Here is a 56482-nt window from a genome sequence, read left to right as displayed (position 1 = left end):
ATCACCGGCTTCATGGTCGGCCGGAAATACGAACAGGCCGGAATCGCCAAAGACGGCGCCAAGATGGTGACCGCCGTAGCCTGTTCGCACGTGCCCAAATTCACCGTACTGATCGGCGGCAGTTTCGGCGCCGGCAATTACGCCATGTGCGGACGTGCCTACGGCGCACGTTTCCTCTGGTCCTGGCCGAATGCGCGCATTTCGGTGATGGGCGGAGAACAGGCCGCCTCGGTGCTGGCAACGGTCAAGCGTGATGGCATCGAGGCCAAGGGTGAGAATTGGAGTGCGGAAGACGAAACCGCCTTCAAGGATCCCATCCGCGAACAATACGAGCGCCAGGGACACCCGTTCTATGCCAGCAGCCGGCTTTGGGATGACGGCGTCATTGATCCCGCGGATACCCGTCGCGTGCTGGGACTGGCCCTCTCGGCTTCGTTGAATGCTCCAATTGAACGCGGGCCGGCCGCCGTCTATCGGATGTAGAATAAAAATATGGGGATGCAACTTCAGGGGTTGGATGTCGGCACGCTTCTGGTCGTGCACCAGATGCTGGCCATCGTCTCGGCAGTGATCATTTTCGCCGGCGCCATTCATGCCAAAGGGCGTTTCGGCCTCTGGTTCTGGTTCGGCAGTTTCGCCGCCACGGCGGTTTTCCAGCTGTTGCGGGACTATGGCCCCACTGAAACCTCCACACTGATGGGCCAGCTCGGTGTCCTGCTCAATGCCGCTTTCATCGCTCTGGCGGTAAAATCCTATCTCGGGCGACCATTGCTTAGGATTCCAATCGCCATGGTTAGCGGTCTGGCCGTGATCGCGCTGTGGCTGCTCGGACGCACCGTGATTGCGGACTGGGCGACCTTGGCTCTCACGCTGACCGTTGCCGCCGTTCTGACCGGTGTGGCCCTGACGGATCTGCTGCATGCCTTCCGTCGTGAACGCGGCTTCGCACTCGGTTTCGGAACTTTCCTGATCGGCCTGCTGCTGGCAAGGCTATTGCTGCGCGGCCTGATTGCGGTTTCCCCGGCAGGCGTGGGCGCCGGACCGGCATTGGCGGTCAATTCGACCGCGCTTCTGATTTTCATCACCGCGCTGGTGATGCAAGGCTTCGCCATACTGATGTTGGTCAACGATGATCTGCAAAAGAAAATGATGGCCTTGGCGGAATTCGATGAGCTGACCGGGTTGCTCAACCGCAGGGGCATGGCTAACCGCTTCAAGCGGCTTCTGGATCGGGCACGCCGGGATGGCGTGCCTGAGGTCAATCTGGCCGTCATCGACATCGATCATTTCAAATCCATCAATGACCGCTTCGGGCATGCCGCGGGCGATCAGGTTCTGTTTGAAGTAGCACGGCGACTGGAGACCCTCGTTCGCCCCAACGATTTGTGCGTGCGACTTGGTGGAGAGGAGTTCGCGGTATTCTGGACCGGGGCGCCCGCTGATATGGCCGCGGCCATGGCTGAACGCATTCGCCTGGCCATCAGTATCCGGCCGTTTCAGACCCGCGAAGGCCTGCTTCACTGTACCGTCAGCATCGGACTTTGCCGGATGAAACCGGATGAAAGCCTTGATGATTTCATCGATCGTGCGGATCAGGCCCTGTATGTGGCAAAAGAAGGCGGCCGTAACAAGGTGGTGGTATTGCCGACCTGAACCTCAGGCGCAGTTCCGGCAGGAACTGCAATGGCTTTGGCATCCCTGCGGAATCGCTACGGCAGGACGCAGGAATCGACCCAAACGATGACTCCATGACGCCTGCCGCGTTTCGAAGAAATAGCTGACCTTGGCCTGCCACTGCCAAATCGCCTGGGCTGCGTACTTGTGCATCAAGCGCAGCAGACACCACAGTACCACCGCATATACCAACAGCCACTGCAGAATGTCGTTCATGCCAATGCCGCCGCCGTCTGATACACCAGGAAGGCAAACAGGTAAGCCAAGCCAAACAGATAAAACACGGCAAAGCCGGTATGTTTCCAGGAATTGGTTTCACGCTTGATGGTGGCGATGGTTGAAATGCACTGCGGTGCGAATACATACCAGGTCAGCACCGAAAGTGCGGTCGCCAGACTCCACTGTGAGGCCAATATGCTCCCGAGCTGGCTGATGCCCGCCTCGTCGCTGGACACGGCATACACGGTTGCCAGCCCGGAAACCGCCACCTCGCGTGCGGCCATGCCGGGGATCAAGGCAAGCACGATCTGCCAATTGAATCCGATCGGGGCGAATAACGGGGCCAGTGCATGCCCGATGCGGCCGGCAAAGCTGTAATCGATGGCCGGCCCTGTGAATCCCTCGGGCGGGCTTGGGAAGCTGGACAGGAACCACAGGAGCACGGTCAGGCTGAGGATGATGCCGCCGACACGGCGCAGGAAAATGCGCATGCGGTCCCACAGACCAATCGCCAGATCACGCAGATTGGGCATCCGATAGGACGGCAGTTCCAACAGCAAGGCATGATCGGATTTGCGCAGACTGAGCATTTTCATCACCCAGGCCACCGCGAACACGCTGATGATACCGAACAGGTAGAGCGCGAACAGCACCAGCCCCTGCAGATTGAACAAGCCGGCAACCTCAGTTTCAGGAATGAAGGCGCCAATCAGCAGTGTGTAGACCGGTAGCCGCGCCGAACAGGTGGTCAAGGGCGCCACCATGATCGTCGCCAACCGGTCACGCGGATCCTGGATGGAACGCGTGGCCATGATGCCCGGGATGGCACAGGCATAACTCGACAGGAGCGGGATGAAGGAACGGCCTGTCAAGCCACTGAGGAACATGACGCGGTCAAGAAGGAATGCGGCGCGCGGCAGGTAGCCGGTTTCTTCCAAGGCCAGAATGAAAGCGAACAGAATCAAAATCTGGGGCAGGAATTCCAGCACCGTGCCGAGGCCGGCGAAAATGCCATCCTGGATGAGGCTAAGGAGTATACCCGGCGGCATAAGATTTCCGACAGCACCCGACATCCAAGCCACGATGGATGAAATGCCGTCTTGAAAAGGGCCAGCCCAGGCATACACGGCCTGGAACATGAAAAACAGCAGCGTGAAAAGCACGATGGGACCGAGCACGGGATGCAGCAACCAGCGGTCCAAGCGGTCATCGGTCTGTGAAGTGACGCGGGGCATGCTGACGCAGTCGGCCAATATCCGTCGCACCTGTTGATGGCTATCACCATCGGATGCGCTGTTCCATTCCACAGGCGGCAATCCGAAAGTATCCCCGGCCAGCGCCGCTTTAAGGGCATCGGCACCGTGCGAGGCAACCGCGACCGTAGGCACCACCGGCACGCCGAGCGCGGACGCCAATGCCGGCACGTCAATCGTGATGCCACGCTTTTCAGCGGCGTCCATCATGTTCAATGCCACCAGCATCGGCTTGCCGAGGGCCTTCAGTTCCAGAACGAAGCGCAGATGCAGGCGCAGGTTGGTGGCATCGACGACACAGACCAGCACATCGGGGTGGAACCCGAAATGACTGGTGCCCATGCAGATGTCCCGGGTGATTTGCTCATCGGGGCTGGCCGCATTCAGGCTATATGCGCCCGGAAGATCAAGAATACGGACCTGTCGTTGGTCCAGTACGAATTGACCTTCCTTGCGCTCGACGGTGACACCGGCGTAATTGGCCACCTTCTGACGGCTTCCGGTCAGAAGATTGAAAAGTGCGGTTTTGCCACAGTTCGGGTTACCGACCAAAGCGACATTGAGGGTATTCATGCAGCCACCGTGATTTGAATGCGAGCCGCTTCCGAGGCGCGAAGCGCAAACCGGGTGAAACCGACCTGGACCAAAATGGGATCGCCGCCAAACGGCGCCAAAGCGATGCAGCGAACGGCTTCGCCCGGGACAAACCCGAGGTCCAGAAGACGCATGGCAATGGCATCACCCTCGCCATGGGGCGTCACCGCCTGCACATGGGCTTCCTGTCCGACGGCCAATTGGCTCAAATTCATGCCAGTTTTCCAAATGGGAATTATTCTCATTATAGCGCTAAGTTGTGAAAATGCTGTTGATTCCAGTCAAGTCCACCGTAAGATTCAGCCGGTCTTCACAAGGCGCGTCGGCACAGGTACGCTGAACCAACCCCGTTACTGAAGCCTGCCGCCCATGCACCCCACTCGCCGTCATTTCCTGCAATCCGGTGCCGTCCTCGCTGCCGGGCTGTTCATCGCCCCTGAGCAGCTCGCTGCCAAGACCCGTAACAAGGTCCGTATCGGCCTGATCGGCGTCGGCCTGCGTGGCCAGAACCATCTGGAGCTGGCCCTGGCCCGGGACGACGTACAGGTGGTTGCGCTGTGTGATACCGATGCCGGCATGCTGCGTGACAGCATCGCCATGGTGACCGACGCCGGAAAGAAAATGCCGGAAATCGTCACGGGCGACCCGTACGCGTACCGGAAGCTTCTCGACCGCCGGAATCTGGATGCCGTGGTCATTTCCACGCCTTGGGAATGGCATAAGCCGATGATTCTCGATGCCTTGGATCGCGGCATCCGGTACGTCGGCACCGAAGTGGTGCTCGGCCTGACCCTGCAGGACCACTGGGATGTGGTCCGGGCCGCTGAAAAGCATGGTGCACAGGTCATGATGCTGGAAAACGTCTGTTACCGGCGCGACGTCATCGCCGTGATGAACATGGTCCGGCAAGGCCTGTTCGGCGATTTGCTGCATCTGCAGGGCGGCTACCAACACGATCTGCGTGGCGTCAAATTCAACGACGGCAAAACGCCCTACGACAGCGGCGTGGAGTTCGGCGATAAGGGCTATTCGGAGGCACGTTGGAGAACGCAGCATTCGATCGAACGCAACGGCGACCTTTACCCGACCCACGGCATCGGGCCGATTGCGATGATGACCGACATCAACCGCGGTAACCGATTCACGCGCCTGAGTGCCTATGCCACACGCGCCCAAGGACTGCACGATTACGTTCTTGCCAAGGGTGGCAAAGACCATCCCAATGCTGCAGTCCGCTTCAAACTCGGTGACGTCGTGACGACCCAGATCGCCTGCGCCAACGGCGAGACGGTGCTGCTGCAGCACGACACCTCCCTGCCCCGTCCGTATTCCCTCGGGTTCCGCGTGCAGGGCAGCAAAGGCTTGTGGATGGACATCAACCAGTCCCTGCACATTGAAGGCATCAGTCCGCGTCATAAATGGGAGCCGGCCGCGCCCTGGCTGGAGAAATACGACCATCCGTTGTGGAAGAAATACGCCGCCGATGCCGATGGCACCGGCCATGGCGGTATGGATTTCTTCGTATTGCACGCTTTCATCGAAAGTGCCAAACGCGGCATTGCGACGCCGCAGGACGTCTATGATGCCGCGGCCTGGAGCGCGATCACGCCGCTAAGCGAGCTGTCCATCGCGGAAGGGAACCGGGCTGTGGATTTTCCGGATTTCACCAATGGCGCTTGGCGGACGCGTAAAAACACCTTCGCGCGTACCGATGCATTTTAAGCCGTACGCATTGCCACCGGTCCGGTGGGATATCCGTTATCATTTCCCTTTTGGAATCCATTGGCCATGTCCGATACCGTCCTGCTCGAACGTCGCGGCACGCTCGCGACCCTGACCCTGAATAGGCCCGCCAGTCACAATGCCTTCGATGCCAGTCTGATTTGCGACCTTGATGAAGCCTTGGCCGAAGTCGAAGCGACCCGGGCACGCTGTCTGGTGGTGACCGGGGCTGGCAGCACCTTCTCGGCAGGCGCCGATCTGAACTGGATGCGCGATATGGCGCAGGCTTCGGAAAACGAGAATTTCGAAGACGCGATGGCACTGGCACGCTGTCTGCGTCGTCTCGACAATCTGCCGATACCGGTGCTGGCGCGTGTCAATGGTTCCGCCTACGGCGGCGGTGTCGGCCTGCTGGCCTGCTGTGATATCGCCGTTGGCGTCGATACCGCCAAGTTCACCCTCAGCGAAGTCAAACTCGGACTGGTGCCTGCTGTGATTTCACCGTATGTCATCGCCGCCATCGGCACCCGTCATGCCCGCCGCTATTTCCTGTCAGCGGAAATCTTCGATGCCGCGCAGGCCCTGCACATCGGACTGCTGCATGAAGCGGTTCCGGCAGCGCAGCTGGATGCCAGCATTGATCGTATCGTGCACTGGATCGGCAAAGCTGGACCGAAAGCGGTTACTGCCGCCAAACAGCTGATCCGGGAGTACAGCCCGGCCGGAACCACGCTGCAAATGGAGAACCAGGATAAGGATAATGCCGAACTGATTGCGCACCTGCGGGTCAGTGCCGAGGGTCAGGAAGGGCTCAGTGCTTTTCTTGAAAAGCGCCCAAGCGGCTGGATCGAACAATGAAAGCACCGGTCATCAATCTGGATCAACTCCAACCGGTTCCCATTTCCGAACGTGTTCCCGGTTCGCCAGACGCCTACCTTGGGTCGGCCATCGCACCGATTTCCTTGGCCCTGGGCGCCGAAAAACTCGGCTACAACCTGACCGTGGTGCCGCCCGGAAAATCGGCGTTTCCTTTCCATAATCATTTCGGCAATGAGGAGATGTTTTATGTCCTCGAAGGCTCCGGCGAGCTGCGATATGGTACGGACCGGTTTCCGTTGCGGGCCGGTGACATCATCGCCTGCCCCTGCGGCGGCCATGAACGCGCACATCAAATCATCAACACCTCTGAATCCGATACCCTGCGCTATCTTGCGGTAAGCACCACCATCAGTCCCGACATGTTCCAATATCCGGACTCCGGCAAAACCGGAGCATCGCATTATGCCGGCGCCGATGTGGCCGGATTTCCCCAAGCCGTGCGCCTGCGCAATCGAATCGATGACAACCTCGACTACTGGGACGGCGAATGAGCCTGTTTGAAAAAATCCTCATTGCCAACCGTGGCGAAATCGCGTGCCGGGTCATGCGGACCTGCAAGCAGCTGGGCATCGCCACCGTAGCCGTTTATTCGGAGGCTGACCGCCATGCCGAACATGTACGTGCGGCCGATGAGTCCGTAGCCATCGGCCCACCGGAGGCCTCGGCCAGTTATCTCAACAAGCAGGCGGTGCTCGATGCCGCCTTGAATACCGGCTGCAATGCCATCCATCCGGGCTACGGATTTCTTTCCGAGAACGCCGAATTCGCGGAAATGGTCGAGGCCGCCGGCCTGGTCTTCATCGGTCCGAAAGCCAGCAGCATGCGGGCAATGGGATCGAAAGCCGGCGCCAAGGCTATGATGGCCGCCCATGGCGTTCCGGTAGTCCCCGGTTATGGTGGCGAGCTTCAGGATCCGGCGCACCTGCAACGTGAAGCCGATGCCATCGGCTATCCGCTGATGATCAAGGCCGCACACAGCGGCGGCGGCAAGGGCATGCGCATCGTGAACGAGCCGGCGGCTTTTGCCGGCGCACTTGAATCCTGCCAACGCGAGGCGCGTAACGCCTTCGGTAAGGACCGTGTTCTGCTCGAGCGCTATATCGAAAAACCGCGTCATATCGAATTCCAGATCTTCGCCGACAGCCAGGGCAATACCATCCACCTCGGCGAGCGCGAGTGCTCGGCGCAGCGACGTTTCCAGAAAGTCCTCGAAGAATCCCCCTCGCCCTTTCTCGATGCTGCCGGGCGCGCCCGCATGGCGGAAGCGGCCGTGGCCGCCGCGCGTGCCGTGGATTACCGCAATGCCGGTACCGTCGAGTTCATCGTGGCGCAGAATGGTGACTTCTTCTTCATGGAAATCAACTCCCGCCTACAGGTCGAGCACCCGGTTACGGAAATGGTTACCGGGCTTGATCTGGTCCAGTGGCAGATTGAAGTCGCTGCCGGTCGCCCGCTTCCCCTGCCGCAGGACGCCATCCGGCATCAAGGCCATGCCATTGAGGTCCGCCTGTATGCGGAAAACCCGGATCTGAATTTCATGCCCGGCAGCGGCACTATCCGTCAGATGCGTCTGCCCGAAACCGGCGCATCGGTTCGCATCGATTCCGGATTCCGCGAGGGTGACCATATCGGAGTGTTCTATGATCCGATGCTGGCCAAGTTGATCGTCTATGCCGACAGCCGCGAAGCCGCGCTAAAGGGTCTGCAGGATGCCTTGGCCGGCTGTCAGATTTTCGGGTTGCCGAGCAACATCGGATTTCTCGAAGACCTGGTCGCCCATCCAGCGGTCCAGCGCGGTGATATCGATACTGGATTCTTGGACCGGCATCTCGATACCGTGTTGAAACATCCGGAACAACTGCCGGCCTGGCATCTTGCAGCGGCAGCCTATTTCAGCCTGAAGGCGGCCGAGCATAGAGAGCCGTCCGATGCGGACGACCCTTGGTCGCAACGCGACTTCTGGCGACCGCACGGCCATGGCGCGTTCCGTATTGCATTGAAACACCATGCCGATTTCGCGCTTTACCGAACCCGTCTTGTCGATGGTAACCTGATCATCACCGGCAATGAGGTAGTACTGCAAGCCAAGGTGCTGGCCGGAAGCAATGAATCGCTCACGCTGGACATGGATGACCGGCACCATACCCTGCACTGCTTCCGTTTTGACAACACTTTGGTGGTTCACGACGGCCGACGACGCTCACACTGGCAGATCCGTATTCCCGGAAGCGATGTCAGCGATGCAACAAGCCGATCCGACGGATTCATCCGGGCACCGATGCCTGGAAAGCTGGTGCTGGTGAAGGTGCAATCCGGCCAAACGGTTCAGGCCGGCGATGAACTGGCGGTCATGGAAGCCATGAAAATGGAACTCAGCATCAAAGCTCCCAGTAACGGCAACATTACTGCAGTGCTTGCCGAAGCCGGTCGCGTGCTTGATGCCGAAGCCGGTATTTTCAGCTGGGAACCCGCACATGACTGACCACGTCCGCATCGTCGAAGTCGCCGCGCGCGACGGCCTGCAGAATGAGCCGGGATTCGTGGCCACCGCCGACAAAATCGAGCTGATCCGTCGTCTGGCCGATAGTGGTTTGCGTACCATCGAGGCCACCAGCTTCGTCAGCCCGAAGTGGGTACCGCAGCTGGCCGATGCCGAAGCCCTGTTTGCGCAGCTTCCCATAGACGATGGCCTTCGCTATCCGGTACTGGTTCCGAACCTGAAAGGCTATGAGCGCGCCGTTGCCTGCGGTGTCCGCGAAGTCGCAGTGTTCGCAGCCGCCTCGGAAGCGTTCAGTATGCGCAACATCAATGCCAGCATTGATGAAAGCATCGCGCGTTTCCAGCCTGTGCTCGAGCGTGCCATGGAAGATGGCATCGCCGTTCGCGGTTACATCTCGACCGTGCTGGGCTGCCCTTATCAAGGCGCAGTCGACACCGCCGATGTGGTCCGTCTGGCCAAAACCCTCAAGGATATGGGCTGTTACGAAATCTCGCTGGGCGACACCATCGGAGTGGGAACGGCCCATGCTGCCCACGCGCTGGTCAAGGCCGTGGCCTCCGAAATACCGATGGAGGCCATCGCGGTGCATTTCCACGACACCTATGGGCAGGCACTGGCCAATGTCTATGCGTGTTTGGAAACCGGAGTACGAACTGTCGACGCCTCGGTTTCCGGGGCCGGCGGATGCCCCTATGCCAAGGGGGCCAGCGGCAACCTCGCTACCGAAGATCTGGTATACGCATTGCATGGCATGGGCTTTGCCACTGGCGTGGATTTAGCTAGACTGGTCGAAACCGGCGTTTGGCTGAGCCGCCTGCTCGGCCGACCCAGTGCCAGCAAAGTCAACCGGGCCATGCACCATGAAAAACCGTAACTGGAAAATCCGTCCGATCACCCCACACGATGACTCACGCGTGGCGTATATCATCCGTAGCGTGATGCCGGAATTCGGTGCAGACGGCGAAGGATTCGCCATCCATGATGCGGAAGTGGACTGGATGAGCAGAGCTTACAATGCCCCCCGAAGCGCCTACTTCGTGGTCGAACTGGAAGGCCAGGTCATGGGCGGTGGTGGCATTGCGCCGCTGGAAGGGGCGACCAATCCACGCATCTGCGAACTGCGTAAGATGTATTTCCTACCGGCACTGCGCGGACTGGGTGCCGGTCAGGCGCTGATGGATGCCTGCCTTGCCAAGGCCCGTGATTTAGGGTTCGAGCTGTGCTATCTCGAAACCCTCGCCGGCATGGACAGCGCCATGGCGCTGTATCACAAAGCCGGATTCCGATCCTTGGAAAAACACATGGGTAACACCGGCCACGGCGGTTGCAACCGGTTTTTTTCGAAAAGCCTGTAAAAAATCAGCGCGTCCTGCCGAGCTCGATGAAGAAATTGCTATCCCCCTCGTTGCTGTGGCCATAACCCATCATCAGCAATCCGATCCAGGAATCGAACCCGAAATAGATGCTGCCATGCGTCTGATAGTCATCGAAAACAATGGCGCTGTCATACCAGATCTTGCCACGTTCAATTGAACCGCCCAGTACCAGGGATCTACCGAGAAGCTTGCCCAGTTCGTAGTTATATCCGGCGAAAACGAGAGCATAGTTCTCGGCGAACTGCTGTTCGGCCTGGTATCCGGCAAAACGGGTGACGCCGCCCAGGCTGTAGTAGTTCTGGAAGCCGGCATCCCCACTGAACGTATTGTGGTAGCGCAGTCCGGCGAATCCGGAATGCTTGCCTAGGGCGCGGGCATGCATTAAATCGAAATTGAACTGACGATAATCGTCGTCACTGCCCCAGGCATCCACGGAACTGACCACGGAGGCTTCCAGGACATTTCCGTTGCGAGGCAGGTACAGCGAATCGACAGTATCGATGGTAAAGCCGAGCGCAAGCTCACGGCGCTGGTAGTCGTACTCGGGAAACATGGTCGAACCGATGTTGCGCTCGAGCCGGCCATTGGCAATGTTCGCCTGCAGACTCAGCTCACCCCAATTGCCATAAGAGCGGCCGAGCTTGGCGCTCATGAATACGGTCGGCGCGGCATATTCCACCAACACGTTTTCATTGCCATCCACCAGTGACAACAGGGGCTTTTCGTAACCGACACGGATATCGGTGAAGAACGGTGATGCTGGTGCGAGCGGTTGATACCACTCACTGGTCAGGCTGGGCTCGTCACCCAAGGTCAGAAGAGTACGCAATTCGCCGCCGGAAGGATTCATCGGAGCAATGGTGACGCCGGCGGTGATGTTGAACAGGAACTGGCCTTTCGAACTGCTGCTGAAGTTCAATCCGTACTCACCGAAATATTTGCCGACGACCGGCGGGGTCACAGTCACCTTCAGGCCGGTCTCGCCCTGCTTTTCGACCACCTCATAGCTCACCAGTTCCAGCGGATACTGGCCGTATATGGCATGGATTTGTTTATCGATTTCGTCACGATTGATGGTTTCACCCTTCAATGTATTCAGATGGCGTGAAAAGACACGGTCATCGTATTCACTGCGGTTATCCAATTCGATGAACGCGATTCGCGTCTGTGCATCGCGGTTTGGCGAAGGGCGGCGTGCCGGCAATTCCGGTCTGGCCAATGCGGCCAGTCGCGGTGCCGTAGCGGCTGCGGCCTTGTCACCGATTTCGAGCGCCAATGCGGCCTTATCAAAAGACGCGGTGGTGACCTCTTTGCCCAGATCCGGCTGGATCAGGATATCCTTCGGTCCGAGCGTGGCAAGCTGGGCCTGGGTATTGCCCACGGTCAGCAGACCCATGACCTGATCACCGATGGCCAACGCACTGCTTTCAGAATTGATTTCCTGGAGCGGTGTACCGACATCGACGGCAATGACGATATCCGCACCCATTGCCCGCACGACATCAACTGGCACCTGATTGACCAAGCCGCCATCGACCAGAATGCGTCCATCAATCGTGACGGGATTGAAAGCACCCGGAATCGACATGCTGGCACGCATGGCTTTGGCCAGACTGCCAGAATCGAGAACCACGGCTTTGCCGGTGTTGATGTCGGTCGCCACTGCACGGTAGGGAATCGGCAGGCGGTTGAAATCGGTCACCCCGGCCGATGCTGCAATCTGGCGCTCCAAAAAGAGTTGGATGTTCTCACCCGCAAGCAAGCCCGAAGAGATCCGAAGACCATCCTTGCCAATGCCCGGCTTGGCTGGAGCCAGAGACTCCAGATCATCCTGTTTGCGCCGGAAGCTGCGATCTTTGCGGGCCACGGTATCCTTCATCACGGTATCCCAATCCATGGTCCGCAACATGGTTTCCATGTCCGCCGTGCTCATGCCTGAAGCATATAAGCCGCCGACCAATGAGCCCATCGAGGTGCCGGCGATGCAGTCAACCGGTATTCCCTGACGTTCGATTTCCTTGAGCACACTCAAATGGGCAATACCCCGGGCACCGCCGCCGCCGAGTACCAGACCGATGCGTGGGCGTGGGTTGTCCGGATCTGCGGCGCGGCAGGGCAAGGGGGCATCGGCGGCAACCGCTTGGCCAGCGGCAAGCAGCACACACAAGGCGAGTTTGATTTTCATGGAGGGTCCCCGGTGGAATATGCCGCCATTTTACGAGGATTTCGGCGGATTTTTGCTAAAATATGCCATTCCACCGAGGGTTTACCATGAATCTTTCCGATACCCGTGCCATCATCACCGGCGGCGTTTCCGGCCTCGGCTTCGCCGTCGCCCAGCACATCGTCGCCCATGGCGGCAAAGTCGCGCTGTTTGACATCAATAGCCTGAAAGCCGCTGAGGCCATCACTACCCTCGGGGCCGCCAACGCCGCTTACTTCAGCACCGATGTGTCCGACGAAGCGCAGGTCGCCGAGAATACCGCCAAGGCCGCCGAATTCATGGGCAGCCTGAACGCCGCCATCAACTGTGCCGGCATCATCGGGGCCGGCCGCGTCCTGGGCCGCGAGGCCTGTATGCCCCTGGCGCAGTTTGCCACTACCATCCGCGTCAATCTGATCGGCAGCTTCAATGTCGCCAAGGCGGCTGCCGACGTGATGCAGCATAATGCTCCGGGCGAAGACGGTGAGCGTGGCGTCATCATCAATACTGCCTCGGTCGCTGCCTTTGACGGACAAATCGGACAAGCCGCGTACTCCGCCTCGAAGGGCGGCGTGGTCGGCATGACCTTGCCGATGGCCCGCGAACTGGCCCGCTTCGGCATCCGCGTGATGACCATCGCCCCCGGCATTTTCTGGACGCCGATGGTGGATGGCATGCCACCGGCCGTGCAGGAGTCGCTCTCGGCATCGATTCCCTTCCCGGCCCGCCTGGGCAAACCGGAGGAGTTCGCCGCGACCGCCGCATTTATTCTGCAAAACCGCTACCTCAATGGCGAAACCATCCGCCTTGATGGCTCGGTCCGTCTTGCCGCCAAATAAAACCAACCGGAATTTCCCATGAAAGCTTGTGATGTCAAAAAAGGCAATGTCGTCGAATACAACAACACCGTGTACCAGATCCGCGATATCGAGCGCTCCGCACCGCAGGGCCGCGGCGGCAATGTCACCTTCCGCTTCACCATGTATTCGGTTCCCGCCGGCAACAAATACGATCTGAGCCTGCGCGCCGACGATGATCTGAAAGAGCTGGACCTGGTGCGCCGGGAAGCCAGTTTTTCATACATGGACGGCGATGCCTTCGTTTTCCTCGACAGCGAGGACTTCACCCCCTACCAGCTGGATGCCAACATCATCGGCGACATGGCCGGCTACATCACGGAAGGCCTTGAAGGCGTCTATGTGCAGCTGATCGATGATGCGCCGGTCGCCATCCAAATGCCGCCGAGCGTGGTATTGGAAGTGATCGACACGCCACCCGAGCTCAAGGGCGGCACCGCCACCAAACGCCCGAAACCGGCCAAGCTCAGCACCGGCATCGAAATCCAGGTGCCCGAATACATCAGTAATGGCGAAAAGATCCTGGTGTCCACGGTCACTGGCGAATTTGGTGGTCGCGCCTGATGCGCTCCGATTATGGTGTTCGGCTGGAGCCGCTGGCACTGCATCATGCCGAAGGCCGCAAGCGGCTTCTAGCGGGTTGAATCATCCCCGTTGCAGCCATCGGTGCGCCATTCGCCGGATGGATTCATCCAACTCGTCATTCTGCGCAAGATGATGGACGTCGAACCAACGCAGTTGCCAAGACTCGGTATTGCCGGAAAACTCCTGAGATCCTGTGGCCCGAACCACGAAACGCACATCATAATGCCAATGCTCCGGTTCACTGCCTCGGGCCGGAATTCGGTGCTTGTCCAGATCAAAAATGGCCGGCTCCACGTGTAGGTTCGGCAATCCAGTTTCCTCCATGGCTTCGCGCAGGGCGACGGCAGCCAGATCCCAGTCCCCATCCGCATGCCCGCCCGGCTGCAGCCAACGGTCCAGCTTGCGATGGTGCATCAATAGTGCTTTTCGCCCATCGGCGGAAACCACCCAGGCTGAACCGGTCAAATGACCCTCAAGACGTCCGCGCTGGCAGGCGTGCTCATCTGAGGCAATCAAGCCCGTAAACTCCTGGCGGCGTGCGATATCGGCCTGCCCGGAAACCGGATAATTCGCCAGTAATTCCAGCAAGCTGTGTCGAATATCTGTCATGGTGGTGAATATTTCCCCGAATCGACCGGAAAGGGCTTTACCCCTGCGTTCATCTAGCTTATGGTAAACGGGTTCGCCCGGATTGCCCGGGTCGTTCATATTTCAAAATAAAAACCTACTTAGAGGGCAGATTAATGGCCAATACTCCAACAAGCGGACTTCTTTCGCGTATGCTCATGCGCAAAAGCGTTGAACAGGTCCAAAGAGAAAGCGAAACCAGTACGCTGAAACGCACATTGGGCAGGTGGAATCTCGTTTTCCTTGGCGTCGGTTGCATCATCGGTGCCGGCATTTTCGTCAGAACCGGTAACGCGGCGGCCTTACATGCCGGTCCGGCGGTTTTATTGTCATTCCTGGTCGCCGGCGTGGTTTGCGCACTGGCCGGCCTGTGTTACGCAGAATTGTCTTCAACCCTGCCCGTTTCCGGCTCGGCCTACACCTATAGCTATACCACGGTCGGTGAATTCGCCGCCTGGATTATGGGTGGCTTGCTGCTGCTCGAGTATGGTCTGGCCGCTTCGGTGGTCGCTGTCGGCTGGTCCGGTTACGTGGTCAGCCTGCTGGGTGATTACGGTCTGGTGATTCCACCCGAACTGACCGGCCCCTTCGGACACGCGCTGATGCGTGACGGGGCTGCCGTGATCGGACCGGATGGCAATGCGGTCACCACCCTGTTCAATCTTCCGGCCTTCCTGATCTGCCTTGCCCTCGCCGGCCTGCTGATCATCGGTGTTTCCGAAAGCGCCAAAGTGAACAATGTCATCGTCGCCATCAAGGCCTCGGTCATCATCGCCTTCATCATCATCGTCGGCTGGTTCGTTATTCAGCACTTCGATACCCTGAAAGCCAACTGGGACCCGTTTATTCCCGAAGCGACCGGTAAAGATGGCGAATTCGGTTGGGGCGGAATTTTCCGCGCCGCATCGATTGTTTTCTTTGCATACATCGGCTTTGAAGCCGTCTCGACGGCAGGACAGGAAGCCAAAGACCCGAAACGCGATATGCCGTTCGGCATCATCGGTTCCCTGTTGATCTGCACCGTCCTCTACATCCTGGTCGCGATCGTGATGACCCTGATGGTCAACTACAAGATGTTGAACGTGCCCGATCCGGTTGCCGTTGCCGTGGATGCCATGGGTCCGGCCTGGGGCTGGTTTGCCAAGACCATCAAGATCGGCGCCATCATCGGCCTGACTTCGGTCATTCTGGTGCTGATGTACGGCCAAACCCGCATCTTCTACACCATGGCCCGCGACGGTCTGCTGCCGAAAGTGTTCTCGAGAGTGCATTCGAAGTTCAAGACCCCGTGGATCAACACCATCCTGGTCGGCTTCCTGACCGCCTCTTCGGCCGCGTTCTTCGACATCAACACCCTCGGCGACATGACCTCGGTCGGTACGCTGGCGGCGTTCGGCATCGTCTGCCTGTCGGTCATCTGGCTGCGCACCACCCACCCTGAAATTCCGCGCGGCTTCAAGGTACCGCTGTATCCGGTGCTGCCGGCTTTCGGAATCGTGGCCTGCTTTGCGCTAATCTTCACGGTTGAAACCCGCGTTCTGGTGTTCTTCGGCTGGTATTTGCTGGCCGCGATCATCCTGTATTTTGTGTACGGCATGCGCAATTCACAGCTGCAGAAAGGCCTGCAACAGCACGATTAAGCCTTTTTATGCGTAATTGAAAACGGCGCCCTCGGGCGCCGTTTTTTATTCCGGATCGGACGCTGAAGCATCCGGTAGTAAAGGCAAATCGTCTTCGGTCAGCGCGAATGGAACCGACTTGGTCGTTTTAGCACCTAATGCTTTGAGCTGCTCAGTCTGTCGGACCAGATTGCCTTTACCTGACGACAAACGTTTGAGTGCAGAGTCCTGCGCCTCATTGGCCGCCATCAGAGCCTTACTGACTTTTGTCATATCACTACTAAACGCCACGAATTGATCATAGAGTTTGCCGGCCTGATCCGCGATCTTCATGGCGTTGATGCTGCGCTTGTCGAGTTTCTGCAGATGCGCCACGGTACGGCAGGTGGCCAGCAACGTACTCGGAGCAGCTAAGACAATGTTCTTGTCGAGGGCATAGGTATAAAGGGAATCATCCAATCGCAGGGCATCGATGAACGCCGACTCGACCGGTATGAAGATCAGCACGAAATCAAGATTGCGCTTGCCGGGAAGCTCTTCATAGGCTTTTGCGGACAGGCCATCAATATGGCTTTTCAAGGAGCGTACATGCTCTTTCAGGGCGGCATCGCGTTCGAGGGCAGTTTCTGAATTGATGTAACGGTCGTAGGCGACGAGCGAAACCTTAGAATCGACAATGATGGCTTTATTTTCCGGCAGGAAAATCACGCAGTCAGGTTGCTTACGTGCATTCTGTTCATCCACATAGGAAAACTGCGCGTGGTAATCACGCCCCTCGGTGAGGCCGGACGCATCAAGAATGCGGCCCAAAACCTGTTCGCCCCAGCCCCCCTGGGTCTTGTTATCGCCTTTGAGTGCACGGGTGAGATTTGTCGCCTCCTCGGCCATGCGCAAATTGAGTTCTTTTAGAGTGTGGATACCTTGGTTGGTCTGATGCACGGTATTCCTGAATTCACCGATCTGGGTTTTGAGCGGGTCAAGCATGGCCTCAAGATGTTCTTTGCTTTGGCTCTTGAAAGTGGTCGATTTTTCTTCGAAAATCCGGTTGGCGAGATTTTCAAAGTTCTCTTTCAACCGGTTTTCGGCCGAAATGAGCTGATTGAGCTGTTCGCTGGCCGCCGCCTCACGAGCAGCAGCACCGGACTCCAAGGCAGCATACTTCTCGCGAATAATCGCCAGTTCAGCGGTCTGCCCGGCAAGCCTGCGATTTTCCTCGTTCAGATACTCCAATTGCACGGACAAGGCTGCTTTCTTCATCATGACGACAAGCGCGCCTACGACTGCAAGGATGAACAGCAGCAACAAAACAATATGAATGGAATCAAAGGACATAAAAAAGCCAAGTTCTAGGGGAACTTGGCTATCTTACGACATGGCGGTCTCGTATTCCGAGACCGCCGTTTATTGACAGGGTATTAGGCTTTCTTGGCCCAAGCCGAGCACCAGCCGGCCGGAGCGACCGCAAATCCCGGGAAAATGCTACAACCCTTGGTGGCAGGCAGAAACAACGAGCAGTTGGCACAGTTACTGCCTGGTTTCACACCCACGCCTTTCTTGGCGTCGGCGACGTATTTCAAGGCGACCGCCTGAGGATTGGTGGCCGGAAGTGGCTTAAGAGCCTGTGCCGATGCGGTGGCAGAGAGCATGGCCCCAGCGAAAGGGATGGCCGCAACGGACACTAGACCGCGGATCAGGAATTGACGGCGGCTGTTTTCTTGGGATTTCATGGTAAGGCTCCTATAATCATGAGAAAATGAACTTGCGCTAATGATACCTTCGTGGAATGTATCCTGACTTAACCCAAGTCAATGAAATGGCAATTTTTTTGTATTGATATCAACCAATTGAGAATGAATCTTATTCATGACCGGCTTTGACCCCACCGCTGAACTTGAACGCCTGATTGCGTGTACGGCAAAACTGGCCGCCGCAGGCCTGACGCCGGCGACCAGCAGTAATTTCTCCATCCGGGCGGATGCAAATTGCTGCCTGATTACTGCAAGTGGACGCGACAAAGGCCGACTGGCTGCCGATGACTTCATGCGCGTAGACAGTCATGGCAATACAATAGATCCAGGCCGAACCGCATCCGCGGAAACCCTGCTGCATACTCAGATTTATCGAGAACGGCCTGATGCCGGCGCCGTATTGCATACGCACTCCTTGGCGCAAACCTTGCTCTCCATGCGCCACGCACAGGATGGCTTCATCGAAATCAAGGGCTACGAACTGCTGAAAGCATTCCACGGCATCAAAACACACGACACCGCCATCCGTATTCCAATTGTCGCCAATTCCCAGGACATGACCGCACTGTGTGACGCTATCGCGCCCGCCTTTGCAGAAAAGGCATTCTGGGGCTATCTGATTGAAGGCCACGGCCTGTACACCTGGGGCCGGGATGTCGAAGAAGCGCACAGACATCTGGATGCCTTTGAATTTCTTTTAACCGCCGAAATGACCAAACTGGGGTTCCGTGCATGAGCCGTTTACGTGTTTTTTCCGATTCCGCCCCTGATACCGTCCTGTTCGAAAGCGACGATGCCACCGTCATTGCCGCGCAGCTGGCACCGCTGGGTGTCGGTTTCGAGCGCTGGCCGATTCGACCGATTGCCGATGATGCCAGCAATGAATCGATTCTTGCATCCTACAAGCCCGAAATCGACCAGCTGGTGGCGGAAAACGGTTTCCGTGCCGTCGATATGGTCAGCATCAACCCGGACCATCCGGATCGCGAGGCCATGCGTGCGAAGTTCCTGAGCGAACACAGCCACAAAGAGGACGAAGTGCGTTTCTTCGTCCGTGGCAGCGGCCTTTTCACCCTGCATATCGACGAGCGGGTTTACGAGGTGCTTTGCCAAGCACAGGATTTGATCCGTGTTCCGGATGGCACCAAGCATTGGTTCGACATGGGGCCTGCGCCCCGCTTCACCGCCATCCGCTTTTTTACCGAGGTCGATGGCTGGGTCGGATATTTCACTGACTCCGGGCTTGCCGAACGTTTTCCACGCTATGAAGGCCGTGCATGAACGGGGTCAAGGCCATCGTTACCGACATCGAAGGCACCACCAGTTCCATTGCATTCGTTCGGGACGTGCTGTTTCCATATGCACGCGCGGCCTTGCCCCGATTCCTGCAGGAAAAACATGGCCGGGCGGATGTCATCCATTGGGTTAAAGCAGTTGCCGAAGAAAACGGCCTTGCCGCTGAAGATCTCGATGGCGTCATCGAAATCCTCCTGCAATGGATTGATCAGGACCGCAAACATACCGCACTGAAAGCGCTGCAAGGCATGATCTGGGTGGATGGCTACGCCAATGCGACCTACAAGGCACCGGTCTACCCGGATGCTGATGCCAGTCTACGTCGCTGGCATGCCGCGGGAATCCCGCTTTACGTCTACAGCTCCGGCTCGGTACCCGCCCAGAAACTATTCTTCGCACACACCGATCATGGCGATTTGTGCCCGCTTTTTTCGGGATACTTCGATACTGAAATCGGTGGCAAGCGCGAGACTGGAAGCTATGTGCGCATCGCCGGAGCGATCGGCATACCGCCGGAAAATCTGCTGTTTCTTTCCGACATCGTTGAAGAACTGGATGCCGCGCGCGATGCCGGCTGGCAGACGGCTCTGATCGACCGCCGCGAGGATTACCCGCAGCCCCGTACCGGCGATGCCGCCCACGGAAACCTTCGATTCGAACGATTCAGTGATATCGACGCGATTTAAGGGCTGACGGCTTCCAGCCGGTAAATGGCCTCCTCTGACACCTCGCCCAGCCACGCATCAATGGCCCGGACGCGGATGCGATGTTCACCCAGAGCCAGATTGGTAGGAAGTGAGAAACGCCAGAGATGGCTCGATATCGTGGCCTCGGGTGTTCGGTCATAACCCGTCAATGCCGGCGAAGCATCATCCTGCAGATTCAGTGCCAACACCCGCGGATCGGCCCGGTTAACCCGTTGCATCGGTAGCCAGGAGCCATCGTCGATACGGACGTCCACGCGGGTGTCAGGCCGTGCCATAAACACGTTGGCGTAGAGACCAACACCGGGATAGGCGCCGTGTCTCAGCACAAGCGGAAGATGCAGAGCCATGGCGGCATTGGGGCGATTGCGGGCATTGAACCACTGCAGACGGTAATCCCGGGGTGAGATATGCAGACGGGCATAGCCGTTGGGAGTGCCATCGCTCATGGTGGCATCGGGCAATCCGTCTTTATCCTTCAAACCGGCCCAATAGCCGCCGCAGCTTGCGCCGGCATTGTATTCGAAAAGCCGTCCGATGCCATGCCAGTCGCTGTCGGGGCCATGCTGTACGATATTCTGTGCATGCGAATGCGCTGTAAGCAACAAGACATCCCGGAACGGTGCAAGCAGTTTGAACAGTCGCCGGCGGTCGGCACTGCGGAAGGTTTCGGCATCGTCCTTGGTCTGGAAAAAGGGAATATGTGCGGAAATCACCAGCAGTTTGTTTTTGTCGGCACCGGCCAGATAGCGCGCCAGAAAATGGAACTGCGATTCGCGCAGGCCGCCGATGTAGGCAGGCTTTCCACCTGGCTGGTAGATCACATCATCGAGCACGATGAAGTTGGCGTGCCGCTCTTCCCAGGCGAAGGTATCCGGACCGAACTGGGCGCGGAAGCTTTCCAGTGAACCCGCATCACCGGCCGCATCGAAATCGATGTCATGGTTTCCAGCGGCATACAGGCGGGGAATACCGAGCAGACTGTCGGCTTTTTTAATCTCCGGCAACAGCGTCAAATCATCATGCACGATATCCCCGAGCGTGATGCCGAGGGTCGCCGCCGGATTGCCGCGCAGCGGCGCGATGATGTCACGGAGGTAGTAATCGACATCGACGGCCGACTTCGGCTGCGGATCGCCGAACAGCAGAACCGAAAGCGGTAGCTCCGGATTCTGTGCTTCTGGATTCAGGGCGAATGATTTGCACGCGGCATCGGATTGCACGACGCCGCAGTACCTCAGTTTCGCGCCGGTTCCGGCCTGGTTGGCGAAAAAGTCCGGAAGACCGTCCGCGCGCTTCGGCAATGAATAACCGGAAGGTTTAATCACGAACAAGGTTTTTCCGGGCATGGCAGCGAGGCGGTAACGGCCATCGCGGTCAGTGCGCACGATATGCACGCCATCGGATACCGCGACACCCGACAATCCGCGTTCGCCGGCATCAAAAACGCCATTACGGTTGGCATCGATGAATACCCGACTATCGCAGACCGCAGGCAATAGCGTCGGAAATAGCGCCAGCGCCCCTGCCAGAACGATAGTGGCGCGCATCATTACTGTGCGGCCCTGGCGGCCATCAGCAATTCGCCATGCTCGACCAGATCGACCATACGCTGGACTTCGCCATCCATGGCACGGTCGCCCGGCATGAAGGCGATATGCCGACGCAGCGCCGACAGTGCCGCCGCCACCGGACGCCCTGGCGTGAATTCACCAGCGGTGGCAAGCTCAGCGCGCAGGGCTTCGACTTCCGCCATGAAAGCAGCATATTCGGCATCATCGGGATCCGGAGCGCCGTTTATTTTCGAAGCCAAAACGGCATTATCGTGGGTTGCGGCAAGTTGGCGGGCGGCGTTGATCATATCCTTACGGAACTCCAGTGCCTGCGCCGCGGTATAGATTTCCAGGGCGATGACTTTTCCAAGATCATGCGCCATGTCCAACACGTGCCGGGCCTCATTGGCACCCATCGAGACGTGATCTTCGGCATTGGCACTGGTCGGTATCGAATACACCGAAGCCGGATGCGCCCGCGTAGCCAGATCGTTGACGATGGCCGCTGCCGTGTACTGGACGATCATGAATCCGCTTTCTGTGCCGTCCTCGTTGCCGATCAGGAATGCCGGCAAACCGTCATTGGTGGCCGGATCGACCAGCTTGTTGAGGCGGCGCTCGGAGATCGAGGCCAAAACCGGGATCGCGGCTTTGACGTAACTCATCACCAGCGCCAATGGCATGCCATGAAAATGGCCGGCGGAAACGATCTGGTCCTCGATATTGCGGGCACCTTCCAGTTCCGGAAATATCAGTGGATTGTCGGTGACCGCATTGAGCTCGATTTCAAGAACCCGCCGTGCCTGTGCCACCGCATCACGGACGGCGCCATGAACCTGCGGAATGCAGCGCAGCGAGTAGCTGTCCTGTGGCTGGTGTTTCTTGCCACCCCGGAACGGCTTGAAGCGTTGATAAAACTTTTCGCGGCCATGGCGTTGGTTGAACGGCACCCAGTCCCAGGAAATGTCGAAGTTGAGCGCATCCAGTGAAGGGTCCGGCCAACATTCCGGCAGCCAGGACTTGAAGCGTGGTACGAGATGGTAGGCAATATCGGTCAATTTCGATCCGGCCAGGAACTGTTTGAGGTGCTTGGCGGCATGCACCTGGCCGGGATGTGGCCTTAAAGCATGAACGTGATCATCGAAAGCACGCATGCGTCCGGCAAAGGCATCGAGGGTCATGGCGGCGGCCAGATCGGCGGTGTCACACAACTCCTCGAGCTTGGCGACGGCCAAGACGCCGGTGGCGAGCATCTGCGCGGTGCCGTTATTCAGCGCCAGCCCTTCCTTATGCGAAAGCACGATGGGCTGCAATCCCGCCTTGGCCAGTGCGTCCGCACCAATCAGGCGCTCGCCATCGAAAAACGCTTCACCGCCCCCGAGCAGGACAATCGCAAGATGCGACAGCGGCGCCAGATCGCCACTGGCACCGACCGAGCCGAGTTTGGGTACCACCGGTACCACGCCGGCGTTGAGCATTGCGGTCAGCGCCTGCAGGGTTTCCACCCGGATGCCGGAATGGCCGCGCATCAGGGTGTTGATACGGATGACCATCATCGCCCGCACCACTTCCGGCGCGAAGGGTTCACCCACGCACACGGCGTGGGTAATGATCAGATTCCGCTGAAGTTCCTGCAAGAGGGTTTCGCCGCTACGCCGGCTGTTGCGGATGGGATGCGCGCCGAGCAGCTTGTCGGCATTGGATCCGAATCCGGTGGAAATGCCGTACAGGGGCTGCTGCTGAGTGACCTGTTCGGCCAGAAACTCGGCAGTCGCCGCGACTTTGGGCAGCTGTGCCGGGTCCAGAACGACGCTGGCGCCATAGGCCACCGCGACCACCTGCTCATGACTGAGGGTGGTGCCGGTCAGGGTAATCGATTTCATAGCCCCCACTCCTTGGCCTGACTCAGGCAGCGCAGCAGATCGGCGCGGGCGATCTCGACCTGCTTGCCGGTCGCCAGATTCTTCAGGCTGACCACGCCCTTGGCGCGTTCGCTTTCGCCGAGCAGGAGCATGTAACTGAAACCGACTTTGTCGGCGTATTGGAATTGCTTGGCCAGCTTCTTGGCTTCCAGTTGCACTTCACAGGCGATCCCTGCCGCACGCAGTTCGCCTGCGATGGCCAGAGATTCGGGAAGGTCGTCATCACTCATCAGGCCGATCAGCACCATATGGCTGTGCGGATCGGGGGCCATCAGTCCGGACTCACGCAACTGCCAGAACAAACGGCTGGCGCCGATGGAAATCCCGACGCCGGGAAGTTTCGATTTGCTGTAGTGGCTGGCCAGATTGTCATAGCGTCCGCCGGAACAGATGGATCCGATCTGCGGATAATCGTCCAAGGTGGTCTCGTAGACCGTGCCGGTGTAGTAATCGAGACCTCGGGCGATTGAAAAATTCAGGGCGTAATTCTTCTCGGGCACGCCGAGATCCTTGAGCATGGTCAATACCATCGACATTTCGGCAACGCCTTCGGCGGTCTGCGGGTAGCGCGTACCGATATCGGACAGGATGGCCAAGGCGGAGGCGTGGCTGCTGGAACGCATGAGAACGAAGCCCAGGATCTGCTCGATGATGGCATGCGCCAAACCGAAGCCCTCGCCTTTCAGGGTCTGCGCCACCGCTTCGGCACCACGCTTGTCGATCTTGTCGATTTCACGCAGCACGGCGGCCTGGCCGTCACCGTCGCCGATGCCGATGGCTTCAAAGAAGCCACGGAGTATTTTTCGGTTATTGAGCGAAATGGTGAACGGGCCGATGGCCAGTTCCGAAAAAACGGCATGGATGACCGCCGGGATTTCAGCATCGTAGCGCACCGACAGCGCATCCTTTCCGACCACATCGATGTCGCACTGATAGAACTCGCGGAAGCGTCCTTTCTGCGCACGCTCACCGCGGTAAACCCGCTGGATCTGGTAACGGCGAAATGGAAATGCCAGTTGGTGTTCGTGCTCGGCCACATAGCGGGCCAAAGGCACGGTCAAATCGAAACGCAGGGCAAGTTCCGGAGCGCCGCCCTGTTCCAGAGCACCGGTCGACTGCACGAAGTAGACCTGTCGCTCGGTTTCGCCCCCGGTTTTGGTCAGCAGCACATCACTCAATTCGAACACCGGTGTTTCAATCGGCAGAAAGCCGAAGCGCTCGTAATTGCGACGGATGACCTCGAGCATGTGGTTGAAGGTGCGTTGCTCGCTGGGCAACAGTTCAAGGGTGCCGGCGGGGGTACGGGGCTTGATCACGATCGACTCCTACATTCAAGCCTTTATTTTAACGGGTTGCCGGCGGTTTCGGAGATTCCATGCGAAATAGCTGCGGAGGGCCCTAAAACAGGGCTTTAAGCGACATCGCTTGGATATTTTTGATGCCAAGTCTTTTCCTGACCTGCCAAAATACGGTAAAATAGCGGAATCGGGGTGTAGCTCAGTCTGGTAGAGCGCTACGTTCGGGACGTAGAGGTCGCAGGTTCGAATCCTGTCTCCCCGACCAACTTTTATAGCGCCGCAAGGCGCTGTTTCAGTTTCTCAAGCCCGAGATTCGCTCCGGCCCCCTCGGAAGTGCTTGCGGCCAGGCTTTCCTCGGGCGTCCGGGACCGCTACCATCAGTATCGGTCCGATTGCGAACTGCCGGGACATGGGCCAATCTGCAGGCCAAAGCTTGCTAAAATAAACCCATGAGCCTTCATTTCTACAACAATCTCCACCGCCGGCTGGAAGCCTTTACACCCGCCGATCCGTCCAACATCACCGTCTACCTTTGCGGCCCGACGGTCTATAACTACGTGCATATCGGCAATGCCCGCGGCCCGGTGGTGTTCGATGTTTTGATCAAACTGCTGCGCCGTCATTTTCCGAAAGTGACTTACGCACGCAATATCACCGATGTCGATGACAAGATCAACGCCGCTGCCAAAGCACTGGATGTTCCGATCTCGACCATTACCGACAAGTACACCGCCATTTACCGCGAGGACATGGCCGCGCTCGGCATCCAGCCGCCCGACATCGAACCGCACGCCACCGACCATATCCCGCATATCATCGCCATGATTGAACGCCTGATTGCGGCCGGACATGCCTATGCCGCCGAAGGCCATGTGCTGTTTGCCGTCGACAGCTACGCCGACTACGGGCAGCTGTCACGCCGTAGCCTCGATGAAATGATTGCCGGCGCACGCGTGGAAGTCGCCCCCTATAAGCGTCATCCGGGTGACTTCGTGCTCTGGAAGCCGTCCACACCGGATTTGCCCGGCTGGGATTCGCCCTGGGGCGTCGGCCGTCCGGGCTGGCATATCGAATGCTCGGCAATGAGTGAAGCCCACCTGGGCGAAACCATCGACATCCATGCCGGCGGCGTCGATCTGCAATTCCCGCACCACGAGAACGAAATCGCCCAGAGCACCTGCGCCCATGGCGGCAAGGTATTTGCCCGCTTCTGGCTTCATAACGGCATGCTCAATTTCGGCGGCAGCAAGATGTCGAAATCGGTCGGCAATGTCAGCATTCTGCATGAGCTATTGGCCAAACATCCTCCCGAGGCGCTGCGCTATGCGCTGCTGTCGGCACATTACCGCCAGCCCTTGGACTGGTCTGACGCGTTGATCGAACAAAGCATCAGAACTCTGGACCGCCTCTACGGCACCCTGCGTGACCTTTCCGATGTACAGACACCGGACACATCGATTCCCGAATCCATCGAGGCCGCACTGTGCGACGACCTCAACACACCGCAAGTGCTTGCGGAAATCGCAAATTTGGCCGGTCAGGCACGCCGTAGCGAAGATGCAGCCGAACGCGCCTTGCTGAAAGCCCAGTTACTGGGTGCAGCATCCGCACTCGGACTATTGCAGCAGACACCGGCAGCCTGGTTCGCCAAAGGTGCCGATGGCAGTGACGATGCCCGTATCCAGGGATTGGTCGACGAGCGCATCGCTGCCAAGGCCGGCAGGGATTTCACCCGTGCCGATGCCATCCGCAAGCAGCTGGCCGATGAAGGCATCCTGCTGGAAGACACGCCGCAGGGCGTGCGTTGGAAACGCGCCTGATGCTGTTGCCTACGGAATCCAGCGCCGCCCAAGCCCAGGAAGCCATCATCGAAGAGTTTGCGTTTTTCGGGGACTGGTCGGAACGCTATCAATATCTGATTGATCTCGGGAAACGTCTGCCGGATTTTCCCGAGGAATGGAAAACCGAAAGCAATCGCCTGCAGGGCTGTCAGTCGAAAGTCTGGATCGTGCCGCATGTCCAGGATCAGCGGCTTTATTTTTCGGCTGCCTCGGACTCCAGCATCGTTTCCGGGCTGGTCTATCTGGCACTGCGGGTCTACTCCGGGCGGACCTCAGAGGAAATCCAGGCAAATCCCGCGGATTTCGTGCAGGCCATCGGTTTAAGCAAACATCTGTCACCGACACGCAGCAATGGCTTTTCCGCATTGCTGGCCTTCATCCAAAAGACTGCGGAGTCCATATGAATCATCGCCCTGCCCTGCTCAGCGCCACCATAGCCGCCCTGCTGGCCACGACATCGCTCGATGCCGCCAGTCCGATGGGACCGGTCAATATTCCGCAACGCTCGGAAATCCCGACATCCCAACACGCCCTGGCATTCTTCATCCAACGTTTCCAGAATGATCTGGAAAGCACCGAACATACCTATGACATAACGGCCGGTGTCGCCCGTGAGAATGCGCTCCGCAATCTTTATCTCGGCTGGCAGACCCGGCTGGGTGAGTTCGATACGGCGTCACTCGGCCCAGAAGACCGGATTGATGCCGCCCTGCTTCGGCGCGAGCTGAACTACCGGCTCAAGCAATTGGATTTTGAACGTGCGCGCAATGCCCAGGCTTTGGCGCTTTTGCCGGAAGTCGAACCGCTGATTGCGATGGCTGAACAGCGTCGCGCCTTGAAACCCATTGATGCGGAAAAATCCAAACGTCTCATTGAACGGGCTGCCGGCGCACTGCAGGCAAACGAAGCGCGTTTACGCAATAATCCGGCTTCGCCGGTCATTACCCTGCGTGCGTCAAAACTGCTTTCTGCATTCCGCGAAGATTTAAAGCAATGGCATACCTTCTATAATGGCTACAACCCGGCCTACTCCAAACAGGTCGCGAAGCCCTACGAAATCCTCGACAAGCAGTTCGAAGCCACTGCGAAATTCCTGCGCAACGACATCGCCAAAGCATCCGACCCGGAAACCATCATCGGCGATCCCATCGGCCGGGATGCCGTCGAGGCCGCGCTTCGCTATGAAATGATTCCATATACACCGGAACAGATCGTGCAACTGGCCGAACGCGAATTGAGCTGGTGCCAGGAGGAAATGCGCAAGGCCGCCGCCGAAATGGGTTACGCCGACTGGCATGATGCTCTGGAACATATCAAGAAGGACGGTCCGGCCGTCGGCGAGCAGCCGCAATATGTGCTTAAGCTGGCGGACGAAGCCATCGATTTCATTGAAAGCAGGCAGCTGGTGACCATTCCCGGACTGGCCAAGCGCGATTGGCGCATGACCATGCTGACTCCGGAATACCAGTTGCAGGCGCCGTTCTTTCTTGGCGGTGAAGATGTCTGGGTCGCCTATCCGCACGACAGCATGCCGGCCGACAAGCAGGCCATGGCCTTGCGTGGCAACAATCGCTATTTCTCACGTGCTGTCGTTCATCATGAGTTGATTCCCGGGCATCATCTGCAGCATTTCTACAACAGCCGTTACAACAGCCATCGCGAGCTGTTCGGCACGCCGTTCTGGAGTGAAGGCTGGGCCTTGTACTGGGAATTCCTGCTTTACCAGAAAGGCTTTGCAAAAACCCCCGAACAGAAACTGGGCATGCTGTTCTGGCGCAGCCACCGCGCCGCCCGCATCCTGTTCTCCCTGTCGTTCCACATGGGCACCATGACCCCGCAACAGTCCATTGACATGCTGGTTGAACGGGTCGGCCATGAACGCGCCAACGCTGCAGCGGAGGTGCGTCGGAGCTTTGCCGGCGATTACGGTCCCATTTACCAAGCGGCCTATATGCTTGGTGGCCTCCAATTCTGGGAGCTTCGCCGGGAACTGGTCGAATCGGGCAAGATGACCGATCGGGAATTCCACGACGCGATCCTTAAGGGCGGTCCGATGCCGGTATCGGTTGTGCGTAGCCGTCTGATGAAAGTCGATCCGGATCCGGATTCGAAGCCGGTCTGGCGCTTCTATCCGGCGCTGGAAGCGAAATAAAAAAAGCCCCGGTAACGGGGCTTTTTCACGGCAAGGGCGTATTAGTCGCCGAGCTGTTTCTTTTTGTGTTCCCAGCGCTCTTGGGCATCGACCGTGCGTTCGGCCATCGGGCGTCCTTCAAGGCGCTTGATACCGATTTCCTCACCGGTATCCACGCAGTACCCGTAGGTGCCGTCGTCGATGGTGGCGATGATTTTATCGATCTTGTAGAGCAGTTTGCGGTAACGGTCTCGGGTACGTAGTTCGAAGAAATTTTCGGTTTCACGGGATGCGCGTTCGGCCTCATCGCCGACATCACGCGCTTCTTCCTTCAACTCGTTGATGGTTTCCTGGGTGGCCGTCAGAAGATTGTCGCGCTCGGAAAGCAGTTTCTGGCGGAAATATTCGAGCTGATAGTCATTCATGTATTCTTCTTTGTCACTCGGCTTGTAGCCGGATGGCAATTGGACACGACGAACGGATTTCTGCTTCAGGGCTTTTTCAACAACCACATCGCGCTTCACATAACCGGCGCGGGCGCCTTTTCGAACGGGTTTGGCAACGGGTGCGGGTGCAATTTGTTTTTCAGGGACTTTGACGGCTACAGGCACGGATTTATTCGCTTCAGGCTTCTTGACTTCGGGTTTCTTGCTGACAGGGGCCTTGGCGATCGGTTTGCTGGGCGCGACGGCGGCTTTTTTAACAGGTTTTGGTGCGGGCTTTTTAGCGACCGGCTTGTTGACGGGCGCCTTGGCTTTGGCAACAGGCTTTTTGGCTATCGGCTTCTTGGCCGGCTTAATCGGCTTTTTGGCGGGCGCCTTGGCTTTGGCAACAGGCTTTTTGGCAACAGGCTTTTTGGCAACAGGCTTTTTGGCAACAGGCTTTTTGGCAATCGGCTTTTTCGCCGGCTTCAACGGCTTTTTGGCAGGCGCCTTGGCCTTGGCTTTGGCAACGGGTTTCTTGGCGACCGACTTTTTGGCGACGGGTTTCTTTACCGGTTTGGTCGGCTTTTTTGCGGCCGCCTTGGCTTTGGCAACGGGCTTCTTGGCTTTCGCGGGCTTGGCGGCGGCTTTTTTTACCGTCTTCTTCGCGGGCTTGGCGGCCTTGGCGGCCGGCTTGCGGGCGACCGGTTTTTTACCGGGTTTTACCGTTTTTTTGCTAGCCACGTGGGGAGTTCCTCATTGGTTTAGGCTCAAGACATCTTTTATAGCCTACACTATAGACCTTCGCAAGATGTTGCGGTGATATTTTATGCTGAAAACGCTGGCTCTGTGGCTACTACGCGGTTACCAGGTGATGATCAGCCCTCTGCTGGGCCAAACCTGCCGTTTCAGCCCGTCCTGCTCGAATTATTCCATGCAGGCCATTGAACGCTTCGGGTTTTTCAAGGGCGTCTATCTGACTGCCGCCCGACTCCTGCGCTGCCATCCCTTCCATCCCGGTGGTTATGACCCCGTACCGGAAAAATGCAGCCGCCACTCCCACTCCTGAACCCATGGAAGCAGCATGACCGATACCCTGACCCTGATTCGCCCGGATGACTGGCATATCCATTTCCGGGATGGCGCCGACATGCGCAGCGTCATTACAGATACCGCCCGCGTGTTCGGGCGCGCCATCGTGATGCCGAACCTGAAACCACCGGTAGTTACTGTGGCCGACGCTGAAGCTTATCGGCAACGGCTGACCGATGCGACGGCCGGCAGTCGCTTCCAGCCCCTGATGACCCTGTACCTCACGGACAATACCCGCGCCGATGAAATACTGCGTGCCAAAGCCAGCGGCTTCGTGCATGCCGTGAAATACTACCCTGCCGGCGCCACCACCAATTCCGACTCCGGCGTGACCGACCTGGCTAAGGCCGCGGAGGCGATCGCAGCGATGGAAGCCTGCGGCATGCCGTTGCTATTGCACGGGGAAGTCACTCACTCCGAAGTCGATATATTCGACCGGGAAGCGGTGTTCATCGAACAGCATTTGGTGCCGCTGTTGCGCGACTACCCGCGGCTGAAAGTGGTCCTGGAACACATCACCACGCGCCAAGCAGCCGAATTCGTGGCAGCAGCTCCGGCCAATGTCGCGGCCACCATTACCGCGCACCATCTGCTGTACAACCGCAACGCAATGTTTCAAGGCGGCATCCGGCCGCACATGTATTGCCTGCCGGTGCTCAAGCGTGAACCGCACCGGTTGGCGCTGGTGTCGGCCGCGGTTTCGGGCAGTCCGAAGTTCTTCCTGGGTACCGACAGCGCACCGCATGCCACCGGCACCAAAGAATCGTCCTGCGGTTGCGCCGGAATCTATACCGCACACGCGGCCATCGAGCTGTATGCGGAAGCCTTCGAGGACGCCGGTGCACTGGACCGGCTGGAAGCATTTGCCAGCATTCATGGCGCCGACTTCTACGGGCTGCCGCGCAACACCGACACCATCACGCTGAAGCGCGAAGCATGGACGGTTCCGCAGCAGCTGCCCATGGGCGATGCCATGTTGACGCCGCTACGGGCGGGCGAAAGTCTGCGCTGGAAAGTCGTTTAAACCCGATCAACGGAACTGGCCTACAGCCCGCCATGCGTCCCAGGCGTACGCCGGTGTCAATGACGGTGATTTTCCGGAACGCAGGGCGCGCAGCCGACGGCGTATGAAACGCCGCTGCGCCTCCCGGTAAGGATTTCCGGCATGGCATTCCGGCAATAGCGTCAGCAATTCCGTGAGCCAATCATCCCGCAATGCATCGGTGGGGGCGTCGAGCGCCTGATGCCGCGCAAGCAGATGCATCGGCACCATGGCACGATCGAAGGCCTGAAAACCGCCGGGCAGCCGCATCAGCAACAGCTGGATGTTGATGACGGCAGCATCGGTTTCGGATGTCCTGCCGAAAAGCGCCGATTCACACGCAGCCACCGCTTCCGAGTACGGCTGCAGTTGCTGCATCAGCTGCTTACTTGTGCCTGATCGCAGCGGAACCTGCGTCGCCAAGGCCAGCATCGGTTCGGCAATGCCTGCGAAAGGCGCGGCGTGTTCCTGAAGTGACATCGTCAGCGGATGACGCGCCTGCCCGCGGGACATCCGTTGCAGTTCATCCGCCCACCACAGGGATTTCGGGCCGCGCACAGCCTCCTGTTCGAGGGCAAACACACATTCCTGCAGCTCACAGAACAAGGCATTCCAAGCTGCGGCTTGCGGCCGTTGGTCAGCGGGCAGGAATGTCTGCAACAGCATCTGCTCCGGCCACATGGCCTGCCATTTAGCAGTGAAGCTGCGCAGGGACTCGGAATCGGACATCAGCGGCTGCGCAGCAATCCACGGCCGATCAAATCCAGCGGCAGTTCTGCCAGATCATCGGCCTGCCAGCGCTCCGGATCGTCGTCATCGGGACGGTAGCCCCACAGGGCGCCGATGGAGCGCATACCGGCGGCATTGGCGGCCTGAACGTCACGCTCGTCATCGCCGACATACACCACCTGCTCCGGCCTTACCCCGAGTACCGCACAGGCGTGCAGCAGCTGATCCGGATCGGGCTTCTTGCGTGGCAGACTATCGCCGCCGAGCAGGATCGCGCTGCGCTGGGACCAGCCGAGTTTCTCAACCAGGGGTTCAGCCAGATAAAACGGTTTATTGGTGACGATGCCCCAACGCGAAGGCTGCGCTTCAATCTGCGACAGCACTTCGGCGACGCCATCGAACAGGCGACTGTGTGCGGCGAGCGCGCTTTCGTAGTACGCGAGGAATTCCGGCAGCAGCGCCTCGCGCTGCTGCTCGTCGGCACCGGCAAAACTGCGTTTCAGCATGGCGCGGGCGCCTTTGGAAACCACCGGCCGGAACATCGCAAAGTCGACCGACGGTTCGCCTTTTTCCGCCAACAGCATCTCCATGGCCGCATGCAGGTCGCGGGCACTGTCCAGCAGTGTGCCGTCCAAATCGAACAATACAAGCGGTGCAATCATCTCAGACATCGGGCTTGCGTGCCGTCATCAGGTAATTGACGGAGGTATTGCTTCCGACACGGGCCGTTCGGGTCAGCGGATTGTAGAGCAGGCCGCTGACGTCTTCGAGCTGGAATCCGCTTTGACGCAGGGCTGCCGCCAATTCAGAGGGCTTGATGAAACTGCGGTAATCGTGGGTGCCTTTCGGAAGCAGCCGCGCCAGGTATTCAGCGCCGACCACGGCCAGCGCGAATGCCGGCGGCGTGCGGTTGATGGTGGACAGAAACAGGCGGCCGCCCGGCTTCAGGGCATCGAAACAGGCCTGAATGATTGCCTGCGGATCGGGAACGTGTTCGAGCATCTCCATGCAGGTCACCACATCGAAGGCCGCCGGCTGCTCTGCGGCAATGGCTTCGGCGGAGATCACGCGGTAATCGGCCTGCAGGCCCGACTCAAGCAGATGCAAGCGGGCGATGTCGATCAGCTGCTCGGACAGATCGATGCCGGTCGCCAGGGCGCCTTCGGCGGCCATGGCTTCGGTCAGCAATCCGCCGCCGCAGCCAACATCAAGCACGCGCTGCTGCTTCAGGGGCTGAACCCCCCGTACGTAGGCGAGACGAACCGGATTGAGTTCATGCAGCGGCCGTTGCGGACCATTGGCATCCCACCAGCGGCTGGCAAGTGCACCGAATTTTTCAATTTCATGGGGATGGACATTGCCGTTCATGTGCGTGGTATCTCCCGGATAGTTTGTTGCCAGCGGCGGGTACCGGCCAGCAGGCGCTCAAGATCGATATCCTGCAATTCGCGTTTCAGCATCTTGGCACGGCCGGCGATCCAGACATCACTGACCCAATGCCGTGCTCCGGCATAGACCAACTGGGAAACCACATCGTAAAGCGGAGCGGCTTCGAGCCGGTCAAGATCGATGGCGATGATGTCAGCCTGTTTACCCGGTTCCAGCGAACCGATGGACTGCTCTAGCCCCATCGCGCGTGCGCCGGCAAAAGTGGCGGCATGCAGGGCCTCGCTGGCCTTGAATACGGTGGCATCGCCGGCAACCGCCTTGGCCAGAAGCGCAGCGGTGCGCAGTTCATCGAACATGTCCAAATCGTTATTGCTGGCACAGCCGTCGGTACCGATGGCCAGATTGACGCCGGCAGCCTGTAATGCACCGACCGGACAGAAGCCCGAAGCCAGTTTGAGGTTCGATTGCGGACAATGCACCACCGATACGCCGCGGGTGGCACACAAGGCGATTTCTTCGGGCGTCAGTTGGGTCATGTGCACGGCAGTCAGACGCTCATTGACCAGCCCGAGGCGGTCCAGGCGCGCCAACGGGCGCTGGCCGTATTGACGGATGGAATCGGTGATTTCCTGGGCAGTTTCATGGATGTGGCAATGCACAGGCAGATCCAACTGTTCGGCATAACGGCGGATCCGTTCGAAGCTGGCATCGCACACGGTATAGGGCGCATGCGGGGTCATGCTGAAGCTGAGCAAGGGATGTGAACGGTACTGGTCATGCACGGCCAGACCCTTGTCGAAATACTCGTCCTGGCTGCCCGCCCAGGCCGATGGGAAATCGATGACCGGAATGCTGATGGCGGCACGGAAACCCAGGCGGTCATAGGTGCGCGCCTGGGCATCGGGAAAGAAGTAGTTTTCGTTGCAGCAGGTGGTGCCGCCACGGATCATCTCGGCGACGGCCAATTCGATGCCGTCAGCGATGAAATCCGGTGTCATCACCGCGCGCTCGATCGGCCAGATGTGCTCGTTGAGCCAGGGCATCAGCGCCAGATCATCGGCCACGCCGCGCATCAGGCTCATCGGATTGTGGGTATGGGCATTGATCAGGCCCGGCATCAGCACCGAGCCGGGGCGTTGCACATGCGCATCCGGCGCATAGCGGGCACGGGCTTGGTCAATCGGCAGAATGGCGGTGATGCGGTCGCCATCGATGACCAGCGCATGCGCCTCCAGCACGAGGCCGGCCGGCTGCACGGGAATGATCCAGCCGGCTTCGATCAGCCAATCACAGGGCTGCCGTGCTTCGGACATCGCTTATTTCACGCGGCTGAAGTATTCGCCGGAGCGGGTATCGACCTTGATGATTTCATCCTGCGCCACGAACAGGGGCACGCGCACGGTCGCGCCGGTTTCCAGCTTGGCCGGCTTGCCACCGCCGCCGGAAGTATCACCGCGCACGCCCGGATCGGTTTCCACGATTTTGAGTTCGACGAAGTTCGGCGGCTGAACGGCAATCGGTTGGCCGTTCCAGAGCGTGACCACGCAGTCTTCCTCGCCTTTCAGCCATTTCCAGGAATCACCCATGGCGCTTTTTTCGGCCTGCACCTGCTCGAAGGTTTCCTGTTGCATGAAGTGCCAGTATTCGCCGTCGGCGTACAGGAACTGCATGTCGGTATCCATGACGTCGGCGGCCTCGAGGTTGTCGGTGGCTTTCATGGTCATTTCAACGACGCGGCCGGATTTGATGCTGCGGTATTTGACGCGGGTGAAGGCCTGGCCTTTGCCCGGTTTCACGTATTCGGTTTCGGTGATGACGCACGGATCGTTGTTGACCAGAATCTTCATGCCGTTTTTCACATCATTCATGCCGTAAGTGGCCATTGCCTGCTCCTGAAATTCACCGACGGCCCAGCCGCGGGTTACAATACCGTATTGAAAACACGGCCTTTCCGGCCGTTCCAGCTTGCTATGATACCCGTCAAACCCCTCCCCGCTCAAATCCCGAACTGGCAACAGCTGTGGCGCGACAGCCTGCGTGACCCGCTGGAACTGCTGGAAATGCTCGGTTTGACGGGCTTTTCGGACCGGATTTCGGCCGATGCCGGGAATGCTTTCACCTTCCGGGTTCCACGCGGATTCGCTGCCAAAATGCGCCATGGCGACATCCATGACCCGCTGTTGCGGCAGGTTCTGCCCCTCACCGAGGAAGAACGCCTGATGCCTGGCTTCAGCAGCGATGCCGTCGGTGATATGGCGGCCCGTGGCGCGACCGGTGTGTTGCACAAATACCGGGGTCGGGCCTTGCTGGTGGCGACCGGTTCCTGTGCCATCAACTGCCGTTACTGTTTCCGGAGACACTTCCCCTACGCCGAAGAAACGGCGGCGTCCGGCCAATGGCGCGAAGCCATCGACTACCTGCGCAATGACGCCAGTATCCATGAGGTGATTCTTTCCGGTGGCGACCCGCTGTCCTTGACGACCGCGAAACTGGTGCTACTGACCGAAGCCCTGAAAACCCTGCCACAGCTAAAACGCCTGCGTCTGCATACCCGTTTGCCGGTGGTCTTGCCGGAACGTGTCGATGCCGAGCTTCTGGATTGGCTGTCCGGACTGCCTTGGCCGGTGACCGTGGTCATCCATGCCAACCATGGCAATGAACTCGGACCGGATGTGGGGGCCGCACTGCGGCGCCTGCGTGAGGCCGAAACGACCCTGCTCAACCAATCCGTCTTGCTGGCCGGCGTCAATGACGATGCCGATACCCTGCAGAGGCTGTCGGAAGCATTGCACGACCTTGGTGTCCTTCCCTACTATCTGCATCAGCTGGATCGCGTCCAGGGCGCAGCGCATTTTTCCGTCCCGGATGCACGGGCGGTCGCTCTGCACCGGGAGTTGATGGCGGCCTTACCGGGCTATCTGGTGCCGAAACTGGTCCGGGAAATGGCCGGAGAGGCGAACAAATCCCCGCTTTACTAGCCCCTAACCGTCATTTTTTGCTATTGTTATCAAAAGCAAGGACGGACTTCTTATGTCAAAATCTGAACAAGCGCTACGCCTGTTGCTGGTCGAGGAGCAACTCGAGCAGGCGGAGTTCCTGATCAGTCACATCCGAAACGGCGGCATTGCCGTGCGCCCGGAACGTGCAGACGATGGCGATCGATTCGAACAGCTGCTGGACTCAAGCCGCATCGACCTGGTGATGGCCGACGCGGCGAGCACCGTCCTGCCCCTGCCGTCCGTGACCGATATCATCCAACGCCGTGGCAAGGATATTCCGGTAATCGCCATTCTGGATCACCTGGATGATGCATTGGTTCTTAAAGCCCTGTCCGATGGCGCAACCGATGCGGTCATCCGGGGTGAGCCGAAACAGATCCAACATGTCATCCGCCATCAGTTCCACGCCCTTCTGAACCGCCGCCTGGTCCGTCATTTCGAAGCCGATCTGCGCGAATCCGAACGGCGCTGCAACAACCTGATCGAATCCTCACGCGATCCCATTGCCTACATCCATGATGGCATGCACATCCACGCCAACGAATCCTATCTGCAGATGTTCGGTTATGCCAATTTCGATGAGCTTGAAGGCATGCCGATTCTCGACCTCATTGATGAGAGCCAGCAAAAGAATTTCAAAGCCATCCTGAAGGATTTCGCCAAAACCAAACAATCTCCGCCCTCAATTCGCGTGATCCTGCATCCCGAAAAAGCACCGCCATCCGAGGTCGAGCTTGAGCTCTCGCCGGCCAGCTACGATGGCGAATCCTGTCTGCAGTTGGTCGCCCGTCCGCAAATGACCGACAGCAAGCTCAGCGAACAGCTGAAAGAGCTCAAGGACCGTGATCCGAACACCATGCTGTTCAACCGCAAGTACTTCATGGGTCAGCTTGAGGCCATGGTCGCCAAGGTTTCCGCATCCGGCACCGGCAATCAGGCCATTCTGCTGGTGGAGGCCAATCAGTTCGAGATGCGCATCCGGAATCTGGACATGACGGTAGCCGATCAGGTGCTGGTGGAATTCTCCGCCCGCCTATCGACATTGACCATGAACAGCGGCATCTGCTGCCTTTATCGTGGCCAGACCCTGGCCGTGATCTGTTACGACAGCCGCTACGACCAGACTTTGGGGCTGTGCGAGAAAATCCATGCCGCTTTCGACAATCTTCTGGTGGAAGTGGGTGAAAACGCCATTACCTTCAGCGTCAGCGTGGCCGGCGTCCAGATTACCGAACAGAATGCCAGTGTTCCGGAAATCCTGAATCGCGCCAACCATCTATTGCAATCCATGGACGGCTTGGGCGGTAACCGCTTCGAGGTCTTCGACCCCGGTGCCGGCGAACGGGCCGATGTCGAGCTCGACAAAGCCTGGAAAGACCGCCTTGAAAAAGCACTGGCGGACGGCGAATTCCTCCTGAATTACCAGCCGATCATCAACCTCAGCCAGGAAGAGTTGATTGACAGCTATGAATTGCTGATCCGCTTGCAATCGGCCGATGGCGAAGCCATCCTGCCCGACCACTTCCTGCCGATCGCACAGCGTCACGGCCTGAGTGATGACATCGACCGCTGGGTGGTCAGCCAGGCCATCAGCCTTCTGGCCGAAAAGCAATCGCGTAACATCGACACCCAGATTTTCGTCAAGATTTCACCGGAATCGCTGCAGGACAATACCCTCATCGATCTGATTGCGAAGTCCCTGATGGCCAATGCCGTTGAAGGATGGCGCCTGATTCTGGAACTGCCCGAATCGCAGATGATTACCCGTCTCAAGCAGGCGCAGAGCTTCAAATCGGCGATCAGCGCACTCGGTGTCCGCATCTGCCTGACCCAGTTCGGCACCAGCGTGGATTCGGTCAAAATGTTGAGTCATTTCGATGCCGACCTGATCAAGATCGACCGCAGCTTCATCGAGGACCTCGATAAAAATCCCGAGCATCAGGCCAAAATCCGGGAATTCGTGCAGAATGCGCGCAATCTCGACAAAGCCACTGTGGCCGAATTCGTTTCCGATGCCAACACCGTCAGTCTGCTGTTCAGCGCCGGCGTGGACTGGATCCAGGGCAACTTCCTGTCACCGCCACTATCCCAGACGAATTTCGATTTCAGTACCTGAAAAAAAAACCGCCTTCCGGCGGTTTTTTCTGCAAACGGCATGCCTCTCAGCGCGTTACGGCAGAGCCGCTGTTGCGCAGGGCGTCGATACGGACTTCCAGCGGCGGATGGGTCATCATCAGGGCACCGATGCCCGACTTCAATCCACCGGAGATGCCGAAAGCGGCGATCTGGGTCGGCAGACTGCTCTGGCCGTGGTTCTGGGCCAGGCGTTGCAGGGCGGCAATCATCTTTTCCTTGCCGGCCAGACTGGCGCCACCGGCATCGGCACGGAATTCACGTTGACGGCTGAACCAGGCGGTGATGAAAGAAGCGAACAGACCGAACACCATATCGAGCACGAACACCACCATGTAATAGCCGAACCCAACTCCGTCTCGGTTGCCGAATACGACCGAATCGACCACACGGCCGACGATGCGCGACAGCACGATGACGAAGGTGTTCATCACGCCCTGCAACAGGGCCATGGTGACCATATCGCCGTTGGCGACGTGGCTGACTTCGTGCCCGAGCACGGCTTCGGCTTCATCGCGGCTCATCGAGCGCAGCAGACCGGTGGAAACCGCCACCAGCGAATTGTTGCGGCTCGGACCGGTGGCGAAGGCGTTGATTTCAGGGGCGTCGTAGATGCCGACTTCCGGCATCTTGATGCCGGCTTTTTCGGATTGGCGACGCACGGTGGATACCAGCCACTGTTCGAGCTCGTTTTGCGGATTCTCGATCAAGTGCATGCCGGTCATGCGTTTGGCCATCCACTTGGAAATCATCAGCGAGAACAGCGAACCACCAAAACCGAAGATGACAGCAAACACCAGCAGTGTGCCGTTGTTGCCAAGATTGATGCCAAAGCTCTGCAGAACGCTCAGGACGATGCTGAGCAGGGCCAGTACGGCCATATTGGTAGCGAGGAACAAGGCAATGCGTTTGAACATGGAAAACCCCTTTCAGCTTGGACAGTGTTGCGTGATAATGAATTGTAGCCAGTTTTCCGGATTTCAAGTGAATTTTCCGTGACCCCTCCCCCTCTCATCCGCGGCCGATTCGCGCCATCCCCGACCGGGCCGCTGCATCTGGGCTCGCTGACGGCGGCATTGGCCAGTTACCTGATGGCGAAAAGTCAGCACGGGCAATGGCTTATCCGTATTGAGGACATCGATCCACCGCGTGAAATCGCCGGCATGGCGGAAAAACAATTGCAGACCCTGGCCGGTTTCGGATTGCATTCGGATGAACCGGTGCTGTATCAGTCCTCGCGCAGCCGTGTCTACTTGGCCGCACTTGCAAAACTGCTTATGGAAAACAAGGCCTTTTACTGCAGCTGTTCACGCAACCAGCTTGCCGGGCAAGACGGTATCCACCGTCAATGTGTTGCGACAGCAGACCCGGAGCGTGCCGCCATCCGTCTCCGCGTCGATGATCGCAGCATGGAATTTACCGACGGCGTCTATGGCCGGCAGCACCAGAAGCTTGCCGATGTCATCGGCGACTTCGTGCTGAAACGTGCCGATGGCTATTTCGCCTACCAGCTGGCGGTAGTGGTGGATGATGCCGACCAGGGCATCAGCCAGGTGGTGCGCGGAGCCGATCTGCTGTCCTCCACACCTCGGCAGATTTTCCTGCAGCAACAGCTTGGCGTGCCGACACCTTCCTATTGCCACATCGGTCTGGTGCGGGATTCAGACGGCCGGAAATTGAGCAAATCGCAATGGGCCGCGGATCTCGATGACGAGGATCGCTTCACGGCCTTCAGCACGGCCTATCGGCACTTGGGGCAGGATGACCGGGTACTGCAACGGAATTGGAAGGCTGCGGCGAACCTTGAACGGGCTTTGCAGCATTTTGATGCCTCCCTGCTGCCGGTGCTTACAATTCCCGAACCAGCCGGAAGCCCAGACGCGGATTAGTGCGATCGCCAGCCATGCGCATGCGGAAGGAGCCCCGTGACTGATCGATGGAGCTCAACCAGGCACTGCCCCGGATGACACGATCACTGCAACCTGCATTGACCCATGCCTCGCCATTGGCCGGTGCACGACGGTAATTTTCATGCCAGCAATCGGCGACCCACTCGGAGACGTTACCCAGCATGTCGAAGGTGCCCCAGCCCTCGCTGGAATAGCGGCGGACCGGCGCAAGTGCCCAGTAGCCATCGCTATAACCCTGAATGGCGTTGCGCCAGTTTCGGCCATTCGGAAAAAGATCGCCGCTTCCGGTCAGGTTGCCTTTCCCGAGCTGTTTGGGTTTATCTCCCCAGGGAAACAGGGTTTCGGTCCCGGCCCGAAGGACGTATTCCCACTCCGCTTCACTGGGTAATCGGTAATGGTGGCCGGAGCGCCGGCTCAACCAAGCAGCGTAAGCCTCGGCATCGGCAAACGCCACATGCACCACCGGATAATCCCCCCGTGCCGGCTTTCCGATGTGGTCGAGACGCCAATTGACGCCCTGAGCACGAATGAGCCGACCGCTGGCAAGATCAAAAATTTCACTGCTGCCGGCCTTGTCGGCCTGGGTTTTGTAGCCGATGCTGCCGATGAATTCGGCAAAGTCATCCACCGTGATTTCTGTGCGGGTCAAGGCAAAAGTGCGCTGGAATACCACGGGGTGCGCGGGTTTTTCGGTAGCAGGCGCTTTCCGGTCTTTTCCGACAGCACCCAACATGAAACGCCCGGACGGAATGACAATCAACTCCGGGCCATACTGACCCCGGGCAAGCCGATCCGCAAAAATCTGACCCGGTTGCTTGCCCTCGGCGCCGTATTTTGCGGCAATCGGGGCCGTCGCAACGGGATTCTTTTCGCCACAGGCCGTCAATGCCAAAACGATTCCCAGCGGAATCAGGCACTTCATCGATGCGGGCAGGCGTGGACTCATGAAATGTCTGTGCAATCAGGGCAATGGCAAGTTAAGCTACCTTATCCCAAGAAGCAAGAAACCGCTATGATCTGGCTGGACAATCCGTCCGATTTAACCCGCTTTTTACAAACCCATGCCAATGCCCGCCTGATCGGCATGGACACCGAGTTCATCCGGGAACGCACCTATTATCCGCAACTGGCCCTGGTTCAAATCGTCATCGGCGACGATATCGCCTTGATCGATGCTAGCAAACCCAAGGTCGCCGCACTGCTCAAACCTTTGCTGGAAAATCCGGACGTCCTGAAAATCATGCACTCCTGCAGCGAAGACCTGCAGGCATTCAAAGCCGGCTGTAACGCGGTACCGATGCCGGTATTCGACACCCAGACTGCCGCCTCCCTCTGCGGACTGGGCGCCAGTCTGAGTTATCTGAAGCTGGTCGAACAGCTGTGCGGCGTGACGCTGGAAAAAGGGGAGACCCGCTCTGATTGGCTGCAACGGCCATTGACGGAGTCCCAGCAACATTATGCCGCCGATGACGTCCGTTATATCCTGCCCATGCACGCCCAGCTGGCCGAACGCCTGCAGCAGTTGCAACGCCGGGAGTGGCTGGATGCCGATTGTGCACGGGCAGTCGCAGCGGCAGCCGATGAGCAGCCGGAAACCAATCCGCATCTGGCGATCCGCAGCAACCAGCCACTGGATGCCGAGGCGCAATTGCGCCTGCGCCGCATTCTTCAATGGCGGGATGCCCGTGCCATCGAGCGTAACAAACCGAAACGCTGGATCATCGATAATGACGCCGCTTTTGCGTTGGCACGCACTGAATTGGCTTCAGTCGATGACATCGATGCGATCTTCGCGCGTTACCCCAAATCACCGAAAAGCGCACGCCAGCATCTGTTTGCCCTGCTCCAGAAACCCTTCGATGACGAGGAGCGCAGCGCGCCGCTGGCACGCGAACCCGATGCCGCCTCCAAGGCACGACTGAAAGCCCTGCAACAGGCGGTTTTGGCAAAGGCGCAGGAATTGGCCGTTCCTGAAGGTCTGCTGTGCTCGCGCAAGCATCTGGAATTCCTGCTGGAAACCGGAGAATGGCCGCCAGCACTGCAGGGCTGGCGCCAGACACTCTTGGCCGAATCGTTTAAACCCATCCTGGCTTCGGCTTGAAGCCCGGACCATGTTGGATTAGCATAGTCTTACGGGTCTGTAGCTCAGCTGGGAGAGCGCGTCGTTCGCAATGACGAGGTCAGGAGTTCGATCCTCCTCAGATCCACCAAACCCTAAAGCCGCCAACAGGCGGTTTTTCGTTTTCAGAACCCCGGCGTTTCGATCAAGGGATCCAAATTCGGACCCAAGGCGATGCGGTCATCGAATACGAAACAGCGGCCTTGATAATGCTTGCCGCCCATTTTTTCGAAATAACCGAGAATGCCGCCTTCCAGTTGGTAACAGTCCGGAAAGCCATCGGCCTGCATGCGCAATACCGATTTCTCGCAACGGATGCCACCGGTACAGAAACTGACCACGGTTTTTCCGGCCAAGGCCTCTTTTCGGGATTCGACAGCTTCCGGCAACTCGGTGAATTTGGTAATCGGAAACGTCAGCGCACCCTCGAAAGACCCGTAAATGACCTCTTCGGCATTGCGGGTATCGAGTAACACCACTTCACGCCCGGCATCATCGCAGCCCCTGTCCAGCCATTGCGCCAAGGTTTCCGGGCTCACACTGGGCGCACGTCCATTTTCGGGAAGCAATCGATTATCACGGTAAGTAATGATTTCGCGTTTGCGCTTGACCCGAAGCCGCTTGAACGGAACAAAACTGCTTCGGCTGAACTTCACCGCGATGCCGTCGAAACGGGGGTCGGACTGCAGCTCGGTCAGGAATCCGTGAATGCCCGGGCCGGTGCCGGCCAGAAAAATATTGATGCCTTCCGGCGAAACCAGCACGGTACCCTTGAGCTCATGGCGCTCGCACGACTCCTTGACCCGCACGGCCACGGCATCGACATCAGCGATGGCCACGAACCGGTAAGACGCGATATTGAGGATGTCTTGCATGCCCCTATTTTAACGCAGCACGGGGGTGCAGGAGCCACGCAAGCGCATAGGCGTGATTTAATAGTCAGACCCCCTTCATGCACCGGCTTCCTGATGGCGTCAATTGCAATCCTCTGCCACGAGCTCGACCAAGCCATCTGGCCGCGGCGCGATGGCAACGGCTACAACTGCCCCTATCTGATCGGGCAGATGGTTTTCAATCTGATCCAGCGCGGTCATGATGTCGAAATCGTCCATGGCCTGAAAGCTAAAAACCCCGACCCCGATCTGGCCATCCTGCATGTGGACCTGACCCGCGTGCCGGAGGATTACCTGGCTTACGCTGCGGGCTTTCGGAACTGCCTGAACCGGAAGATTGCCGATATCTCCAAAACAGTAATCAGCGGCGCCCTGCTCGCCGGGCGACCCGACTGGAACGGACCGGTCATCGTCAAGTCGAACCTGAATTGCCATGCCGGCGGTGAAAGCGCCAAGAACGCCCGCCGCAAAGGCAGTGCGCCGGAAGTCCGGGCCTTTCCGGAATATGCGGTGTTCAACAGCATCCAAGATGTGCCGGAGGAGCTGACCAGTGATGCCTCACTGGTCATCGACTGCTTCATGCCAGAGCGCGAAGGTGATATGTATGCCATCAGGCACTGGGTCTTCTGCGGCGACCAGGGTCACTGCAACCGTTTCATCAGTCCGAAAATGATCATTAAAGGTGCCAATGTCGTGCGCAAAGACCCCTGTGCCGTTCCCGAACAACTGCATGAAATCCGGAAATCTTTGGGCTTCGATTACGGAAAATTCGACTTCGTGATGCATGGCGATGATGTGTACTTGCTGGACGCGAATAAAACTCCGGGCAGCCCTCCCTTGCTTACCGCTGGCGACAAAGCCGGGGTTAGCCGGCTCGTCGATGGTTTCGAAGCCATGATGCACCGCCCTCAAAAGGACTCCACGCATGGATAGCACCGACGTACCTGGTCAATGGCCTCTTGTCGCTCGGCAATGGCTGCAGCTTGGCTCACCGCTTCGTCCGGACCCGATGGATATTTCCATCGTAAAAGCCATGATTGAACGATGGCATAACAGCGCCGAGGCACGTTATCTGATTTTGGGTGTCACACCCGAATACCACGCCCTGGCGCATACTGCCGGTGGCACCATCCAAGCCATCGACCGCACGCCTGAAATGATCCGTTACGTCTGGCCGGGACAGCCGTCGCAGGCCGAGACCGGCGACTGGCGCCAGATGCCTTGGCAGGAGCCATGCTTTGATTTAGCACTGTGTGACGGCGGTTTGCAGCTGGTGGGCTATCCTGACGGAATCACTGCGGTTGCCGGCGAATTGCATCGGATGTTGTCTCCGGATGGGCTGTTCATCGTGCGTTTGTTCACCCCGCCGAAAGCCAGAGAAAAACCTGAGCATGTCCTGCAGGATTTAAACAATGGCCACATCCCCAATCTGAATGTGCTGAAATTGAGGCTCGGAATGGCCATGCAAACCGATGCTGAACACGGAACCGCTCTGCGTGATGTCTGGACGCGACTGCATGATGCCGCAGGTCCATGGCCGGAATTTGCCCGAAAACTATCCTGGCCGCTTGACCATCTTCTGGCTATTGAGGCCTATCGGGACTCACCGGCGCGAATGCACTATTTCACAGCGGATCAGGCCATCGATGCATTCGAGGGCTCAGGTTTCATACATCTGGAAAGTGCGAGCGCCGACTATATCCTCGGCGATCAATGCCCGACCCTATGCTTCAGACGCCTCTGAGCTACGGGGTCGCCAGGGCCAACGTAATCCATACCAAAGCCGTCCTTTCAATCCGACCTTGACGACATGGTTGAAGCGGCTGACCGGCAATTGCATCAGAATGCCGCATGCCAGCGCCGGCTTGCTGCCTGGCCCGCGCAGACGGAACTGCGTGGCCTGTGTCGCGCCATACACGATGCGCAGCCAAAGCCGTGGGCGCAGCAGAAGCGTGGACCAGAAGGCCGGCATGCATCCGATCAGGCCTGCCAGATCATCCATGTAGCGGTGATAATCCACCAGATTGCGGATGCGACGTCCACTGTGACCGAGTTGCTGCAGATAGCCACCCGCATCGGAATTGGCAACCTCTTGCATGATTTCGGGTTTCGGCAGGCTTGCCAGGCCAGTGGCAATCATGCCGAAATAGCGCGCCTGCAGCTCCATGATCGGGAACTGGCTGCCGAATCCGGGCCGGGCGAAACCGATCCAGACCAGCGTATCGGCATATGAAGGATGGAACATGTGTTTGTAAAGCGCACGCGGATCCTGCGCACGCAGCGGTTCCGGAAGAAACGGAAGACGGCTTTGATAACCGGTGCAAAGCACGATGGCATCGATATCCTTTACAACCTCACCGTCGGTAAAAGTGATACTACGACCACCGTCTTCAATGGCGGAGATTCCTGAAACGATGCGGCAACCGTGATGCGCTACCGCCTCCGGCAAGGAGAAATTCTTGGTGCCGTAGGTCCCCCACACGCCGTAAGGCGCAGAAACGCGGGCATTGAGTTGGGCTGCCGCATCGTTGACCGGGTCGGCGCAGGCCGCTTCATGCCGGGAGATTTGCCGGCTGACCTCGATGCCGAATTCCCTTGGCAGTCCGTAAAGGCCGCGATGCGTGGCGATATCTGCAGCCATGGCACCGCGTTTACGTGGCAGAATCCAACCGGCCGACGTGCGCAGACTGACCGTGCAGCTGCGGGCAACACGCGAAATTTCCAAAGCGATATCCGCACCCGACTCGCCACCGCCGACAACTAGTACATTTTTTCCAGTAAAGCTTTCGGCGTTCCGATAATCCTTCGAGTGCAGGACCGAAACACCGCTCAAGCCTTCCGCCCAATCCGGAATATTCGGAAACCGGTTACCGCCGACGGCAAGCGCCAGCCGGCGACAGCGGATGTCACTGCCATCGGCCAGCGTCAGGCGCCACCCGCCCTGAAACGGCTCGGCCGTCAGCACCTCGGCACCGAAGCGGATTTTAGGCAATACCCCGAAATGACGGGCATAGGCTTGCCAGTAATCCAATACTTCCTGTTTGCTCCAGAAATGATGCTGACGGCCGTCGCCGATCCAGAAATCGGAAAACATGCTGAACGTGCACGAGGACGTCAGGGTCAGACTGTCATAGCTGTCGGCGAAGACGCCACCGATGGCGTCGGACTTTTCAAGACAAAGCACATCCGCGACGCCCTGCTCAATCAGTTCCTTGGTACAGACCAAGCCACCGGGGCCGGCACCGATGACCACACATTCATGCATCGCGTTCAAAACCGATGCCTCACACGTTTGAACGGTACTCCGTCACTATCACCGTTCTCACCCGCATCCGCTTCAAACTCACGGGCGAAGCGGTGACCGGCATAGACCGCGTGCACAATCAGTCCCGGTGCCAAGGCATCGCCGATGCATTGAACCTGGCCTATACCGGCGGCCGCCCATTCGCCTTGGCGTGCGAGCAGTTCCTGATGGAGACTGTCATTGGGCAGGCGCATGCTGACCGTCACCAATGATGTGGCCGGAAGCGCCAGAACGTCGTCGGACCAGACGCAATCGAGCCGGACCTGTTGACCGTCGAACCCGCCCAAAGTCTTACCGGTATGCAGGTGCACGCCCAGCTTGCGCAGGCGCTTCTGGATATGCCGATAATCGAGGGTGTTGGCGGTCCAACCGGCAATGGTGTCTTCGGTGCTGACGAAGTGAACGTCGAGCCCCTTGGCTACCAACACTTCGGCCAACACGCTGGCTAAATAGAAATTGTCATCGTCATATAGCACTACCGGACCACTTTCCGGGATGCGGCCGGCCATCAGATCGTCCGGCGTGAACACTCCCGGCAGATCATGACCACTAAAAGCCTCGGTGAGGCTACGACCGATACCATTGCGCACCCAATGCGCGCCGGTGGCCAGCACCACCGCATCGACACCGATATCCAACACATCCTGGGCACTCAAGGCATTGCCGCGGAATACCGACACGTTCGGCATGGGATCGATGCGGCCAACTCGCCAATCGCGTACGCGCCGCCATTCGGCCAAGCCCGGTAACGCCGATTCTTTCAAGACGCGCCCGCCGAGCTGCTCGGTGGCCTCGGCCAGCATGACTTCGTAACCGCGTTGCCCGAGCGCACGGGTGGCTTCCAGACCTGCCGGTCCGGCACCGACGACGAGAATCCGTTTTTCCGATTTCTTGGCCGGCATCGTTTCCGGATGCCAGCCTTTGCGCCACTCTTCGCCCATGGTCGGATTCTGGGTGCAGCGGATCGGCGTGATGGTCATGTCGCCGGACACGCAGATGTTGCAGCCGATGCATTCGCGGATGGCGTCGATGGCGCCGGTCTCGATTTTGCGCGGCAGGAATGGATCGGCGATGGACGGCCGGGCCGCACCGATCATATCGAGTGCGCCTTCGCAGATAAGTCGCACCATGGTGTCGGGCGAAGTGAAGCGCCCAACGCCGACCACCGGCTTGTTGGTGATCTGCTTGACCCAGGAAGTGAATGGCTGCTGATAACCTTCGGCACCGAAACGCGAGGTCAGCGAATCGTTGTACCAGGAGGCGACATTGACATCCCAGATGTCCGGCAGATCGGCCAGATGATGCACGATTTCCTTGGCTTCGGCGGTGTGTACGCCCTCCTCGCCCAGAAATTCTTCGGTAGCGAAACGCAATGCCACGGCGCAGGTATCGCCGACCGCGTCCTTGGTGTCCTGCAACACTTCGCGCAACAGCCGGATGCGGTTCTCCAGCGTGCCGCCGTAATTATCCGTGCGCTGGTTGCGCCGGCGCTGCAGGAAATGCATGGCCAATGAAAGATCATGGGCGGCGTAGACGTAGATGATGTCGAATCCGGCGCGCTTGGCGCGCAACGCGGCATTTTTATGCCAACGCCGGTACTCGCGGATATCGTGCAGGGTCATCGCGCGGGCCTGCAACGGGTAGCCGTACTTCAGGGGCGTGTGCATCGGTGAAATCGGTACTTCACGGCTGTACAGATTGGAGGCGGTATAGCCGTTATGGGTGAGTTCCACCGCCGACAGCGCGCCATGGGCCTTGACCTTCTCGCACATCAAAGCCAGGGTCGGAATATCGCCGTCGTCCCACAGCCGCGCTTCCACGTAAGGCGTGACGTCGCCGCTCGGATGGATTTCGCATTCCTCGGTACTGACTACCGCCCAGCCCCCCTGGGCTTTGATTTCACGCATGGCGGCATGCGCTTCCGGCATCTGGTGGCCCATACCATTGCAGTGCGGGACTTGGTAAAAGCGGTTGCGGGCAGTCACCGGTCCGATTTTCACCGGCTCGAACAGGATGTCATAACGGGGATCACGGGTCATAATCAATCTTTACATACGAAAATGGGTGATGACATGCCAAACAGGCACAATCGCCAATAAAGGCAAACTCAGCAAGGCTTGCCGAACTTGGCTACGACTGAAATAATACACCGGCAATGCGCTTGCCAGAAGGAAAAAACCCCACAACACCGCGTCTTTTCCGGCACCGAACAAGGCCCACAACGCGTAAACACAGGCACAGGCCGCCACCATCAGAAAGCCGGTCATCGGGCGCTGCAGTGACAATTCGCCACGTTTGTAGAGCAGCAAGGCGCCGGCCGCCGAGAGCAGATACATGACCAGTATCGCCGAGGTGGAAATCAGCAATAAAAATGTGAAAATTTCCACCATGCCTTTTTCCGCGTTCAACACCACCACCACGCTGACCAATACACCGGTCAGCAATAAGGCCGGTACCGGGGTATCACGTTGCGAGCGACGTGCCAGCCATGCCGGAAAGGCACCGGCACGCGCCATCTGCCCGGGTAATTCACCCTGCAGCAAAATCCAGCCGTTGAGCGCACCCAGGGCGCTGATGGCGGCAAACGCGGCAATCCAATCGCCCCAATCGGCACCCCAATAGCGGGCAATCAAATCGGCCAAGGGCGCACTGGATACCGCCAACGCTTTAGCCGGAATCAGCACAATCACCACCGTGCAGATCAGGATATACACCAGCGCTGTAATCAAGGTGCCCCAGAAGGTGGCCAGCGGTATGATGCGCTCCGGATCGCGGATCTTCTCGCTGGCCACGGCTGCCGATTCCAGACCCAAAAACGCCCACAAGGTAAGTATGGCACTGGCATTGACGGCATCCCAACTGAATGCCACGGCAGGCGCACCGGCATTGGCATCAATCATGCGGCCTTGCCCAAGTAGAATCAGACCCAGCACGATCACCGCCAGCAGCGGCAGCAGTTTCAGTACCGTAGTAATCACCTGCACGCTTCCGGATTCGCGCGCGCCGAGCATGTTGATGATGGTGAACAGCCAGATGAAGCCAAGGGTTACGCCAATCGAGGCGCCGGGCGTGGCGCTGATCCACGGCACCACGTAGGAGAGGTAACTGACAGCAGCAATGGCCACAGCGGCATTGCCCACCCAAACCGCCACCCAATAGCCCCATGCCACCACGAAGCCGGTTCGGTTGCCGAACGCCATTTGCACATAGGCATATGCGGGCTTGCCCGGAAAGGCGCGTGCAAGGCCGGCAAACACCGTGGCGAGCAACAGGCTGCCGGCGGCGGTGAGCAACCAGCCATACAGACTGTTCAAGCCATACGGAGCCAGCGATGCCGGCAACAGGAACACACCCGAGCCGATCATGTTGCCCATCACCAAGGCCAGACACATCCAGAATCCCAGTTGCCGGCCGCGGTTCATTTCGCTGCTCCCTCAAAACGAATGCCGTCTTTCATCACCCAGACCGGCTTGGCGGTACAGCTGATGTCGGCAATGGGGTTGCAAGCCAGTGCGACCAGGTCGGCCTGTTTACCTGGCGTAATTGAACCCAGCGTTTTTTCACGGCGCAGCAAACGCGCCGATTGGATGGTGGCCGATTGCAGGGCCTGCATCGGTGTCATGCCGTAGCGGACCATATACGGAAATTGTCTGGCGTTGTCACCATGCGGATAGACCCCCGCATCGGTGCCGTAGGCGATATTGACCCCGACAGCAACGGCTTTGCGAAAACCATCGCGTTGCACTTGCGTGGTGTCCAGATTTTTCTGAAGGGACTCCGCGCTCCAGCCCTGCTTGCGGCCGACGGTGTCGATGTAATCCCCGTTGTAGATGTCCATCACAAGCCAGGTTCCATGCTGCTTGGCCAAGGTAATACCTTCGTCATCGATCAGCGAAGCATGCTCGACCGAACGCGCACCGCCCCGGATGGTGTTCTTGATGCCTTGGGCGCCGTGCGCATGGCCGGTCACGTCGTGGCCGCGGGCGAAAGCGGTTTCCACCACAGCGCGCACCTCCGCTTCACTGTATTCGGATTGATTGACGTCGGTGCCGTCAGTAAGCACAGCGCCGGTGACAATCATCTTGATCCAATCGGCACCCTTATCGAGCACATGCCCGGTCTTCAGGCGGACTTCGGCCTCGCCCTGCGCCACAGCTTCCCGCATACGCGGTGGAATGCGGTCGGCATCGACCAATCCCGAGACCTCCCCGCCGCCGCCCGGAACCGTGACATAGGCTCCAGCCGTGAACATCCGCGGCCCCGGAACCCAACCCTTGGCAATAGCATCACGAAGCGACACATCGACAAAACCGTTGTAACTGCCGACATCCCGCACCGTGGTAAAGCCGGCCCGCAGGGTTTTTCGGGCATTGGCGGCGCCGGCCAGCACGTCGTCTTCCGGCGTCGCCTTCAGATAAGCCTCGACATTGTAATTCTGGATGTCACCAGCCAGATGGGTGTGCATGTCCATGAATCCCGGCGCCACGGTATAGGCAGTCCAGTCCAGTTCTCGCCGGCCACCGGCGATTCCGCTGCGGTAAGGCTGCACCGAAACGATGCGGTCGCCATCAACCAGAACGGCCTGGTCTCGCAATACCTGTCCGGCATCGACATCAATCAGTGTGCCGGCACGGATGAGTATGGCTTCAGCCTGGACGGTCTGATACGGCAACAGCCACAGGAGCGACGCGAGGACTCGGGTATAGGACATCAAGGGGATTGCTCCGGGATGAGATAGCGGCGGTACCAGTCAATGTTGCGTTGCAGACGATCGACCCAGTAGGACGGAATGGTCAGACCGTGGTTCTGGCCGGGATAGATCACCAATTGTGTCGGCACTTCCAAGGAGCGCAGGGCTTGATACATCTGCATGGCGCCGTGGCAGGGCACGTTATAGTCCAGCTCCGCACATTGAAACAGGGTTGGTGTGCTGATGCGATCGGCCTGCAGAAACGGATAGCTGACCCGCTCGTAGGCCTCGCGATTTTTCCAAGGCGTGCCCAGTTCGAGTTCGTATTCGCGCGCATATTGGTCGTAGCCGTAAGCGGCCAGTGAATTGGACACCCCTGCCCCGCTCACCGCCGCCTTGAAGCGCGGATCCGAGGCGATGACGTAGTTGGTGAGAATGGATCCGTAACTCCAGCCGCCCAGGCCCAATCGCTGCGGATCGGCCCAGCCCTGCACCACCACATGATCCACGCCGGCCAGTACATCCTGCACATCCTTGTTGCCCCAATCGGCATAAATGGCGCGGGCGAAATCAAAGCCGCGACCGGAACTGCCGCGCGGATTGACCGCCACCACCAAAAAGCCGGCATTGGCATAGGCCTGCCAGTCCGGCATGAACTCGCGGCTGAACTGATACACCGGGCCGCCATGGATACGCACAATGGTCGGGTAACGCCGGCCTTTGACATAGCCGCGCGGTTTCATCACCAGCCCTTCGATTTCCGCGCCGTCCCTGCTTTTGAACCAAATGCTTTCGGGTTTGACGAGCGTATGTTCACGCAACCAATCATTATGGTGGGTCAGCGCCGTGGTCTGGCCTTTGCCGATCGGCCGCTGCAGTTCGAAAGGCATCATCGGTGTGCTGCAGTTGACCACCACCTCATCACGACGGTTCACCGCGAGCCCGTAATCGAAGCGGTCGCCGATGGTCAGCAATTCACCGTAACCGGATTCGGTATCCACCTTTGCCGCGTACATGGCTTGCGGGTATTCGACCAATGTCACCAGATGCCGGCTGTCCTGCAGCCAGACCGGCTTGATGCTGAACTGATCCTTCAGTGCCGGCTGCCACTCGCGGCCGGAGTCCAGATCGACCACGGCCAGCTGCCAGGGCGCGTAGTAAATCCACTTGCCCCCAAGGCTACGCACATACGCGATTTTGCGGCCGTCCGGACTCCAGGCCGGTCGGGTTTCCCAATACGGGTCCAAATCGGTCCCGGGATCCTTGGTAATCTGCTTTTCGATGCCGCCGGCACGGGCCTCGACGGTGTAGATATCCCAGTTCAGATGACGGTCCGGATCTTTACCGCGCTTGGTCACGAACGCGATGGTTTTGCCATCGGGGGAGAAGGACGGTAAGTAATGATCATACGGACCGCGGGTCAGCGCGATGCTTTCACCGTTGTTACCATCCACCAGATACAGGTGCTTGCGGCGGTCATCCAGATAGCCGGTGATGTCTTCTTTGAACTGGAAACGAGTGGTGACAATCGGCCGCGGATGGACCGGCGGTTTGCCACCTACACCGGGCGCAGCATCGGTGACGATGACCGCCAGCTGTCCGTCGATCGGCGACACCGCAAAATCATCAACACCTTGGGGGAAACGGGTGACGGCACCTACCTTGCCATCGCCTAAGGACATCTGCCAGACCTGCGTCACCCCATCGGGACCAGCATCACAGAGAAAATACAGCGATGCTCCATCCGGCGCATACACCGGCTGCCATTCATTGTGTGCAGTCCGGGTCAGGCGCTGCGGAGTGCCTCCACTCAAGGGCACCGTCCAAAGATCACTGGACTCTTCATCCCGCTCCGGATCGATTTCACCCACGCTGTAGGCCAGACTATTGCCATCGGGAGCGAACACCGGATCGGACACATTCTGGATACGCAGGTAATCGGCGGGAGTGAAACCGGCGGCCAGCGCAGTTGGCAGCAACAACATTCCGGCCAGCAACAGACCGACGGTCCGGAAACATGGGCGTTGCATGAGGTGGCAATCAACGGACATCTGCGGGACTCTCTCAGCTTGGGTCGGAGGGCATATACGGCCAACACTTGAAATCTATGCTAACAGACCGACGCCATGCTTGGCCGGCGCTATAATAGCCACATGTCCTCGTAGCTCAGCTGGATAGAGCGCACCCCTCCTAAGGGTGAGGCCACTGGTTCGACTCCAGTCGAGGACGCCAAAATCTGATTTCAGAATCACCAATTTCTGATAAAGGGCTAGTCCCTTTAGCCCAACACCGGTTAACCCAGCCGCTGCGGCAGCGCCGAACTGCGCGCATTGCGGGCGGCCATTGTTGCCTGCAACACCGATTCACTGCACCAGAGCGCCAGCGAGGTGCGCGCACGAGTAGCGGCGGTGTACAGCAACTGCCGCGACAACACGGCATTTTCGGCATCCGGCGGCAGCAACACCGCCACATGGCCGTATTCCGAGCCCTGGCTTTTATGGACGGTGATGGCAAAAGCGCCTTCATGGGGAGGAAGCGCATCGGGTGCAAACCCGCGCGGCCCTTGATCCTCATCAGTTGCGGTAGCACCTTCAAACCAGACCTGTAAATGGCCCGTGCTGTCGCGCAAGCAGATACCGATATCGCCATTGAACAGACCGCTGGCGGCATCGTTATGCGTAATCATCACCGCCCGACCGGGATACCAGACGCCGGCCGCGCTGTCTCCGGCACCCTGACGGAACAAGGTCTCGAGACGGGTGTTGACCTGTTCGGCACCGAACGGTCCTTCGCGCAAGGTGCACAATAATTGCCGGCCACGCACCGCATGCAGGACTGTTGGTAGATCTTGTGGATGCACCGGCGCATAGATGCCGGCGTCGCGCCACTCGGCCAATAACTGCTGATGCCACTGCTGGACGCAGGCGTTCAGCTGCGGCAATGTGATGCAGGTCTGACGCTGCACGCGTGAGCCGGCCGCGTCACATGCCTGTACGAACGCCTCCAAATTGCCATCACGCAAGGCGGCATTGACCGGCACCAGTGCCTGATCGGCGCGGAAGCTGTGTTGCAAGCGGACTACGTCGCCGGCGGCGGAAGCTTCCAGGGCGCGGACCAGATCAAGAAAGACCGAACCGGTTCCGACCGGCGGGAGTTGCTCGGCATCACCGACAAATACCAGAACCGCTGATGGCGCCAGCGCATCCAACAAAACACGAAGCAATGGCAAATCCAGCATCGAGGCTTCATCAATCAGGACCACATCCGCCCCGATTGGATTGCCGGCATGATGCACGAAACCGCGTTGCTGGCCGCGGCTACCCAAGAGACGATGCACGGTCATGGCCTCAGCCTGCAGTGCCGGTGGCAGCCATTGTGGCCACGGGGAGCTCCTGAAATCGGCACGGTCCTGCAAGGCCTTGGCGCTATCGCGCAGGGCATCGCCCAGACGACGGGCCGCCTTACCGGTCGGTGCCGCCAGGCGGATGACCGGCAAGCTTGCGTGCTGCGCATGATGTTCGCGGATCAATGCCAACAACATCCGCAGGACCGTGGTGGTCTTTCCGGTACCGGGTCCACCGGTCAAGACAAAAAGACGGCGACCGAGCACCTGCATGACCGCTTGCGTTTGCGGGCGCACGGCTTCGGTATCGGCGGCCTCGAACAGGGCCTGCAGATCATTCGCTTCACAGGGCATGCGCGGCACTTCGACATGGCTTCGGCGTGCGCGCAGATCGGCCGCGACGGCGATTTCATGCATCGCATTTCGGCGCAGATAGAAGTGATTGAACTGCAGCACAAAGGGCGTGTCGGCCGCTTCATCACCGGCGAGCACCGTCACCATCGGTTCGGCCGCCAGTGCAGAGAGCTCTTCGACGCTCAAGGCGCGCAGGCCATGCCGCGAGGGGCTCTCCGGCTCGAGCAGCAAGGCGCTGTCGCCCTGGGCTTCGGCGTAACTGGCCCAGCCGGCGACTTCGGCCAATAGGCGTGAACCGCCATGGGAAAGCACCCATCGGGCCACCGCGGCATCCAGCGCACGCCAGGCCTCGGCACGGGGCGAATTCGGCAGGCTGCGGAAATTGAAATGGGTAGTGGTCGTCATACGCCCTGCCCCAACGTCACGCCGGATAGAACGCGCTGAATATCGGTCATCAATGCATCACTGAAGCGGTGTTGCCAGATGCCGGCGGTAGCGTCCAGTCCGACGGCACGGATGAATATGTAGTAACACGCGCCGAGATGCCGCGCCCGCGCATAATCGGCAATGCGCTGGGCGAGATAACGATCGACGGCTACGGCATACAAGAGCGCCTGGAATCGGTAGTGATGCGCGTCCATCGCTTGGTGCAGGGCTTGCGGGTCGTAATCGGACAGGCAGGGGCCGAGCCGGTTGCTCTTGTAATCGAGAATATGGAAGCGGCCGTCATGACGGAAAACCAAATCAATTTTTCCGTTCATTAGACCGGCTAAGCGTCGAGAGGGAATTGGCACCAGATTCGGTTCCCCATGGGCCATGCAGACCTCGCGCAGCTTGCCGATATCGGCATTGTCCAACACATAGTTGAACTCCATTTCGGCGCGCAGCTCGGAGGCCGGCAAAGCACCCAGCTGCGGGCCATCAGCGCCCAAGGGCGTATCGAGCACCGTCTGCAGGCGATCGGCCAGAAGGTGCATGATACGCTCCGGATTATCCTCGCGGGAATGCACATTGTTTTCGGCAAGACAGCGGGCAATCAACGCTTTTTGATCTTGCAGGTGCTGCAAGGGTTCGCGATGTTCGAAAATGGCATGCACGGCATTACCAAAATCGGTGCCGGCGACCGACATCAACGCTGCTAACTCCGGATGCGGCGGTTCGGGTATTGTCGGCGCCGTATCGGCGGCATAAGGCGCCTCCTCGTTAATCTCCATACGCTCATCGGATGCCGCCGCGTCCTCGATCAGCACAGACGCCCCGGTTTTGGTCAAGGTGCTGAAGCTGTGTTTGGAAGGCAGTGGTCCCAATGGTGAATCCGGAAGTGGGCGGGCACTACGCGACGCTGTGCCGATGCCGTCGTCAGGCATTGCCGCTAAGGCTTCCCGCGGTTGCCAATCATCATGCCAAGCGATATTGGCGGTGGCATTGATTACATCGCGCCAATCCGCGCGCTCCTGCAGAC

52 protein-coding genes and 3 tRNA genes (1 of these 55 cut by a window edge) are annotated in these 56482 nt (G+C 58.8%); 29 read left to right on the top strand and 26 right to left on the bottom strand.

The features are described from left to right. Window positions 1–483, top strand: the end of a protein-coding gene (locus tag ACIQ1A_RS07035) for a carboxyl transferase domain-containing protein (RefSeq protein ID WP_395770351.1). Its footprint begins 1125 nt before the window's first position; 483 of the gene's 1608 nt are visible here — the last part of the coding sequence; its start codon lies beyond the left edge, outside the window; it ends in the stop codon at window positions 481–483. Between the two features lie 9 nt (window positions 484–492). Continuing rightward, complete coding sequence (locus ACIQ1A_RS07030) at window positions 493–1653, top strand: GGDEF domain-containing protein (RefSeq protein ID WP_395770350.1); 1161 nt, start codon at window positions 493–495, stop codon at window positions 1651–1653. Between the two features lie 3 nt (window positions 1654–1656). On the opposite strand, the gene ACIQ1A_RS07025 is transcribed toward ACIQ1A_RS07030, so the two are convergent. The 3 genes from ACIQ1A_RS07025 to ACIQ1A_RS07015 are packed head-to-tail and all read right to left on the bottom strand — an operon-like array spanning window position 1657 to window position 3955. After that, window positions 1657–1890: a DUF6587 family protein gene (locus ACIQ1A_RS07025; protein WP_395770349.1), complete on the bottom strand. Its 234-nt coding sequence runs from the start codon at window positions 1888–1890 to the stop codon at window positions 1657–1659. Further along, window positions 1887–3719: a ferrous iron transporter B gene (locus ACIQ1A_RS07020; RefSeq protein WP_395770348.1), complete on the bottom strand. Its 1833-nt coding sequence runs from the start codon at window positions 3717–3719 to the stop codon at window positions 1887–1889. The genes ACIQ1A_RS07025 and ACIQ1A_RS07020 overlap by 4 nt, the downstream gene beginning before the upstream one ends. After that, window positions 3716–3955 (bottom strand): ferrous iron transport protein A, encoded by a 240-nt coding sequence (locus ACIQ1A_RS07015; RefSeq protein ID WP_395770347.1) that lies wholly within the window; start codon window positions 3953–3955, stop codon window positions 3716–3718. The genes ACIQ1A_RS07020 and ACIQ1A_RS07015 overlap by 4 nt, the downstream gene beginning before the upstream one ends. A 154-nt stretch (window positions 3956–4109) precedes the next feature. On the opposite strand from ACIQ1A_RS07015, the gene ACIQ1A_RS07010 reads away from it, so the two are divergent. From ACIQ1A_RS07010 to ACIQ1A_RS06985, 6 genes are all read left to right on the top strand, one after another. Beyond that, window positions 4110–5462 (top strand): Gfo/Idh/MocA family protein, encoded by a 1353-nt coding sequence (locus tag ACIQ1A_RS07010; protein ID WP_395770346.1) that lies wholly within the window; start codon window positions 4110–4112, stop codon window positions 5460–5462. Between the two features lie 66 nt (window positions 5463–5528). Continuing rightward, a complete protein-coding gene (locus tag ACIQ1A_RS07005) occupies window positions 5529–6320 on the top strand; it encodes an enoyl-CoA hydratase-related protein (protein ID WP_395770345.1) in 792 nt (263 codons plus the stop codon). Next, a complete protein-coding gene (locus tag ACIQ1A_RS07000; protein ID WP_395770344.1) occupies window positions 6317–6832 on the top strand; it encodes a cupin domain-containing protein in 516 nt (171 codons plus the stop codon). Before ACIQ1A_RS07005 ends, ACIQ1A_RS07000 begins: the two co-directional genes overlap by 4 nt. Then, window positions 6829–8823: an acetyl/propionyl/methylcrotonyl-CoA carboxylase subunit alpha gene (locus tag ACIQ1A_RS06995; RefSeq protein ID WP_395770343.1), complete on the top strand. Its 1995-nt coding sequence runs from the start codon at window positions 6829–6831 to the stop codon at window positions 8821–8823. The genes ACIQ1A_RS07000 and ACIQ1A_RS06995 overlap by 4 nt, the downstream gene beginning before the upstream one ends. Further along, complete coding sequence (locus ACIQ1A_RS06990; RefSeq protein WP_395770342.1) at window positions 8816–9715, top strand: hydroxymethylglutaryl-CoA lyase; 900 nt, start codon at window positions 8816–8818, stop codon at window positions 9713–9715. Before ACIQ1A_RS06995 ends, ACIQ1A_RS06990 begins: the two co-directional genes overlap by 8 nt. Further along, entirely contained in the window at window positions 9702–10196 is a 495-nt protein-coding gene (locus ACIQ1A_RS06985; RefSeq protein ID WP_395770341.1) for a GNAT family N-acetyltransferase, read from the top strand. The genes ACIQ1A_RS06990 and ACIQ1A_RS06985 overlap by 14 nt, the downstream gene beginning before the upstream one ends. A 4-nt stretch (window positions 10197–10200) precedes the next feature. Here the strand turns inward: ACIQ1A_RS06985 and ACIQ1A_RS06980 are convergent, their stop codons facing one another. After that, on the bottom strand, window positions 10201–12402 hold the full coding sequence (locus tag ACIQ1A_RS06980) for a patatin-like phospholipase family protein (RefSeq protein ID WP_395770340.1): 2202 nt from the start codon (window positions 12400–12402) through the stop codon (window positions 10201–10203). An 86-nt stretch (window positions 12403–12488) separates the two neighbouring features. Here ACIQ1A_RS06980 and ACIQ1A_RS06975 point away from each other — a divergent pair, with 86 nt between their 5' ends. Together ACIQ1A_RS06975 and yeiP are read left to right on the top strand one after the other, a co-directional pair. After that, the gene (locus ACIQ1A_RS06975; RefSeq protein ID WP_395770339.1) at window positions 12489–13259 is read left to right on the top strand and encodes an SDR family NAD(P)-dependent oxidoreductase; all 771 of its coding nucleotides are present in this window, start codon (window positions 12489–12491) and stop codon (window positions 13257–13259) included. An 18-nt stretch (window positions 13260–13277) separates the two neighbouring features. After that, window positions 13278–13841 (top strand): elongation factor P-like protein YeiP, encoded by a 564-nt coding sequence (yeiP, locus tag ACIQ1A_RS06970; RefSeq protein ID WP_395770338.1) that lies wholly within the window; start codon window positions 13278–13280, stop codon window positions 13839–13841. Window positions 13842–13922: 81 nt separating this feature from the next. Here yeiP and ACIQ1A_RS06965 read toward each other — a convergent pair whose 3' ends face one another. Further along, the gene (locus ACIQ1A_RS06965) at window positions 13923–14471 is read right to left on the bottom strand and encodes an NUDIX hydrolase (protein ID WP_395770337.1); all 549 of its coding nucleotides are present in this window, start codon (window positions 14469–14471) and stop codon (window positions 13923–13925) included. Between the two features lie 170 nt (window positions 14472–14641). Here ACIQ1A_RS06965 and ACIQ1A_RS06960 point away from each other — a divergent pair, with 170 nt between their 5' ends. Then, on the top strand, window positions 14642–16129 hold the full coding sequence (locus ACIQ1A_RS06960; RefSeq protein WP_395770336.1) for an amino acid permease: 1488 nt from the start codon (window positions 14642–14644) through the stop codon (window positions 16127–16129). 45 nt (window positions 16130–16174) lie between these two features. Here the strand turns inward: ACIQ1A_RS06960 and rmuC are convergent, their stop codons facing one another. Together rmuC and ACIQ1A_RS06950 are read right to left on the bottom strand one after the other, a co-directional pair. Continuing rightward, window positions 16175–17440: a DNA recombination protein RmuC gene (gene rmuC / locus ACIQ1A_RS06955; protein ID WP_395770335.1), complete on the bottom strand. Its 1266-nt coding sequence runs from the start codon at window positions 17438–17440 to the stop codon at window positions 16175–16177. Window positions 17441–17523: 83 nt separating this feature from the next. Next, a complete protein-coding gene (locus tag ACIQ1A_RS06950) occupies window positions 17524–17835 on the bottom strand; it encodes a high-potential iron-sulfur protein (protein WP_395770334.1) in 312 nt (103 codons plus the stop codon). 136 nt (window positions 17836–17971) lie between these two features. Here ACIQ1A_RS06950 and ACIQ1A_RS06945 point away from each other — a divergent pair, with 136 nt between their 5' ends. The 3 genes from ACIQ1A_RS06945 to mtnC are packed head-to-tail and all read left to right on the top strand — an operon-like array spanning window position 17972 to window position 19838. Then, window positions 17972–18592, top strand: coding sequence for a methylthioribulose 1-phosphate dehydratase (locus tag ACIQ1A_RS06945; RefSeq protein ID WP_395770333.1), 621 nt, complete (start codon window positions 17972–17974; stop codon window positions 18590–18592). Further along, window positions 18589–19137: a 1,2-dihydroxy-3-keto-5-methylthiopentene dioxygenase gene (locus ACIQ1A_RS06940; RefSeq protein WP_395770332.1), complete on the top strand. Its 549-nt coding sequence runs from the start codon at window positions 18589–18591 to the stop codon at window positions 19135–19137. Before ACIQ1A_RS06945 ends, ACIQ1A_RS06940 begins: the two co-directional genes overlap by 4 nt. Further along, window positions 19134–19838, top strand: coding sequence for an acireductone synthase (gene mtnC, locus ACIQ1A_RS06935; protein WP_395770331.1), 705 nt, complete (start codon window positions 19134–19136; stop codon window positions 19836–19838). The genes ACIQ1A_RS06940 and mtnC overlap by 4 nt, the downstream gene beginning before the upstream one ends. Here the strand turns inward: mtnC and ACIQ1A_RS06930 are convergent. From ACIQ1A_RS06930 to hisS, 3 genes are read right to left on the bottom strand one after another with little or no spacing between them, the layout of a single operon-like run. Next, a complete protein-coding gene (locus tag ACIQ1A_RS06930; protein WP_395770330.1) occupies window positions 19835–21409 on the bottom strand; it encodes a calcineurin-like phosphoesterase C-terminal domain-containing protein in 1575 nt (524 codons plus the stop codon). The two genes, mtnC and ACIQ1A_RS06930, sit on opposite strands and share 4 nt — an antisense overlap. Then, window positions 21409–23292 carry a histidine ammonia-lyase gene (hutH, locus tag ACIQ1A_RS06925; protein WP_395770329.1) on the bottom strand — a complete coding sequence of 628 codons (1884 nt, stop codon included), beginning with the start codon at window positions 23290–23292 and terminating at the stop codon, window positions 21409–21411. Before hutH ends, ACIQ1A_RS06930 begins: the two co-directional genes overlap by 1 nt. Further along, entirely contained in the window at window positions 23289–24647 is a 1359-nt protein-coding gene (gene hisS / locus ACIQ1A_RS06920; RefSeq protein ID WP_395770328.1) for a histidine--tRNA ligase, read from the bottom strand. Before hisS ends, hutH begins: the two co-directional genes overlap by 4 nt. A gap of 170 nt (window positions 24648–24817) precedes the next feature. Between hisS and ACIQ1A_RS06915 the strand changes: the two genes are divergently transcribed. The 4 genes from ACIQ1A_RS06915 to ACIQ1A_RS06900 all read left to right on the top strand — a co-directional run bounded on the left by ACIQ1A_RS06915 (window position 24818) and on the right by ACIQ1A_RS06900 (window position 28622). Continuing rightward, window positions 24818–24894 (top strand) — tRNA-Pro (locus ACIQ1A_RS06915). 184 nt (window positions 24895–25078) lie between these two features. Further along, window positions 25079–26449 carry a cysteine--tRNA ligase gene (gene cysS / locus ACIQ1A_RS06910; RefSeq protein WP_395770327.1) on the top strand — a complete coding sequence of 457 codons (1371 nt, stop codon included), beginning with the start codon at window positions 25079–25081 and terminating at the stop codon, window positions 26447–26449. Next, the gene (locus tag ACIQ1A_RS06905) at window positions 26449–26874 is read left to right on the top strand and encodes a SufE family protein (protein WP_395770326.1); all 426 of its coding nucleotides are present in this window, start codon (window positions 26449–26451) and stop codon (window positions 26872–26874) included. The genes cysS and ACIQ1A_RS06905 overlap by 1 nt, the downstream gene beginning before the upstream one ends. Then, a complete protein-coding gene (locus tag ACIQ1A_RS06900; RefSeq protein WP_395770325.1) occupies window positions 26871–28622 on the top strand; it encodes a DUF885 domain-containing protein in 1752 nt (583 codons plus the stop codon). The genes ACIQ1A_RS06905 and ACIQ1A_RS06900 overlap by 4 nt, the downstream gene beginning before the upstream one ends. Window positions 28623–28663: 41 nt before the next feature. Here ACIQ1A_RS06900 and dksA read toward each other — a convergent pair whose 3' ends face one another. After that, entirely contained in the window at window positions 28664–29212 is a 549-nt protein-coding gene (gene dksA / locus ACIQ1A_RS06895; protein ID WP_395770324.1) for an RNA polymerase-binding protein DksA, read from the bottom strand. A 52-nt stretch (window positions 29213–29264) separates the two neighbouring features. On the opposite strand from dksA, the gene ACIQ1A_RS06890 reads away from it, so the two are divergent. From ACIQ1A_RS06890 to pyrC, 3 genes are read left to right on the top strand one after another with little or no spacing between them, the layout of a single operon-like run. Next, the gene (locus ACIQ1A_RS06890) at window positions 29265–29846 is read left to right on the top strand and encodes a hypothetical protein (protein WP_395770323.1); all 582 of its coding nucleotides are present in this window, start codon (window positions 29265–29267) and stop codon (window positions 29844–29846) included. Between the two features lie 6 nt (window positions 29847–29852). Beyond that, window positions 29853–30092: a membrane protein insertion efficiency factor YidD gene (gene yidD, locus ACIQ1A_RS06885; RefSeq protein ID WP_395770322.1), complete on the top strand. Its 240-nt coding sequence runs from the start codon at window positions 29853–29855 to the stop codon at window positions 30090–30092. 15 nt (window positions 30093–30107) lie between these two features. Next, window positions 30108–31139: a dihydroorotase gene (pyrC, locus tag ACIQ1A_RS06880; RefSeq protein WP_395770321.1), complete on the top strand. Its 1032-nt coding sequence runs from the start codon at window positions 30108–30110 to the stop codon at window positions 31137–31139. Window positions 31140–31145: 6 nt separating this feature from the next. Here pyrC and ACIQ1A_RS06875 read toward each other — a convergent pair whose 3' ends face one another. From ACIQ1A_RS06875 to efp, 5 genes are read right to left on the bottom strand one after another with little or no spacing between them, the layout of a single operon-like run. Then, window positions 31146–31886, bottom strand: coding sequence for a hypothetical protein (locus tag ACIQ1A_RS06875; RefSeq protein WP_395770320.1), 741 nt, complete (start codon window positions 31884–31886; stop codon window positions 31146–31148). Continuing rightward, on the bottom strand, window positions 31886–32557 hold the full coding sequence (gene gph / locus ACIQ1A_RS06870) for a phosphoglycolate phosphatase (protein ID WP_395770319.1): 672 nt from the start codon (window positions 32555–32557) through the stop codon (window positions 31886–31888). The genes ACIQ1A_RS06875 and gph overlap by 1 nt, the downstream gene beginning before the upstream one ends. Beyond that, window positions 32550–33254 (bottom strand): bifunctional 2-polyprenyl-6-hydroxyphenol methylase/3-demethylubiquinol 3-O-methyltransferase UbiG, encoded by a 705-nt coding sequence (gene ubiG, locus ACIQ1A_RS06865; protein ID WP_395770318.1) that lies wholly within the window; start codon window positions 33252–33254, stop codon window positions 32550–32552. The genes gph and ubiG overlap by 8 nt, the downstream gene beginning before the upstream one ends. Continuing rightward, window positions 33251–34588, bottom strand: a complete 1338-nt coding sequence (locus ACIQ1A_RS06860) for a TRZ/ATZ family hydrolase (RefSeq protein WP_395770317.1) — start codon at window positions 34586–34588, stop codon at window positions 33251–33253. The genes ubiG and ACIQ1A_RS06860 overlap by 4 nt, the downstream gene beginning before the upstream one ends. A 3-nt stretch (window positions 34589–34591) precedes the next feature. Continuing rightward, window positions 34592–35158, bottom strand: a complete 567-nt coding sequence (gene efp, locus ACIQ1A_RS06855) for an elongation factor P (protein WP_395770316.1) — start codon at window positions 35156–35158, stop codon at window positions 34592–34594. Between the two features lie 87 nt (window positions 35159–35245). On the opposite strand from efp, the gene epmB reads away from it, so the two are divergent. Beyond that, entirely contained in the window at window positions 35246–36253 is a 1008-nt protein-coding gene (epmB, locus tag ACIQ1A_RS06850; protein WP_395770315.1) for an EF-P beta-lysylation protein EpmB, read from the top strand. A gap of 52 nt (window positions 36254–36305) precedes the next feature. Beyond that, window positions 36306–38390: an EAL domain-containing protein gene (locus ACIQ1A_RS06845; protein ID WP_395770314.1), complete on the top strand. Its 2085-nt coding sequence runs from the start codon at window positions 36306–36308 to the stop codon at window positions 38388–38390. A 46-nt stretch (window positions 38391–38436) separates the two neighbouring features. Here the strand turns inward: ACIQ1A_RS06845 and htpX are convergent, their stop codons facing one another. Continuing rightward, window positions 38437–39324: a protease HtpX gene (gene htpX, locus ACIQ1A_RS06840; RefSeq protein ID WP_395770313.1), complete on the bottom strand. Its 888-nt coding sequence runs from the start codon at window positions 39322–39324 to the stop codon at window positions 38437–38439. Window positions 39325–39402: 78 nt separating this feature from the next. Here htpX and gluQRS point away from each other — a divergent pair, with 78 nt between their 5' ends. Further along, window positions 39403–40296: a tRNA glutamyl-Q(34) synthetase GluQRS gene (gene gluQRS / locus ACIQ1A_RS06835; RefSeq protein ID WP_395770312.1), complete on the top strand. Its 894-nt coding sequence runs from the start codon at window positions 39403–39405 to the stop codon at window positions 40294–40296. On the opposite strand, the gene ACIQ1A_RS06830 is transcribed toward gluQRS, so the two are convergent. Then, window positions 40256–41263 carry a formylglycine-generating enzyme family protein gene (locus ACIQ1A_RS06830; protein WP_395770311.1) on the bottom strand — a complete coding sequence of 336 codons (1008 nt, stop codon included), beginning with the start codon at window positions 41261–41263 and terminating at the stop codon, window positions 40256–40258. The genes gluQRS and ACIQ1A_RS06830 overlap by 41 nt on opposite strands. A 66-nt stretch (window positions 41264–41329) precedes the next feature. On the opposite strand from ACIQ1A_RS06830, the gene rnd reads away from it, so the two are divergent. Together rnd and ACIQ1A_RS06820 are read left to right on the top strand one after the other, a co-directional pair. Next, window positions 41330–42418, top strand: a complete 1089-nt coding sequence (gene rnd / locus ACIQ1A_RS06825; RefSeq protein WP_395770310.1) for a ribonuclease D — start codon at window positions 41330–41332, stop codon at window positions 42416–42418. Window positions 42419–42451: 33 nt separating this feature from the next. Next, window positions 42452–42527 (top strand) — tRNA-Ala (locus tag ACIQ1A_RS06820). Window positions 42528–42561: 34 nt separating this feature from the next. Here the strand turns inward: ACIQ1A_RS06820 and ACIQ1A_RS06815 are convergent. After that, entirely contained in the window at window positions 42562–43311 is a 750-nt protein-coding gene (locus tag ACIQ1A_RS06815; RefSeq protein WP_395770309.1) for a sulfurtransferase, read from the bottom strand. A gap of 93 nt (window positions 43312–43404) precedes the next feature. Here ACIQ1A_RS06815 and ACIQ1A_RS06810 point away from each other — a divergent pair, with 93 nt between their 5' ends. Together ACIQ1A_RS06810 and ACIQ1A_RS06805 are read left to right on the top strand one after the other, a co-directional pair. Beyond that, entirely contained in the window at window positions 43405–44262 is an 858-nt protein-coding gene (locus ACIQ1A_RS06810) for a hypothetical protein (RefSeq protein ID WP_395770308.1), read from the top strand. After that, complete coding sequence (locus ACIQ1A_RS06805; RefSeq protein WP_395770307.1) at window positions 44255–45073, top strand: class I SAM-dependent methyltransferase; 819 nt, start codon at window positions 44255–44257, stop codon at window positions 45071–45073. The genes ACIQ1A_RS06810 and ACIQ1A_RS06805 overlap by 8 nt, the downstream gene beginning before the upstream one ends. On the opposite strand, the gene ACIQ1A_RS06800 is transcribed toward ACIQ1A_RS06805, so the two are convergent. The 5 genes from ACIQ1A_RS06800 to ACIQ1A_RS06780 are packed head-to-tail and all read right to left on the bottom strand — an operon-like array spanning window position 45053 to window position 53353. Then, entirely contained in the window at window positions 45053–46594 is a 1542-nt protein-coding gene (locus ACIQ1A_RS06800; RefSeq protein WP_395770361.1) for a flavin-containing monooxygenase, read from the bottom strand. The two genes, ACIQ1A_RS06805 and ACIQ1A_RS06800, sit on opposite strands and share 21 nt — an antisense overlap. A 5-nt stretch (window positions 46595–46599) precedes the next feature. Next, window positions 46600–48672 carry an FAD-dependent oxidoreductase gene (locus tag ACIQ1A_RS06795; RefSeq protein WP_395770306.1) on the bottom strand — a complete coding sequence of 691 codons (2073 nt, stop codon included), beginning with the start codon at window positions 48670–48672 and terminating at the stop codon, window positions 46600–46602. A gap of 9 nt (window positions 48673–48681) precedes the next feature. Beyond that, complete coding sequence (locus ACIQ1A_RS06790) at window positions 48682–50055, bottom strand: amino acid permease (RefSeq protein WP_395770305.1); 1374 nt, start codon at window positions 50053–50055, stop codon at window positions 48682–48684. Next, window positions 50052–51344: an amidohydrolase family protein gene (locus tag ACIQ1A_RS06785; RefSeq protein ID WP_395770304.1), complete on the bottom strand. Its 1293-nt coding sequence runs from the start codon at window positions 51342–51344 to the stop codon at window positions 50052–50054. Before ACIQ1A_RS06785 ends, ACIQ1A_RS06790 begins: the two co-directional genes overlap by 4 nt. Beyond that, window positions 51344–53353: a S9 family peptidase gene (locus tag ACIQ1A_RS06780; protein WP_395770303.1), complete on the bottom strand. Its 2010-nt coding sequence runs from the start codon at window positions 53351–53353 to the stop codon at window positions 51344–51346. The genes ACIQ1A_RS06785 and ACIQ1A_RS06780 overlap by 1 nt, the downstream gene beginning before the upstream one ends. 125 nt (window positions 53354–53478) lie before the next feature. On the opposite strand from ACIQ1A_RS06780, the gene ACIQ1A_RS06775 reads away from it, so the two are divergent. After that, a tRNA-Arg gene (locus ACIQ1A_RS06775) sits at window positions 53479–53555 on the top strand. Between the two features lie 61 nt (window positions 53556–53616). On the opposite strand, the gene recD is transcribed toward ACIQ1A_RS06775, so the two are convergent. Together recD and ACIQ1A_RS06765 are read right to left on the bottom strand one after the other, a co-directional pair. Further along, window positions 53617–55425 (bottom strand): exodeoxyribonuclease V subunit alpha, encoded by a 1809-nt coding sequence (recD, locus tag ACIQ1A_RS06770; protein ID WP_395770302.1) that lies wholly within the window; start codon window positions 55423–55425, stop codon window positions 53617–53619. Next, a partial coding sequence (locus tag ACIQ1A_RS06765; protein WP_395770301.1) for a PD-(D/E)XK nuclease family protein occupies window positions 55422–56482 on the bottom strand: 1061 nt, incomplete at its 5' end. The genes recD and ACIQ1A_RS06765, both read right to left, overlap by 4 nt.

The sequence above is a fragment of the Arenimonas sp. genome, assembly GCF_044353605.1.
Classification (GTDB): domain Bacteria; phylum Pseudomonadota; class Gammaproteobacteria; order Xanthomonadales; family Xanthomonadaceae; genus Arenimonas.
Note: the sequence above shows the minus strand (reverse complement) of the source record. Positions and strands in the feature narration are given on the sequence as shown.

Excerpts from the sequence above, each read along its gene's own strand:
- ACIQ1A_RS07030 (WP_395770350.1), top strand. The coding sequence starts at position 493 with ATGGGGATGCAACTTCAGGGGTTGGATGTCGGCACGCTTCTGGTCGTG.
- ACIQ1A_RS07025 (WP_395770349.1), bottom strand. The coding sequence starts at position 1,890 with ATGAACGACATTCTGCAGTGGCTGTTGGTATATGCGGTGGTACTGTGG.
- ACIQ1A_RS07020 (WP_395770348.1), bottom strand. The coding sequence starts at position 3,719 with ATGAATACCCTCAATGTCGCTTTGGTCGGTAACCCGAACTGTGGCAAA.
- ACIQ1A_RS07015 (WP_395770347.1), bottom strand. The coding sequence starts at position 3,955 with ATGAATTTGAGCCAATTGGCCGTCGGACAGGAAGCCCATGTGCAGGCG.
- ACIQ1A_RS07010 (WP_395770346.1), top strand. The coding sequence starts at position 4,110 with ATGCACCCCACTCGCCGTCATTTCCTGCAATCCGGTGCCGTCCTCGCT.
- ACIQ1A_RS07005 (WP_395770345.1), top strand. The coding sequence starts at position 5,529 with ATGTCCGATACCGTCCTGCTCGAACGTCGCGGCACGCTCGCGACCCTG.
- ACIQ1A_RS07000 (WP_395770344.1), top strand. The coding sequence starts at position 6,317 with ATGAAAGCACCGGTCATCAATCTGGATCAACTCCAACCGGTTCCCATT.
- ACIQ1A_RS06995 (WP_395770343.1), top strand. The coding sequence starts at position 6,829 with ATGAGCCTGTTTGAAAAAATCCTCATTGCCAACCGTGGCGAAATCGCG.
- ACIQ1A_RS06990 (WP_395770342.1), top strand. The coding sequence starts at position 8,816 with ATGACTGACCACGTCCGCATCGTCGAAGTCGCCGCGCGCGACGGCCTG.
- ACIQ1A_RS06985 (WP_395770341.1), top strand. The coding sequence starts at position 9,702 with ATGAAAAACCGTAACTGGAAAATCCGTCCGATCACCCCACACGATGAC.
- ACIQ1A_RS06980 (WP_395770340.1), bottom strand. The coding sequence starts at position 12,402 with ATGAAAATCAAACTCGCCTTGTGTGTGCTGCTTGCCGCTGGCCAAGCG.
- ACIQ1A_RS06975 (WP_395770339.1), top strand. The coding sequence starts at position 12,489 with ATGAATCTTTCCGATACCCGTGCCATCATCACCGGCGGCGTTTCCGGC.
- yeiP (WP_395770338.1), top strand. The coding sequence starts at position 13,278 with ATGAAAGCTTGTGATGTCAAAAAAGGCAATGTCGTCGAATACAACAAC.
- ACIQ1A_RS06965 (WP_395770337.1), bottom strand. The coding sequence starts at position 14,471 with ATGACAGATATTCGACACAGCTTGCTGGAATTACTGGCGAATTATCCG.
- ACIQ1A_RS06960 (WP_395770336.1), top strand. The coding sequence starts at position 14,642 with ATGCTCATGCGCAAAAGCGTTGAACAGGTCCAAAGAGAAAGCGAAACC.
- rmuC (WP_395770335.1), bottom strand. The coding sequence starts at position 17,440 with ATGTCCTTTGATTCCATTCATATTGTTTTGTTGCTGCTGTTCATCCTT.
- ACIQ1A_RS06950 (WP_395770334.1), bottom strand. The coding sequence starts at position 17,835 with ATGAAATCCCAAGAAAACAGCCGCCGTCAATTCCTGATCCGCGGTCTA.
- ACIQ1A_RS06945 (WP_395770333.1), top strand. The coding sequence starts at position 17,972 with ATGACCGGCTTTGACCCCACCGCTGAACTTGAACGCCTGATTGCGTGT.
- ACIQ1A_RS06940 (WP_395770332.1), top strand. The coding sequence starts at position 18,589 with ATGAGCCGTTTACGTGTTTTTTCCGATTCCGCCCCTGATACCGTCCTG.
- mtnC (WP_395770331.1), top strand. The coding sequence starts at position 19,134 with ATGAACGGGGTCAAGGCCATCGTTACCGACATCGAAGGCACCACCAGT.
- ACIQ1A_RS06930 (WP_395770330.1), bottom strand. The coding sequence starts at position 21,409 with ATGATGCGCGCCACTATCGTTCTGGCAGGGGCGCTGGCGCTATTTCCG.
- hutH (WP_395770329.1), bottom strand. The coding sequence starts at position 23,292 with ATGAAATCGATTACCCTGACCGGCACCACCCTCAGTCATGAGCAGGTG.
- cysS (WP_395770327.1), top strand. The coding sequence starts at position 25,079 with ATGAGCCTTCATTTCTACAACAATCTCCACCGCCGGCTGGAAGCCTTT.
- ACIQ1A_RS06905 (WP_395770326.1), top strand. The coding sequence starts at position 26,449 with ATGCTGTTGCCTACGGAATCCAGCGCCGCCCAAGCCCAGGAAGCCATC.
- ACIQ1A_RS06900 (WP_395770325.1), top strand. The coding sequence starts at position 26,871 with ATGAATCATCGCCCTGCCCTGCTCAGCGCCACCATAGCCGCCCTGCTG.
- yidD (WP_395770322.1), top strand. The coding sequence starts at position 29,853 with ATGCTGAAAACGCTGGCTCTGTGGCTACTACGCGGTTACCAGGTGATG.
- pyrC (WP_395770321.1), top strand. The coding sequence starts at position 30,108 with ATGACCGATACCCTGACCCTGATTCGCCCGGATGACTGGCATATCCAT.
- ACIQ1A_RS06875 (WP_395770320.1), bottom strand. The coding sequence starts at position 31,886 with ATGTCCGATTCCGAGTCCCTGCGCAGCTTCACTGCTAAATGGCAGGCC.
- gph (WP_395770319.1), bottom strand. The coding sequence starts at position 32,557 with ATGTCTGAGATGATTGCACCGCTTGTATTGTTCGATTTGGACGGCACA.
- ubiG (WP_395770318.1), bottom strand. The coding sequence starts at position 33,254 with ATGAACGGCAATGTCCATCCCCATGAAATTGAAAAATTCGGTGCACTT.
- ACIQ1A_RS06860 (WP_395770317.1), bottom strand. The coding sequence starts at position 34,588 with ATGTCCGAAGCACGGCAGCCCTGTGATTGGCTGATCGAAGCCGGCTGG.
- efp (WP_395770316.1), bottom strand. The coding sequence starts at position 35,158 with ATGGCCACTTACGGCATGAATGATGTGAAAAACGGCATGAAGATTCTG.
- epmB (WP_395770315.1), top strand. The coding sequence starts at position 35,246 with ATGATACCCGTCAAACCCCTCCCCGCTCAAATCCCGAACTGGCAACAG.
- ACIQ1A_RS06845 (WP_395770314.1), top strand. The coding sequence starts at position 36,306 with ATGTCAAAATCTGAACAAGCGCTACGCCTGTTGCTGGTCGAGGAGCAA.
- htpX (WP_395770313.1), bottom strand. The coding sequence starts at position 39,324 with ATGTTCAAACGCATTGCCTTGTTCCTCGCTACCAATATGGCCGTACTG.
- ACIQ1A_RS06830 (WP_395770311.1), bottom strand. The coding sequence starts at position 41,263 with ATGAGTCCACGCCTGCCCGCATCGATGAAGTGCCTGATTCCGCTGGGA.
- rnd (WP_395770310.1), top strand. The coding sequence starts at position 41,330 with ATGATCTGGCTGGACAATCCGTCCGATTTAACCCGCTTTTTACAAACC.
- ACIQ1A_RS06815 (WP_395770309.1), bottom strand. The coding sequence starts at position 43,311 with ATGCAAGACATCCTCAATATCGCGTCTTACCGGTTCGTGGCCATCGCT.
- ACIQ1A_RS06810 (WP_395770308.1), top strand. The coding sequence starts at position 43,405 with ATGGCGTCAATTGCAATCCTCTGCCACGAGCTCGACCAAGCCATCTGG.
- ACIQ1A_RS06805 (WP_395770307.1), top strand. The coding sequence starts at position 44,255 with ATGGATAGCACCGACGTACCTGGTCAATGGCCTCTTGTCGCTCGGCAA.
- ACIQ1A_RS06800 (WP_395770361.1), bottom strand. The coding sequence starts at position 46,594 with ATGCATGAATGTGTGGTCATCGGTGCCGGCCCCGGTGGCTTGGTCTGT.
- ACIQ1A_RS06795 (WP_395770306.1), bottom strand. The coding sequence starts at position 48,672 with ATGACCCGTGATCCCCGTTATGACATCCTGTTCGAGCCGGTGAAAATC.
- ACIQ1A_RS06790 (WP_395770305.1), bottom strand. The coding sequence starts at position 50,055 with ATGAACCGCGGCCGGCAACTGGGATTCTGGATGTGTCTGGCCTTGGTG.
- ACIQ1A_RS06785 (WP_395770304.1), bottom strand. The coding sequence starts at position 51,344 with ATGTCCTATACCCGAGTCCTCGCGTCGCTCCTGTGGCTGTTGCCGTAT.
- ACIQ1A_RS06780 (WP_395770303.1), bottom strand. The coding sequence starts at position 53,353 with ATGCAACGCCCATGTTTCCGGACCGTCGGTCTGTTGCTGGCCGGAATG.
- recD (WP_395770302.1), bottom strand. The coding sequence starts at position 55,425 with ATGACGACCACTACCCATTTCAATTTCCGCAGCCTGCCGAATTCGCCC.